The organism is Xanthomonas axonopodis pv. maculifoliigardeniae (genome assembly GCF_041519315.1).
Classification (GTDB): Bacteria; Pseudomonadota; Gammaproteobacteria; order Xanthomonadales; family Xanthomonadaceae; genus Xanthomonas; species Xanthomonas euvesicatoria.
Genome location: NZ_CP167998.1, coordinates 3,962,556 through 4,020,226, shown reverse-complemented (window position 1 = coordinate 4,020,226; position 57,671 = coordinate 3,962,556). Strand labels below are relative to the sequence as shown.

General features: G+C 62.1%; 47 protein-coding genes (1 of these 47 only partly in view). 24 read left to right on the top strand and 23 right to left on the bottom strand.

The annotated features are described in order from the left end of the window. The 11 genes from ACDH77_RS17010 to ACDH77_RS16960 all read left to right on the top strand — a co-directional run. Window positions 1–101, top strand: partial view of a DUF4398 domain-containing protein gene (locus ACDH77_RS17010; RefSeq protein WP_042774027.1) — the 3' end only. The gene continues 283 nt to the left of window position 1, outside the view; the window shows 101 of its 384 coding nt (coding positions 284–384); its start codon lies beyond the left edge, outside the window; its stop codon occupies window positions 99–101. Continuing rightward, entirely contained in the window at window positions 98–988 is an 891-nt protein-coding gene (locus tag ACDH77_RS17005; RefSeq protein WP_031424951.1) for a membrane protein, read from the top strand. The genes ACDH77_RS17010 and ACDH77_RS17005 overlap by 4 nt, the downstream gene beginning before the upstream one ends. A 351-nt stretch (window positions 989–1,339) precedes the next feature. Then, window positions 1,340–1,558, top strand: coding sequence for a YdcH family protein (locus ACDH77_RS17000; RefSeq protein ID WP_003484103.1), 219 nt, complete (start codon window positions 1,340–1,342; stop codon window positions 1,556–1,558). Window positions 1,559–1,792: 234 nt separating this feature from the next. Next, entirely contained in the window at window positions 1,793–3,163 is a 1,371-nt protein-coding gene (locus ACDH77_RS16995) for a pyridoxal-phosphate dependent enzyme (RefSeq protein ID WP_218540181.1), read from the top strand. A gap of 99 nt (window positions 3,164–3,262) precedes the next feature. Further along, a complete protein-coding gene (locus ACDH77_RS16990; RefSeq protein WP_031424950.1) occupies window positions 3,263–4,450 on the top strand; it encodes a cystathionine gamma-synthase in 1,188 nt (395 codons plus the stop codon). A gap of 1 nt (window position 4,451) precedes the next feature. Then, on the top strand, window positions 4,452–5,285 hold the full coding sequence (locus ACDH77_RS16985) for an ABC transporter permease (RefSeq protein ID WP_031424949.1): 834 nt from the start codon (window positions 4,452–4,454) through the stop codon (window positions 5,283–5,285). Then, on the top strand, window positions 5,275–6,642 hold the full coding sequence (locus ACDH77_RS16980; RefSeq protein ID WP_042774025.1) for an ABC transporter ATP-binding protein: 1,368 nt from the start codon (window positions 5,275–5,277) through the stop codon (window positions 6,640–6,642). Before ACDH77_RS16985 ends, ACDH77_RS16980 begins: the two co-directional genes overlap by 11 nt. A gap of 32 nt (window positions 6,643–6,674) precedes the next feature. Continuing rightward, window positions 6,675–8,798 (top strand): class I SAM-dependent methyltransferase, encoded by a 2,124-nt coding sequence (locus tag ACDH77_RS16975; RefSeq protein ID WP_218488652.1) that lies wholly within the window; start codon window positions 6,675–6,677, stop codon window positions 8,796–8,798. A gap of 56 nt (window positions 8,799–8,854) precedes the next feature. Further along, window positions 8,855–11,095 (top strand): glycosyltransferase family 2 protein, encoded by a 2,241-nt coding sequence (locus ACDH77_RS16970; RefSeq protein WP_228729021.1) that lies wholly within the window; start codon window positions 8,855–8,857, stop codon window positions 11,093–11,095. Further along, window positions 11,096–13,393 (top strand): glycosyltransferase family 2 protein, encoded by a 2,298-nt coding sequence (locus ACDH77_RS16965; protein ID WP_031424945.1) that lies wholly within the window; start codon window positions 11,096–11,098, stop codon window positions 13,391–13,393. Window positions 13,394–13,434: 41 nt separating this feature from the next. Further along, the gene (locus tag ACDH77_RS16960; RefSeq protein WP_051876477.1) at window positions 13,435–13,935 is read left to right on the top strand and encodes a hypothetical protein; all 501 of its coding nucleotides are present in this window, start codon (window positions 13,435–13,437) and stop codon (window positions 13,933–13,935) included. Window positions 13,936–14,950: 1,015 nt separating this feature from the next. On the opposite strand, the gene ACDH77_RS16955 is transcribed toward ACDH77_RS16960, so the two are convergent. The 11 genes from ACDH77_RS16955 to ACDH77_RS16905 form a co-directional block, all read right to left on the bottom strand. Beyond that, window positions 14,951–16,324 carry a hypothetical protein gene (locus ACDH77_RS16955; RefSeq protein ID WP_051876474.1) on the bottom strand — a complete coding sequence of 458 codons (1,374 nt, stop codon included), beginning with the start codon at window positions 16,322–16,324 and terminating at the stop codon, window positions 14,951–14,953. Continuing rightward, window positions 16,321–16,722, bottom strand: a complete 402-nt coding sequence (locus ACDH77_RS16950; protein WP_031424942.1) for a GtrA family protein — start codon at window positions 16,720–16,722, stop codon at window positions 16,321–16,323. The genes ACDH77_RS16955 and ACDH77_RS16950 overlap by 4 nt, the downstream gene beginning before the upstream one ends. After that, on the bottom strand, window positions 16,719–18,023 hold the full coding sequence (locus ACDH77_RS16945; RefSeq protein ID WP_031424941.1) for an NAD(P)/FAD-dependent oxidoreductase: 1,305 nt from the start codon (window positions 18,021–18,023) through the stop codon (window positions 16,719–16,721). The genes ACDH77_RS16950 and ACDH77_RS16945 overlap by 4 nt, the downstream gene beginning before the upstream one ends. Window positions 18,024–18,216: 193 nt before the next feature. Next, complete coding sequence (locus tag ACDH77_RS16940) at window positions 18,217–20,469, bottom strand: hypothetical protein (RefSeq protein WP_372353564.1); 2,253 nt, start codon at window positions 20,467–20,469, stop codon at window positions 18,217–18,219. Between the two features lie 196 nt (window positions 20,470–20,665). Further along, entirely contained in the window at window positions 20,666–21,610 is a 945-nt protein-coding gene (locus ACDH77_RS16935) for an NAD(P)-dependent oxidoreductase (RefSeq protein WP_031424940.1), read from the bottom strand. A 1-nt stretch (window position 21,611) separates the two neighbouring features. Further along, window positions 21,612–22,340, bottom strand: coding sequence for an SDR family oxidoreductase (locus ACDH77_RS16930; RefSeq protein WP_031424939.1), 729 nt, complete (start codon window positions 22,338–22,340; stop codon window positions 21,612–21,614). 2 nt (window positions 22,341–22,342) lie between these two features. After that, window positions 22,343–23,644: an FAD-binding oxidoreductase gene (locus tag ACDH77_RS16925; protein WP_031424938.1), complete on the bottom strand. Its 1,302-nt coding sequence runs from the start codon at window positions 23,642–23,644 to the stop codon at window positions 22,343–22,345. Beyond that, window positions 23,644–25,032 carry a UbiA family prenyltransferase gene (locus ACDH77_RS16920; protein WP_055026748.1) on the bottom strand — a complete coding sequence of 463 codons (1,389 nt, stop codon included), beginning with the start codon at window positions 25,030–25,032 and terminating at the stop codon, window positions 23,644–23,646. Before ACDH77_RS16920 ends, ACDH77_RS16925 begins: the two co-directional genes overlap by 1 nt. Before the next feature lie 102 nt (window positions 25,033–25,134). Then, window positions 25,135–26,121 (bottom strand): lysylphosphatidylglycerol synthase transmembrane domain-containing protein, encoded by a 987-nt coding sequence (locus tag ACDH77_RS16915; RefSeq protein ID WP_031424437.1) that lies wholly within the window; start codon window positions 26,119–26,121, stop codon window positions 25,135–25,137. A gap of 15 nt (window positions 26,122–26,136) precedes the next feature. After that, on the bottom strand, window positions 26,137–27,081 hold the full coding sequence (locus tag ACDH77_RS16910; protein WP_029820294.1) for an electron transfer flavoprotein subunit alpha/FixB family protein: 945 nt from the start codon (window positions 27,079–27,081) through the stop codon (window positions 26,137–26,139). Next, complete coding sequence (locus ACDH77_RS16905) at window positions 27,081–27,827, bottom strand: electron transfer flavoprotein subunit beta/FixA family protein (protein ID WP_008576941.1); 747 nt, start codon at window positions 27,825–27,827, stop codon at window positions 27,081–27,083. Before ACDH77_RS16905 ends, ACDH77_RS16910 begins: the two co-directional genes overlap by 1 nt. Before the next feature lie 227 nt (window positions 27,828–28,054). Here ACDH77_RS16905 and rfbB point away from each other — a divergent pair, with 227 nt between their 5' ends. From rfbB to ACDH77_RS16880, 5 genes are all read left to right on the top strand, one after another. Then, window positions 28,055–29,110, top strand: coding sequence for a dTDP-glucose 4,6-dehydratase (gene rfbB / locus ACDH77_RS16900; protein WP_031424434.1), 1,056 nt, complete (start codon window positions 28,055–28,057; stop codon window positions 29,108–29,110). 55 nt (window positions 29,111–29,165) lie between these two features. After that, entirely contained in the window at window positions 29,166–30,053 is an 888-nt protein-coding gene (rfbA, locus tag ACDH77_RS16895; protein WP_031424432.1) for a glucose-1-phosphate thymidylyltransferase RfbA, read from the top strand. After that, window positions 30,050–30,607: a dTDP-4-dehydrorhamnose 3,5-epimerase gene (rfbC, locus tag ACDH77_RS16890; protein ID WP_011052372.1), complete on the top strand. Its 558-nt coding sequence runs from the start codon at window positions 30,050–30,052 to the stop codon at window positions 30,605–30,607. Before rfbA ends, rfbC begins: the two co-directional genes overlap by 4 nt. Further along, complete coding sequence (gene rfbD / locus ACDH77_RS16885; RefSeq protein WP_008576951.1) at window positions 30,604–31,503, top strand: dTDP-4-dehydrorhamnose reductase; 900 nt, start codon at window positions 30,604–30,606, stop codon at window positions 31,501–31,503. Before rfbC ends, rfbD begins: the two co-directional genes overlap by 4 nt. A gap of 340 nt (window positions 31,504–31,843) precedes the next feature. Continuing rightward, on the top strand, window positions 31,844–33,010 hold the full coding sequence (locus ACDH77_RS16880) for a nucleotide sugar dehydrogenase (RefSeq protein ID WP_008576953.1): 1,167 nt from the start codon (window positions 31,844–31,846) through the stop codon (window positions 33,008–33,010). A gap of 289 nt (window positions 33,011–33,299) precedes the next feature. Here the strand turns inward: ACDH77_RS16880 and ACDH77_RS16875 are convergent, their stop codons facing one another. Further along, window positions 33,300–34,703 carry a mannose-1-phosphate guanylyltransferase/mannose-6-phosphate isomerase gene (locus ACDH77_RS16875; protein WP_031424428.1) on the bottom strand — a complete coding sequence of 468 codons (1,404 nt, stop codon included), beginning with the start codon at window positions 34,701–34,703 and terminating at the stop codon, window positions 33,300–33,302. Between the two features lie 47 nt (window positions 34,704–34,750). Beyond that, the gene (locus tag ACDH77_RS16870) at window positions 34,751–36,097 is read right to left on the bottom strand and encodes a phosphomannomutase/phosphoglucomutase (protein WP_029820288.1); all 1,347 of its coding nucleotides are present in this window, start codon (window positions 36,095–36,097) and stop codon (window positions 34,751–34,753) included. Between the two features lie 134 nt (window positions 36,098–36,231). Between ACDH77_RS16870 and ACDH77_RS16865 the strand changes: the two genes are divergently transcribed. Then, complete coding sequence (locus ACDH77_RS16865) at window positions 36,232–36,963, top strand: CoA transferase subunit A (RefSeq protein WP_008576961.1); 732 nt, start codon at window positions 36,232–36,234, stop codon at window positions 36,961–36,963. Further along, window positions 36,963–37,601: a CoA transferase subunit B gene (locus ACDH77_RS16860; RefSeq protein ID WP_031424425.1), complete on the top strand. Its 639-nt coding sequence runs from the start codon at window positions 36,963–36,965 to the stop codon at window positions 37,599–37,601. The genes ACDH77_RS16865 and ACDH77_RS16860 overlap by 1 nt, the downstream gene beginning before the upstream one ends. A 23-nt stretch (window positions 37,602–37,624) precedes the next feature. Here ACDH77_RS16860 and ACDH77_RS16855 read toward each other — a convergent pair whose 3' ends face one another. Both ACDH77_RS16855 and ACDH77_RS16850 read right to left on the bottom strand, forming a co-directional pair. After that, on the bottom strand, window positions 37,625–40,462 hold the full coding sequence (locus tag ACDH77_RS16855) for a rhamnan synthesis F family protein (protein ID WP_031424423.1): 2,838 nt from the start codon (window positions 40,460–40,462) through the stop codon (window positions 37,625–37,627). 7 nt (window positions 40,463–40,469) lie between these two features. Beyond that, window positions 40,470–42,119, bottom strand: coding sequence for an electron transfer flavoprotein-ubiquinone oxidoreductase (locus tag ACDH77_RS16850; RefSeq protein WP_031424421.1), 1,650 nt, complete (start codon window positions 42,117–42,119; stop codon window positions 40,470–40,472). Between the two features lie 115 nt (window positions 42,120–42,234). Between ACDH77_RS16850 and ACDH77_RS16845 the strand changes: the two genes are divergently transcribed. Continuing rightward, window positions 42,235–42,834: an alpha-ketoglutarate-dependent dioxygenase AlkB family protein gene (locus ACDH77_RS16845; protein ID WP_008576968.1), complete on the top strand. Its 600-nt coding sequence runs from the start codon at window positions 42,235–42,237 to the stop codon at window positions 42,832–42,834. Window positions 42,835–43,387: 553 nt separating this feature from the next. Here ACDH77_RS16845 and ACDH77_RS16840 read toward each other — a convergent pair. The 4 genes from ACDH77_RS16840 to ACDH77_RS16825 all read right to left on the bottom strand — a co-directional run bounded on the left by ACDH77_RS16840 (window position 43,388) and on the right by ACDH77_RS16825 (window position 46,998). Continuing rightward, entirely contained in the window at window positions 43,388–44,032 is a 645-nt protein-coding gene (locus ACDH77_RS16840) for an ABC-type transport auxiliary lipoprotein family protein (protein ID WP_031424419.1), read from the bottom strand. Further along, on the bottom strand, window positions 44,029–44,955 hold the full coding sequence (locus tag ACDH77_RS16835; protein WP_008576973.1) for an MlaD family protein: 927 nt from the start codon (window positions 44,953–44,955) through the stop codon (window positions 44,029–44,031). The genes ACDH77_RS16840 and ACDH77_RS16835 overlap by 4 nt, the downstream gene beginning before the upstream one ends. A 2-nt stretch (window positions 44,956–44,957) precedes the next feature. After that, window positions 44,958–45,800, bottom strand: a complete 843-nt coding sequence (locus tag ACDH77_RS16830) for an ABC transporter ATP-binding protein (protein WP_029820283.1) — start codon at window positions 45,798–45,800, stop codon at window positions 44,958–44,960. Between the two features lie 85 nt (window positions 45,801–45,885). After that, window positions 45,886–46,998, bottom strand: a complete 1,113-nt coding sequence (locus ACDH77_RS16825; protein ID WP_008576978.1) for an MlaE family ABC transporter permease — start codon at window positions 46,996–46,998, stop codon at window positions 45,886–45,888. A gap of 168 nt (window positions 46,999–47,166) precedes the next feature. Between ACDH77_RS16825 and ACDH77_RS16820 the strand changes: the two genes are divergently transcribed. Further along, entirely contained in the window at window positions 47,167–48,426 is a 1,260-nt protein-coding gene (locus ACDH77_RS16820) for a threonine/serine exporter ThrE family protein (RefSeq protein ID WP_008576981.1), read from the top strand. A 56-nt stretch (window positions 48,427–48,482) separates the two neighbouring features. Here the strand turns inward: ACDH77_RS16820 and ACDH77_RS16815 are convergent, their stop codons facing one another. From ACDH77_RS16815 to ACDH77_RS16805, 3 genes are all read right to left on the bottom strand, one after another. Beyond that, complete coding sequence (locus ACDH77_RS16815) at window positions 48,483–48,944, bottom strand: H-NS family nucleoid-associated regulatory protein (protein WP_014091070.1); 462 nt, start codon at window positions 48,942–48,944, stop codon at window positions 48,483–48,485. Between the two features lie 143 nt (window positions 48,945–49,087). Then, on the bottom strand, window positions 49,088–50,782 hold the full coding sequence (locus tag ACDH77_RS16810; protein WP_031424390.1) for a proline--tRNA ligase: 1,695 nt from the start codon (window positions 50,780–50,782) through the stop codon (window positions 49,088–49,090). Between the two features lie 344 nt (window positions 50,783–51,126). Further along, window positions 51,127–51,528 (bottom strand): DUF4124 domain-containing protein, encoded by a 402-nt coding sequence (locus ACDH77_RS16805; RefSeq protein ID WP_372177228.1) that lies wholly within the window; start codon window positions 51,526–51,528, stop codon window positions 51,127–51,129. A gap of 131 nt (window positions 51,529–51,659) precedes the next feature. Between ACDH77_RS16805 and pssA the strand changes: the two genes are divergently transcribed. The 4 genes from pssA (at window position 51,660) to ACDH77_RS16785 (ending at window position 55,329) form a co-directional block, all read left to right on the top strand. Continuing rightward, on the top strand, window positions 51,660–52,433 hold the full coding sequence (pssA, locus tag ACDH77_RS16800; protein ID WP_008576987.1) for a CDP-diacylglycerol--serine O-phosphatidyltransferase: 774 nt from the start codon (window positions 51,660–51,662) through the stop codon (window positions 52,431–52,433). Between the two features lie 22 nt (window positions 52,434–52,455). Continuing rightward, window positions 52,456–52,911, top strand: a complete 456-nt coding sequence (locus ACDH77_RS16795; protein ID WP_031424388.1) for an alanine acetyltransferase — start codon at window positions 52,456–52,458, stop codon at window positions 52,909–52,911. Beyond that, on the top strand, window positions 52,908–53,390 hold the full coding sequence (rimI, locus tag ACDH77_RS16790) for a ribosomal protein S18-alanine N-acetyltransferase (protein WP_007964194.1): 483 nt from the start codon (window positions 52,908–52,910) through the stop codon (window positions 53,388–53,390). Before ACDH77_RS16795 ends, rimI begins: the two co-directional genes overlap by 4 nt. 805 nt (window positions 53,391–54,195) lie before the next feature. Further along, window positions 54,196–55,329: a polysaccharide lyase family 1 protein gene (locus ACDH77_RS16785; RefSeq protein ID WP_008576993.1), complete on the top strand. Its 1,134-nt coding sequence runs from the start codon at window positions 54,196–54,198 to the stop codon at window positions 55,327–55,329. 305 nt (window positions 55,330–55,634) lie between these two features. Here the strand turns inward: ACDH77_RS16785 and ACDH77_RS16780 are convergent, their stop codons facing one another. After that, entirely contained in the window at window positions 55,635–57,608 is a 1,974-nt protein-coding gene (locus ACDH77_RS16780; RefSeq protein WP_031424383.1) for a transglycosylase SLT domain-containing protein, read from the bottom strand. Between the last annotated feature and the right edge of the window lie 63 nt (window positions 57,609–57,671).

Here is a 57,671-nt window from a genome sequence, read left to right as displayed (position 1 = left end):
CCCGCAGCGAAGAAGCGGTGGTCGCCGCTCAACTGGAACAGCGCAGGAAGGAAGTGGCGCAGTTGCAGAACACCCTCAATACCGGGGAGGGCGGCCGATGAAACTGCGCCCCCTGCTGTATCTCGGTGTGTTGAGCCTGGTCACGTTGCCGCCGCTGGCGATGGCGGCCAAGGACGACCCGCAGGCCGACGCGCTCAACCGGCGCCTGGCCGCACTACAGAACGACCCGCAGACCAATGATCTGGCGCGCTTTGAGCGGCTGCAGGCACAGCAAAGCGTGGCTGCGCTGGCCGAGGCCAAACGCCGCGACCGCGACGAGCTGGTGTTTCTGGCCGACCGGCGGGTCGAAATCGCCGAACTCACCGCCCGTACCGCGCTGGCGCGGCGCGAATTGGACCGCCTGGAAGGCACGCGCAACGACTTGCTGATCGAAGCCAGTCGCCGCGATGCCGCACGGGCGCGCCAGGAAGCCGAACGCCTGCGCGTGCAGGCGCAGATCCAGGCCGAGGCCGCCGAGCAGGCACGCCAGGCCGCCGAACAGGAAGCGCTCGCCCGCCAGGACGCCGAGCTGGCGTTGACCAGCGTGGCCGGCAAGCAGACCGCCAAGCTCAACGCGGCCCAGCAGAAGGCGGTGCAACTGGCGCATGAGGAGGCCGAGCTGGTCGCCGGGGCCAAGCTGCCGGCCGCCAAGTTCGACAGCCGCGGCGAAGTGTTTTCCCTGGGCAGTGGCGCCTTCGGTGGCAAGGCGGCGTTGTCCGGGGATGCCGCCGGGCAGGCCAAGGCATTGGCCGAATATCTGAACATCGGCAAGAAGGGCCGGGTCAGCATCGTCGGCTTCGACACCGATGCAGCCATTGCCAAGAAGCGTGCCGAAGCACTGCGCGATGCGTTGGTGGCAGGCGGCGTGTCGGCCTCGCGGCTGCAGGTCACCGGCACCAAAGGCGCGGCCAGCAAGACCCGCGCGGCCGAGGTCGTTGTCGCGCCCTGATGTCATTTGTTGCAAGTGATTGGAAGTTAAGGTCTTTTAACCCGTGCATGACGCCTGGTTGAACCGCGGTCACTGATTGAGGCAGGGAACGGCAAATGCGGCCGTTTCGGTCTTGAACCCCCTGGGCGACCGGCGTAGGGTCGTACCTCCGGGCAGCAACTCCGCGGCCCGGGAAGTACGGAGGGCCGGGCCAGTGATGCAGAGGCACGCAACGAGACAACATGGTGGAGCAGTTGTTGGTGGTTCCGCCGGTGTGTCGGCCTTTGCAACGCGTTGGTCTTCCATCCCCAAGCTGCGCCCCGTGCCTTCGCTGGCCGGGGCGTTCTTGTTTTAAGTGAAGGAGGTAACGCCATGTTCGAAGGGCAACCGCAGACCGAAATCGACGCATTGATGAAGTCCGATCCCCAGTTCAAGCAGCTCTACCAACGCCACAAGCTATTGAACAAGAAATGCATGGATGCCGAACTCGGGGTGCTCCCGATCGACGACGTGACCTTGGGCCAGATGAAGCGCGAGAAGTTGCAGGCAAAAGAAAAGCTCACCCGGATGTACGACCAGCTCACCCACTGATCCTTCCCCACCGTTAGAACAAGTTCACCGTCGCGGGCGGTGGCGGCCTCCTCGTCGGCTTGCCACCGTCCGCGTCTTTAGTTGGAGCGGCGTTTGCTGGCGGGGCACATCGGCGAACGGTTGAGCCTGTTCGTTCATCGGCCTGTGCAATCGGTTCAATGCTGAATGAGCATTCCCCGGCGGTTCGTCGGATAATGACCGGTCTAGCCCGCGTGGCGCAGCGACGATATCCCGATGGCGATTCATTCCTCCGTACTCGAACTGATTGGCAACACGCCGATCGTCAAGGCCCAGCGCCTGGACACCGGCGTCTGCGAGCTGTTCCTCAAGCTGGAGGCGAATAATCCTGGCGGATCGATCAAGGACCGCATCGGTCTGTCGATGATCGAAGCGGCCGAGCAGCGCGGCGATCTCAAGCCCGGCGCTACCCTGGTGGAGGGTACCGCCGGCAACACCGGTCTGGGCTTGGCCCTGGTGGCGCAGCAGAAGGGCTACCAGTTGATCCTGGTGGTGCCGGACAAGATGAGCCGCGAGAAGATCTTCAATCTCAAGGCCATGGGCGCCAACGTGGTGCTGACCCGCTCGGATGTGGCCAAGGGCCACCCCGAGTACTACCAGGACCTGGCTGCCAGGATCGCAGCCGAGACTCCCGGCGCCTACTTCATCAACCAGTTCGGCAACCCGGACAACCCGGCCGCGCACGAATTCGGCACCGGCCCGGAAATCCTGGCGCAGATGGGCGGCCAACTGGACGCCATCGTGTTCGGTTGCGGCAGCTCCGGCACCATGACCGGCCTGTCGCGCGCCTTCGCCAGCGCCTCGCCGCACACCGAACTGGTATTGGCCGACCCGGTCGGCTCGATCCTGACCCAGTACATCGAAGAGGGCACGGTCAGCGAAAAGTCCGGCAGCTGGTTGGTCGAAGGCATCGGCGAGGATTTCCTGCCGGATATCTCCGACTTTTCGCGGGTCAAGAAGGCCTATTCCATCAGCGACGCGGAAAGCTTCCATACCGCGCGCGAGCTGCTGGCCAAGGAGGGCATCCTCGGCGGCTCGTCCACCGGCACCCTGCTGGCCGCGGCGCTGAAGTATTGCCGCGAGCAGACCACGCCCAAGCGCGTGCTGGTGTTCGTCTGCGATACCGGCAACAAGTATCTGTCGAAGATGTACAACGACTACTGGATGCTCGACAACGGCTTTTTGGAGCGCCCGCAACATGGCGATCTGCGCGACCTGATCCTGCGCCCTTACAACAAGCGCGACACCGTGGTGGTGGGCCCGAAGGATCTGCTGACTACTGCCTACCAGCGCATGAAGTTGTACGACGTGTCGCAGTTGCCGGTGATCGACGACGGCGAACTGGTGGGCATCGTGGACGAAAGCGACGTGTTGCTGCATGTCTATGGCGACGAAGCCCGTTTCCGCGACCCGATTTCCACGGCCATGGTCAGCAAGCTGGATCGTCTGGACGTGGCTTCGCCGATCGAAGCGCTGCTGCCGGTGTTCGACCGTGGCCAGGTCGCCATCGTCATGGACGGCACGCAATTTCTTGGCTTGATCACCCGCATCGACCTGCTCAACTACCTGCGCCGTCGCGTGCAGTGATCGTGCAGTAATCCGGCACTGCCGCGCGCTCGGATGAGACGCGCGGCACGGGCCATTCAGACCTGCTTGTTACAATCGCCCACTTTTTCGGGAACCTCCATGTCCAATCGCACCACTCATAGCCATGACGGCGAGCGCGCGCTGTCGCTCGCAACGCTGGCGATCCATGGAGGGCAGTCGCCAGATCCGAGCACCGGCGCGGTGATGCCGCCGATCTATGCGACGTCCACCTATGCGCAGTCCAGCCCCGGCGAGCACCAGGGCTTCGAATATTCGCGCACCCACAACCCCACGCGCTTCGCCTACGAGCGTTGCGTTGCCGCGCTGGAAGGCGGTACGCGCGCATTTGCGTTCGCTTCCGGCATGGCTGCCACCTCGACGGTGATGGAGTTGCTGGATGCCGGCAGCCACGTGGTGGCGATGGACGACCTGTACGGCGGCACCTTTCGCCTGTTCGAGCGCGTGCGCCGTCGCACCGCCGGCCTGGATTTCAGCTTCGTCGACCTGACCGACCCGGCCGCTTTCGAAGCTGCAATCCGCCCCGACACCAAGATGGTGTGGATCGAAACCCCGACCAACCCGATGCTCAAGCTGGTCGATATCGCTGCCATTGCAGCGATTGCGCGCAAGCATGGCCTGTTGATCGTGGTCGACAACACGTTCGCTTCCCCGATGCTGCAGCGCCCGCTCAGCCTGGGTGCGGATATCGTCGTGCACTCGGCCACCAAGTATCTCAACGGTCACTCGGACATGGTCGGCGGCATCGCGGTGGTTGGCGACAATGCCGAGCTCGCCGAGCAGATGGCGTTCCTGCAGAACTCCATCGGTGGCGTCCAGGGCCCGTTCGACAGCTTCCTCGCCCTGCGCGGCCTCAAGACCCTGCCGCTGCGCATGCGCGCGCATTGCGAGAATGCCCTGGCGCTCGCGCAATGGCTGGAAACCCACCCTGCGATCGAAAAGGTCATCTACCCCGGCCTTGCTTCGCACCCGCAGCATGCGCTCGCGAAAACCCAGATGTCCGGCTTCGGCGGCATCGTCTCCATCGTCCTCAAGGGCGGCTTCGACGCAGCCAAGCGTTTCTGCGAAAAGACCGAATTATTCACCCTGGCCGAATCGCTCGGTGGCGTGGAAAGCCTGCTCAACCATCCCGCCGTCATGACCCACGCCTCCATTCCGGTTGCCCGCCGTGACCAGCTTGGTATCAGCGATGCGCTGGTGCGGCTGAGCGTGGGGATTGAGGATGTGGGGGATTTACGGGCCGACCTTGATGACGCGCTGCGGAGCTGACATGCACGATGTGCTGCAAAGGGCGACTCGCATTTCGCCGACTGGTCCATTCCACGCATTGTTGCATTACCCCAGTCTGACCATGGAGATGACCAGGCGTGACGTGCTTGGTCGCTACCGCGGCGCAAGCTTTGGTCTGCTGTGGTCGTTGATTAGTCCTTTCATGATGCTAGTCATCTACACACTGGCATTTGGTTACGTGCTGAAATCACGCTGGCCCGGCACCAGTGGCAACATCGCGGACTTTGCCATGTTGCTGTTCCTCGGGCTGATCGTGCATGGGCTGTTTGCCGAATGCCTGGCGCGTGCGCCTACCTTGATTATCGGTAATTCGAACTTGGTCAAGCGGATCGTGTTTCCGCTGGACGTGCTGCCGTGGACGATGGTGATGTCTGCACTGTTTCATGCCTTTACCAATTCGCTGGTATTCGTTCTGCTGAACCTGATCGTGCGGCATGAGCTGCATCCGACGCTGGTCTTCCTGCCAATCGTCTTTCTGCCACTGGCGGTCGGATTGCTCGGGTTGGGATGGCTGCTGTCTTCCCTTAGCGTATTCCTGCGCGATATCGGGCAGATGACTGGTGTGATCGCCACGGCAACGCTGTTTCTGTCTTCTGCCATCGTTCCCGTGAGTACGCTGCCACCGAAGTACCAATTTGTTTTTCACCTCAACCCCCTCACGTTCATCATCGACGAGGCGCGCGACGTCGCGTTTTGGGGGCGTGCGCCGGATTGGACTGGGTTGGGGCTGTATACGCTCGGCGCCTTGGCGTTTGCTTATCTTGGCTATTTTGTTTTTCAGAAGACGCGTCGAGGATTTGCCGATGTCCTCTGAACTCCAGGTTGCGTCACACGTGTTGAATCCGATTTCCGGCGACGCCGACCTGATAGTCGATGCACGTGGGGTCGGCAAGTGCTATCACATCTACGATCGACCTTCGCACCGCTTGTTGCAGGGCTTGGTTGGCGGCTCGCGTCGCTATTACCGGGAATTCTGGGCACTGCGCGGCGCCGACTTGCAGGTGCGTCGGGGCCAAACGGTTGGCCTCATCGGTCGCAACGGTTCGGGGAAATCGACGTTCTTGCAGATGATCGCCGGCACGTTGACTCCAACAGAGGGCAGCATCCAGGTAAAGGGGCGCGTCGCAGCGTTGTTGGAATTGGGAAGCGGCTTCAACCCCGAATTTACTGGGCGCGAAAACGTCTATCTCAACGCCGCCATTCTCGGATTGAGCAAGGAGGAAGTGGATTCGGCGCTTGATCGCATTCTCGCCTTTGCCGACATTGGCGCGTTCATCGACCAGCCGATCCGCAGCTACTCCAGTGGCATGGTGGTGCGATTGGCGTTTGCGGTGCAGGCGCAGGTGCATCCGCAGTTGTTGATCGTCGACGAAGCCTTGTCGGTCGGCGACGCAAAGTTTCAAGCCAAGTGCTTTGCGCGTCTGAAACAGCTCAAGGACGACGGCGCTTCGATCCTGCTGGTCAGTCACTCGGCCGATCAGATCGTCCAGCACTGCGAGTTTGCCCAGCTGCTGGACAGCGGCCGCGTCCTGCGTCAAGGCAAACCCAAGGACGTGGTCAATGCCTATTACAACCTGTTGTTCGGTAGCGGAGATACCGATGCTCTCTCCTCCGATGCAGGCGAACGGGCTGCAGAGGCGCCATTTGAAGAGACTGTCCCATTTTCCGGTGCGGACAGTAGCTACGAGTCGCGTCCTAACTACAATCCGAACGAATTCCGCTGGGGCGATGCAGCGGTCCGTATCACCGACTTCGAGTTGAGATCGGCGCAGATGCTTTACCCGCCGATTCTTGAATCCGGGCAGGAAGTACGCCTCGTGGTCAGGATGGTGTTCGATCGTGAGGTGGTTCGGCCAATCATCGGGTTCACCTTGAAGACGGCAGAGGGGGTCGTGGTTTACGGCACCAATAGCGAGTACAAGCCACTGCCTGCGTTCATAGCCGGCGGCATCGCTGGCAGCACGGTCGATGTGGTGGCCGTCTTCCGCTGCGACTTGGCCGATGGCGACTATTTCTTATCCGTCGGCGTGGCCAGTCGCGGCGAAGAAGATGTGGTACCGCATGACAGGCGCTACGACAGCATCCATTTCAAAGTGATCAACGCTGACTTTTTCGGTATGGGCGGACTTGATATGCGGCTGGAAATGGCTGCTCCTCGCCAGTCCGGCTGACCAGTCGCATTGATGATTCAAGGAAACATTGCATGAACGATCTATTGGTAGCAGCTGGCTATGTCCTGCCTGCCGACGTTGCCGTGTGGCGCCGCGAGGGTTATGACAGTATCGACTACAGCGATGGTGACAACTCAGAAGATGGACTTCTGGCGACGTTACGCGCAGCTGCCGACGTCAGTGTGTTCTCGGCCGAACTGGCAGTTGCTTGCGTTGATTGGCCGAGTCGTTATCACCTGTCCACGGAGCGGGCGAATCTGCTGCGGCCGTTTGCGCAGTATCTTCAGCCAGGTGCGCGAATTCTCGAAATCGGCGCCGGATGCGGTGCGATCACCCGCTACCTCGGCGAGAGCGGGGCGGACGTTCTGGCGCTGGAAGGCTCGTTGCGGCGTGCCAGCATTGCCCGCGAACGTACCCGTGAGTTGCGCAATGTCGCTGTGGTGGCCGAGCGTTTCCAGGACTTCGCTGTTGCCGAACGCTTCGACGTCGTGACCTTGATCGGCGTTCTGGAGTACGCCAGTCTGTTCTCCGATGCAGAGAATCCCGCGTTGCACATGCTACAGGCCGCAAGGGAGTTGTTGGCGCCGGGTGGGCGACTGATTTTGGCCATCGAGAATCAGCTGGGCCTGAAATACATGGCCGGCGTGCCGGAAGACCATCTGGGACATCCGATGGTCGGGATTGAAAATCGCTATCAACCACGTGGCGCACGCACCTACGGAAGATCCGAGCTCGATAGATTGCTCCGTGAAGCCGGGTATGGGCGCAGCCGCTTTTCGGCGCCTTTGCCCGACTACAAGATGCCGGCAACGATCGTCACCGAGCGCGGCCTTTCTGCCGATCCGGCGCACTTCGATGCTGGCGCGCTGGCCGCACAGGCGGTTCGTCGCGATCCTCAACTCACACCGACGACCTTCAATCTACAGCGCGTCTGGCCGGTGGTCGCTTCCAACGGTTTGGCACTGGATCTCGCCAACTCCTTCTTGGTCGAAGCTGTGGCCGAAGACGTGGTGATGGCCGAACAAACCGAATTGGCTTACCACTACAGCACGCAGCGGCTGGCTTCTTATGCCCGCGAAACGCTTTTTGTGGTGGAGCCTGACCGGTCGTTGCGGGTACGCGCACGCAGATTGTCCGATTTGCCTCCAGCAGAGGGCGGCGTTCGCTTGCATGTGCAAAGCGATTCTGACTACTTTCAAGGGGTTTTGCTGGTCGACGGAATCCGCGCGGCACTAGCCAAGCCCGGTTGGACCCGGAACGACATCGTTGCGGAAGCGCGTCGCTATTTGCATGCTTTGGCGCAGGTTCTCCACGACGATGGGCATGTCGTATCGCTGGACAGTGCCGACAGCATTTTGCCCGACGACTATCTTGACGCCACCCCATCGAATTTGTTGTGCACCGCTGATGGTCGGATCGTCTACTTCGATCGCGAGTGGGTCGTCGAGCGTCCAACGCTGGGCTGGCTACTGCTGCGTTCGCTGCTGTTTACTTATGGCGGCAGTGTCGTGGCCACGATGGCAGAGGGCGAGCCGATCAATCTGCGGACTCTGTTGCTGGACGTTTTTGTTGACGTGTTTGCTTCGGTGCCAAATGGCAATTTTGATCTGTGGGTCGACCGCGAATTGGTATTTCAGCGGCAGGTGACGGGTAAGGACCAGCGTGACGCAATCGAGGGCATGCTGGATGTGTCCGTGCCGCGCACAGCGGGGCACGTCCCGGGCGGCGACGGAAGGCACCTGGAGATCGCCGACGGGTTTGCGTCGCTGCAGCACTCGCTCAATCTGGCGGGCCAGCACGGCGTAAACATGTACGCGTCCATCGCGCAGCTACATACTTCTCTTGGAGACGGTCTTGCATATATGCAGCCGACCTTGCAGCGGATCGAGGCCGTCGTTCAGCAATTGGCCGAAGGGCAAGGCGCGTTGCATGACCGGCTCGTTGCCACCGACGGCCGTCTGGTGGAGTCGATCCAGCACTGGGGAACTCAGCAGAGCGAGCTGACCGCGAGGCTTGGCGGCGCGCTTGAGAAGATTGAGTCATCCGAAGCGCTGCGTGCACTGGAATCCAAGTTGGATGCGATGGCCGAGATTCAGAATCAGCAGATGGCCATGCTCGTGAAGATGCAAGGGCGCAGATGGTGGAAGCTGCGGTGACAGTGCCCACCGCGAGCCAACGTCTGCCGACACGAGTGCGCCTGGATGCGACGCCGATGGCTAATCTTGCCGCAACGGTCTTCGGCGGCATCACATGCTGGGAATCTGTCGGGTCAGACCCACAGTTCGCGCTGATCCACCCGGAATTGCCTCTTGCTGCCGGCTGGTACAGGCTGCGTGGCAGCTTGCGAGAATTGGACGGTCTTCTGGCCAATCCCTGCCTCTATCCCGACTATGGCAGCGGGATCGACGAGCAAACCCGCATTGATCTCGGTCTGGCTGTGGGCAGTGGCATGTTGGATGCGGTGGTGCATTTTTCCGCAGCCTTGCAGGCGCTGAGGTTCGATCCGACAGACGCATATGCAAGGTTTGAGCTGGGGCCGCTTGAGATCTACCGGTTGAGCGAACGCGAAGCGTTCTGGTTGTTGTTGCGAAACGGGGTTGGCGCGCGCTTGCGAGATTCGCCACAGGAGGCGCTGGAGTTTGCCGATAGCGCGCGGTCGCAATGGCGCGAGCAGGGTGCGGCTGCTTCGTTGCAGGCGCTGCTCTGCACCGAGCGGAAGGATGTCAGGACGCGCGATGCCGGCTACAGGACCTGGGCGCTGCGCGAAGACCGGCGGCTGGCGGAGTTGGTATCTTCGGCAGGCAACGATACATCGGTGCGGGCTGGCGTTCTTTCGTTGATCTTGCACGACCAAGAGGGTGCGGATTTCTCGGCATGCCTTGAAGCGCTTGCACGCTTGGCTGGGCAGTCCGTCGAAATCGTGGCTGATGCCCGGCAAATCGGTGAATGGCCCAAGAACTGTGCGATGCCTTCGCTACGGGAGGTGGATGTCTACGCATCGCTGGGCGCTCGTCTGCGCATGGCTCAAGCGAACTTTGTCGCTGTGCTTGCTGCGGACGATCGCATCCATCCAGTGACCGTCAAGGTCCTGGCCATGGCAGCTTCTTCGTTCCCGGCAGCGTCCGTGCTCTACAGCGACGAAGACAGGGTGCAGGAACAGGAGCAGCGTTTCGCTCCGCTGTTCAAGCCGGTTTGGGATCGTTTGCGCTGGTACGAGCAGGATTATCTTGGGCGCAGTGCGTTCGTGCGCAGGCAAGAGATCAAGGATAGCCTGCTCGATGGCCTGGATCCGGAAGTGCCGTGGTTCTCGTTGCTGTCTGCATTGATTCACGAGCACGGCGCAGTCCCGCTGCACGTGCCGCATGTGCTGCGCCATGTGAGCGGCGATGTCGGCCCCATCTATGCGCCATTTGCGCGTCACGAGGTGAGCGCGGTGGCGCGTGCGCGCGTGCTTGGGCGGTCTTTGCGCGCACAGGGCGCGGAGGTCGAGGTCTTCGGACGGCGCCGCCTGCGCGTGCGGTATGGGTTGGGCGCAGAGCCAGAAGTCGAGATCATCATCCCGACGCGCGACCGCATCGACCTTCTTGAGCGGTGTATTTCCACTCTTCTAGCCACGACACAATATTCGCGCTATCGCATCACCGTGGTGGATAACGGTTCCGTTGAAGCGCAATCGCATGCCTATTTCGACGCGATCAGCCAAGACGCTCGGGTTCGGATACTGCGTTACGATCGCCCGTTCAACTATTCTGCGATCAACAACTATGCGGTGGCGCAGTGCGATGCCCAGGTCGTGGTTTTGCTCAACAATGATATCGAGATCACCGATGCTGGTTGGCTGCAGGAACTGGTGCGGCTGGCTTTACGTCCGAGGGCAGGGGCAATTGGCGCGAAGCTGTTCTACCCGGACGGCTCGTTGCAACACGCAGGCGTCGTGCTGGGCGTCGGTGGTGTTGCAGCGCATGCCTTTGCCCATGCGCCGCACGATTTTGCCGGCGAATACGGGCGCGCTCTTGTGGTACAACACTATTCGGCGGTCACCGCCGCCTGTCTGGCGGTGACGCGTGCAGCCTATGTCGCCGTTGGAGGCCTGGATGAATCGATCGCGGTAGCCTTCAATGACGTCGATTTCTGTTTACGGCTACGTGCGCACGGTTACGAAAATGCGTGGACGCCGCACGCCCAGGCCTATCACCACGAGTCGGCTAGCCGGGGCATTGAAGATGATCCAGAGAAGCAGGCGCGGTTTGCCGGCGAGGTCTCCACGATGCTGGCGCGTTGGCAGCAAGTGCTTGTTGCCGACCCGGCCTACAGTCCATGCCTATCGCTCGATAGTCCCGCCTTCACGCTAGACCCGGACCGCCATGCGGAAACGCTGGCAAGGGATTTGCAGCCCGTTTATCCTTTAGAATACCTACCCCCGGTGACCCGAGGGACCTTCCCCGAGGGCTAGATGTCCGAAACAATTGCACTTAGCGTTATTCCCCTGCAGCAGATTGCGCCGCTGTCCTCGACATTCCCGACCGCCGCAGCGCACGACGCCAGGTGGCGAGCCTCTGGCAGCGATCCTCAGGTGCAATTGCTTTGGGAGGGCGAAGACTTGGTCGGGGGCTGGTATGTGCTCAGCGGCGAATTGTCTATCTACCGCGGACGCATGTTCGCGCCGGTGCTATACCCATCCTATCGTGTCAGACACTTCGGCGAGGCCGATCGCATCGATCTTCCGTTGAACTTGCTCAGCGGCGAAACGTGCCGATTTGAGATCGTAATCCGTCTCGTGGAGTCGACCACAGGCATCCGGTTCGATCCATCGGTCGCACCAATGGATTTCAGTCATTCCACCTTGCAATTACAGCGCATCAACCGCGGCGAGGCCCTGCGGCGTTTATTCGGCGCATCGTTTGCCCGCCGCGAAAGTAGCGTAAGCAAGCTTCGGCTATTGGCGCGGACGGCGATCGATGTGTTGACCAAGGGGGTTCGCAGCATGGCCGATCGCCTCTATCACGAGTATTCGGCGCGCATGTACTCGGTGTCTTTCTCCGATTACGAGGTGTGGCAGGAGTTCTACGATTGCCGTGACGCTGCATGGAAGCAGGCTGCTGATGCAGAACTTGCTTCCTTGACGCGTAGACCGCTGGTATCAGTCATCGTGCCGACGTACAACACTCCCGAGCGTTGGTTGCGCCGCTGCATCGAAAGCGTGCGCGAGCAGGTGTACCCAAATTGGGAGTTGTGCATCGCCGACGACGCCTCCACCGATCCTGCGGTGATGCGTGTGCTTTCAGAATATGCTGAGCTCGACGAGCGCGTGCGGTTCCAGCGACGCGAGCAGAACGGACATATTTCTGCGGCGTCGAACACCGCGCTGCAGATGGCCAGCGGTGAGTTCGTGGCATTGCTCGACCACGACGACGAATTGCATCCCCTGGCCCTGCTCAAGAGTGTCAAGGCGTTCGAGAACAATCCGCACTGGCAGATGCTGTTCACCGACGAAGACAAGATCGACGTGGAAGGGAAACGCTCGGATCCCTACTTTAAGTCGGACTGGAATCCAGATCTGTTCCTTTCGCAGAACTGCGTCTGCCACTTGACCGTCTATCGCGCCGAAGCAGTGCGTGCGGTCGGCGGGTTCCTCGAAGGGTTCGAGGGTGCCCAGGATTGGGATCTGACGTTGCGGGTCGCCGAAAATCTTCCGCACGATGCGATCGGCCATCTTCCGTTCGTGCTGTATCACTGGCGCATGATCAGCGGCTCCACCGCGATGGCGCCAGGCGAGAAATCGTACGCGCACCTTGCCGCGCTGCGCGCGGTTCAGACGCATCTGGATCGCACCGGCAACGGTGGCAAGGTGCTGGAGATGACGAGCTACAGCGGGTACTTCCGTATTTCCTATCCGTTACCGGAACCGCGACCGCTGGTCAGTCTGCTGATCCCCACCCGTGATCGCATCGATCTGCTCAAGCAGTGCATCGATTCGATCCTGCAACGTACCGATTATCCGAACTACGAGATCGTAGTCATTGACAACGATTCCCAGGAGGAGGCTTCCAGGGAGTATTTTGCGCAGGTACAGCAGGATCCGCGCGTCCGCGTGCTGCCGTACCCGCATCCGTTCAACTACTCGGCGATCAACAACGCCGGCGCGCGCGTTGCCCGTGGGAAGGTGCTGGGGCTGCTCAACAACGATATCGAGGTCATCAGTCGCGATTGGCTGGACGAGATGGTCGCCCACGCACTACGTCCCGAGATCGGGGTGGTGGGAGCGATGCTGTACTACCCGAACAACACGATTCAGCACGCCGGCGTGATCCTCGGCATCGGTGGCGTGGCCGGGCACTGCTATGTGGGCATGGCGCGTGGCTGGCCGGGCGACAAACATCGCGGTGGCTTGGCGCAGAGTCTTAGTGCGGTGACTGCGGCCTGTGCGATTGTGCGCCGCTCGGTGTTCGAGCAAGTTGGCGGATTGGACGAGCAACTGGAAGTGGCTTTCAACGACGTCGACTTCTGCCTCCGCGTTCGTGAAGCCGGCTACCGCAACCTGTGGACCCCTTTCGCCGAGCTCTATCATCACGAATCGGCTTCGCGTGGCTACGAGACCACTCCAGAAAAGATAGCCCGCTTCAAGCGCGAAGAAAGCTTCATGAAAGGGCGCTGGGGCAAGTTGTTGCAGCAGGACCCTTACTACAACCTCAATTTGACAATTGAATCGACGCCATTCACCCTCGCCTATCCACCCCGCGTTTCGGGTTGAATGGCCTCTTCTACGCAAGTCGATCACCTTGGAGTTCTGAGATGCGACCGATTATTCTGATCGCTTCCCTGATGCTGGCATTGCTGGTGGGGTGCAAGCGGCACGAAGCACCGGTCCCAGAAGATCCCGGCACCACTGCCGTTAAATCCGCGCTCTACCAAGCCCCCGCGCAGCCACTTGTGGCCGGGGGTAGCTGTGCATTGGATTCGGTAGACGGTACCCCGGCAGCGAATGCGTCGGTCAAAGCGGGTGCGGGTTCGTTGTTCGCTGGTTGGATGGGCGATGCACAAAAGCAGGTTCCCGAGAAGGCTATGCTGATTTTTAAGGGGCAAGCCCAGTCCTATCAGTATCCGCTTCGTGCGAAAGGCGAGCGTCAAGACGTGGTTGCCGCACTTGGAGCTCCAGGACTGGCAATGTCCGGTTATAACGTTGTGCTTTCGCTGAAAGGGATTGCACCCGGCAAATACTTCCTTTCCATCATCAATAACGAAGAGCCGGCGACCGAATGCAATTTGAACATCGAACTCACCGTCATCAACTGATTACCATCAGCGCCAGCGCTGTCGCTGGCTCTGTCCATGCTCAAAAGAGTGATCGTCAGGCTTGGCGCCAGCTCCACGGACATCAGGATTGAAGTGGTAATATTCGTGGCGTCTAATCCTTTCGGCGCCGATCGATAATGCTCGCCGCCGCATGATACCTCGCCGTTCGCATCGTTCTATCCAATGTGATCAGCACGTACTGGATGGGCGAAGAATTCGTTCTCTGCCGTTTCGCAGGATTTGAGCAGGTGAAGTTCCAGTATGCCGGCGGCCACGGCAGTAAGCGTTGAACTACAAGAAGATTCAGATGTGCCCTGCAGTAGACGTCGAAGTACTTTCCGCTCGCCGTTAGATTCTTTTGCGATCGACAAGGTATGATCGGTTGCGGCTAATTTTGAATTATTTCAGCGATCTCTGGTGGTTCCAGCGGATACGTCGCGTAACCTCACTTCGTCGGGTCAGTTCGGCGAAAATAGGACAAGCGAAGGGCGCTTATGTTTCCAATAGTGCTGCTTCCACTCATTCTTCAGCGTTGATTTCCCTGCGAAGAGCGTCGAAGCATCTGCCTTGGATCCGGAATCGCCAGCGTCAGCTGCCTCCGTTCCCAGCAGTATCTGTGTGTCAGTTATCCATTTGATCGGATTCGTGACACGCTCAGTGACATACGCTGCTATAGCGGAAACGGCTTTCACCCAGCGCGGCAAGTAGTCAATTTGGCTGACGATGTAATCGTTTCTGGGGTGGCCATTGCGTCCCCCCCTTGGGAACGCTTATCTCTGAATCGGGGCTCTCCGCTCCAAGTAGTCGCATAGCGGCTCTGCGCTCCCGGCTTCCGGACGCAAAGCCGAAGAAGTGGCCCGACCTGAAGCTCCAGCTAATCTTCTGCAATGCCTCGACACAACTAATCAGTAAGGCCCAACTTGGCTCCAATGACGCAATTGCCAATTTTGCAAAAAAGTCCGAACAGGAAAGACTCACAGTAGATATCCGATCTTCTGCGTGATTCTCGCTTGCCTCAGTCTTTCTCGTTGGGCAGGATTCTTCGCAATGTGGGGTCATCGAGCATCTGGCGTAGAAGATCTGCACGTGGGTAGGGGATCTCGAAATGGGGCACGTTCAATGCTTCCGGGTCGCCCGTGCGTAGGTACCGCAGCGTGTTGTGCTGTTGCAGGGCAAGCGCGCCGGATCTGCCCACTAACTGTGCCCAATCGAGGGGAGTACGGACTATCAGGCCGCCGAGTAATACGCCCGCAAATGCGGTAGTAGCTATGCGTGCCGTCCAGCGGATTTGACGATTCTCAATATCGGCTTTCCACATGCGTAGCGCGAACCAAGCATTGGCAAACAATCCAGGCAACAAGAGCTCGCTATAGCGTGGTGTCAATTCGATCAGGCCTTGCCCGCGCCCCATAGCGATCGCCAGTGCTTGGATTGTGCTCCAGCCGGCCAAGCCTGCCATAATCAAGTCAGTACGGGTCACTTGCTTCCGCCAAATCAGTCGGACAAACATGATCGGACAGAGTAGCCACAGATAGAAGACAGCCCAGTGGTAACCGATGATCGGCCAGCCCAGGATGTGGTTGAGTGCGTCTGCGAAGTGCAGCAGGTCGTGGGGACGCATCGTTTGATGTGGGAGAATGACCGGCGTCTTCAGGAACGCAAGAATAGCGAGTGGGATCAGCACTGCGCAGGTGAGCAATGCGGGCCAGCGGCGGCCTGGGAGCACCAAACATGCCATGAGATAAACAGCGGTTGCTGCTATTGGCGTGAGAAGTCCCGATGCCATGGTGCTGCAGGAGACCGCCGACAGCAGCAAGACTAATCCGCAGGCGATAAGGTTGTCGTGCCTACTCGCGGCGATGGAGACGGTTGCGATGCCGAACACGATGAGAAAATAGAACTGGCTCTGAAAACCAATCAGAAAATTCTCCCAGCCGAAGGGCAGTGCTGCAAAGAGCACTGCCAGCCCGACCAGTGACCACCGGTGACGGCCGAGACTGATGTCCCGCAATGCGATCCAGCTGAGACTTGCCGGAATCAATGCATAGATGAGGGTGCTTGCGCGGGCTTCATAAAGGTTGTTCCATGTGCCGGTAAGTGCGTACACCGCCAGGGTCACCAGCCGAGTCGGCAGGATACGGTGTTCGTTATGCGGGGCAAACAGATCAACCATCCGCAGCGAGCCTTCGATCCAAGGCTTCAACAGATGCAAGCCTTCGGCATCCCACTGATCCCAGAAAGGCATAGCGACGGCAAAGTGCTGCACGTACATCAGTCGAATGAGCGCAGCAGCCACGGCAACAAGCAGCACCGACAGCACCTGACGAGCACGAGCAAGTTGTGGGGTCTCGGGTAGTTGAAGCCGTTGATCGTGAGTCGATGCATTCATGAGCGAAGCTCCCGGAATGTCAGCGCCTTATGCCCGGCGTAGCTTGTGAAAACGGGGACCGCAACACCCACCAAGTGAGCGACGGCTTCGGCATGGAAACGCATCCCGATTGCGGGAAACAGCCAGCGCGCCAACAGCAGGCTGACAGCCAATGTCTGCAAGACAGCCAACATATTGATCGCCACGAACCAAGCTGCCTGATGATGCAAGGCGTTGCCTGATTGCGCGAACACAAAGCGCTTGTTGAGCAGAAAAGCAGTGATCATGCCGATGATGTAGGCCACGATGATCGCAGGCGCGTACGGCATGATATTGCTTAGCGCAATGCGCGAACCGAAGTTCACCACTGCGGCGGTTCCGCCAGCAACGATGAACCGGAGGAACTGTTGGCTGATCATCCCCGCAGGACTTCTTCTGCGAGACGATCTGCAGCCTGCAGACTCTCGGAGATTGAGCGGTCCTCCGGGTAGTAATAGGCAGTATCGGCCATGAAAAATCCGGACACCGGGGTGCGCATGGCTGGCAGCATATCCTGGAATCCAGGCGGACAAATGGTCTGCGCGAACTCATAGCGGTGGCAGTGCGTTGCCAGAACCCAGTCGCGTTGGAATGACGGATTCAGCTTCGGCAGATAGCCAAGTACCTCTTCGATCAATGCTTCGTTGCTCATGCTCCATTTCGGATGGGTCTTGGGCATGTAGAACGGGGCGTACAGGATCTTCTGCCCCGGCGGCGTGGTGGGATTGAGGTTGCTGTATTCGATTACGCCCGGAATCGCGATGTTCGGGTCGCTGATGTTCATCCAGAAATTTTCGCTGACCGCGTGCTTCAGTTTCAAAATGACGCAGGCGACCGGAATATTCTCGATGGCGCGGATTTGGGCGCTGAAATCGGAAGGCAAGCCGGGCACCATTGCCGGCACGTATTGGATGGGAGCCGTCGAGACTACGCCATCGTAGGCCAGGAACTGGCCGCCTACGCGGACGCCGCTGACGTTGCCGTTTTCACTCACGACTTCATCGATGCCCTGCGACAGCACAATGCGACCGCCGCGGGAGGTGATGTCTGCGGCCATCTTGTCAAGTAGGGTCATCGAGCCGCCATCCAGGTAGCCAAGGCTCTCGTGCATAAGGCTGCGCCGCGATAACGCGATCCGCTTGATGCGCGTACCGATCCAGCTGGCGGACAGATTGTCTTTGTATTCGAAGAACTTCAGCCGGAATGCATCCTTCCACATCACGTCGTATGCCTTGTCGCCAATCCACTTGCGGATCCACGCGGTCGCATTGACCTTGTCCAGCGCCGTCCAGTCCTTGATGCCTTTGGTATAGATGACGTGCAGCGCGTAGCGGAGCTTGCTGATCGGCCCAAGATGCGGGAAGCCGAGCAATGCGAACGGCGTTCCCCACTTGTAGAGCTTTCCATTGTAGAAATAGCCCATCTTGGTATCCGTCCAATGCAGCTTGTCCGACATGCCGTAACGGCCCAGCAGGGCGAACAGCGGATCGTCGGTCTTGCAGATGAAATGATAGTAGCGTTCGATGGAAAGGCCATCGAAATCGAAGGTCGCGGACATGCCACCGATGCGGTCGTCGCGTTCGTAGATATCCACGCTGTGGCCGGCGTCGAGGAGCCGAACGGCCGCCATCAGGCCCATGGGGCCGGCGCCGACGATCGCGTAGTTCTTCTTTGAGGTCATGTCATTGGCTTCAGTAGAGGGGCGCCAGCGCCAGAATCAATGGGTGGCGCGGCAGGCAAGAGGGAAGTTTAGCCTGTCATCGCCGTCGGTGATGCGGTGCCGGAGTGAGGTGGGCCGGCGCAGGGATGGCGATCATTGCCTGCGCCAATCGTAGTGCGTAGGGCCGCAGCGAAAAAATTAACACTCGCGGTTCTCATCCATATTCTGCTGAAGCCAGGCTACAGGAGGCGAGCAGGCCCCCCGTCAATGCCAGGGTGGCACCGATATAGATTGCGGACGACGCGCCATCAAAAGGCCTGTCGAAGGCATAGGCAAGTGCCGCGACCGCGACATTGAGCGCGACGACGGCATATAGTGCCGGCGGAAGGCATTGAGCAAGCATGATTAGTACTACCAGCATGCTCATCAGGAAGCTGAAGTAGGCGCCCTGATGAATGATCGTCTGTCCAGGCTCGTAGATCACCAGGATCCAGAGCAGGAACGAGAATGCTGTGGCGAGTGCCAGGTCGGAGGGGAATCGCACTAGGCGCAAGTTGCGGTGCTTTGCCAGCGCGTAGGCAATGCAGGGCAGCAACCACAGAGGCGACGCAAACCACAGCGAATAAGCGCCGTAGAAAAAACTGTTATCGACGACGGTCGTGATCGCTGCAGGGCTGTAACTTCGGAACAGCGCAAGTGCGTCGCCGAAAAAACCAAAACTGCCGTGCATGAGGCTGTTTAAATTGTAGGCGCGGCCAGCGAGCCATTGGCCAAAGCCAAGATCGGCATAGGCTGCACGCAGGACGTGTAAGAACGAATCCTGGGTGACCGTGACTTGCCCGGCGAAATGCCACTTTAACAGTCTGTCGCCGGGCGGATCGATAAGGCGCTGGTAGCCAACCCAAGGCAGGTAGGCGGACACGGCAAGGATGCCAGTCTTGACAAGTACCCATAATGCTTGCTTGCGCTTCAATAGCAGTAGGGCGGCTGTGGATCCGACCAGGGCGAATAGCGCTCCGCCATGTGACAGCATGGCCATGGCTGCTGCAAGGCCGGCCATCGACCACCGCGCTGGCCTGGCGATGCTGGCTGGCCCGAACAGGGCGATGTGGAAGATGGCGCAAAACGTCGCTGCAAAAAGTTTGGGCCAAACGAACAGGCCGTTGAGTAGTACCAGCGGCGAAAGCGCCAGCGCGAAGACGATCGCGGCCCGTTGCGAACGCAGCGGCAGCGTGCCGACCAAGACGAGCAGCGGCACTAGCACCAGGGCTTGGGCCCACGTCGAAAGGGCCTGATAGATAAGGCCGCCGCCCGGTAGCCAGGAATGAAAGAACAGCAGATACAGGCCAGACTGCAGGGGCGGCCGATCGCTACTCAGCCAGTCGCCGATCATGGGTACGTCCAGGCGCCCGGCCGAAACCATCTCGGCGAAGGTGAGTGGTAGCCACGAGTCCATGGGCAGGTTACGCCAACGATTGGCGGCGACCTGCCAGTCCTGCCCGTCCCATGAGAACGGATAGAGTCCGATCCAGAGAATCAGCAATGTCAGCAGGAACGAGGGAAAGAAGATGTGGTGTAGAGCGGCGGCCTCGGCAATCGGTGCCGGTCCTCGGCGCAGCCGAAGCGGTAGCGCAAGCAGCGGCAGTGCGGCAAGGCCGTAGGCGATGATTCCGCCGAGGGTGGGAGATGCGATGTAGCTCGCAATGACGCACCCGGATGCCGCACCGAGCGCCAGGACCGCGCACAACGCGCGCGCCGGTATCGTCCAGGTTCGTGGCAGCAGCAAGCCGGCGAGGATTATCCACAGGTGCGCGGTCAGGATAGCCAATGCCATCGGCAGCGCGTGGGCAGGCAGGGTCGTGGACAGGCCGGCACGATCAAAGCCCATTCCAGCCCAGCCGAATGGGCCGGTCGCGTCGTCGACGAGCTGAAGGTAGAACGCGTGCGTCTGGGCCGCCTCGGGCAACTGGAAGGTGACCGATTTCCAGCTCTCCCCGATCTTGTCCGCCTTCAATGTCGAAGTGAAACTGCCGTCGGTGGCGACCGCCAGGATGCGGACGCCCCCGGTATCGGGATATCCCGCCATCATCACGGTCACGCGCCGGGTCCCGGCGGGGTATGCCGTTGTCCTGATTTCGCCAGTGGAGGCGTCCCCCTGGTCGCAGTAGGTGATACGCCCGTCGATGCTCGGCGCCTGCTTAAGATAGGGAGACTGCTTCGGGGGGCAGCCACCCTCCTGCAAGAGACCCGGGTGTGGTGATTGCTGGCATGCCAACAGCGACATGCTCAGGACGGCAATGGCATGCCACTTGCGAAATAGGCAGAACATGGACTTTTCTTCGAAAAAGAAGGGAGCAATCGCGCTCTGGCAATGGGCCCGCGGATCCCATCGCACAGCGTGCGAAGCATTGGTTTTCCCTGCGGCATTTGGAGGCGGAACCGACATGTATCCGCCAAAAATAAACATAAAGACAATGCGCGCGGATTTCAGTTTCCCGGTGGGACGGGCGCTATTCCTTCGTGGTGATGGAGGCTTCCCCAGCCCTTAGGGTTGAGCTTGATGGTATGAGAGCAGATTGGTCAAGTTTGCGAAGTTCTTCGGCGGGCACAATAAAGAAGACCCACTAGAAGACGATTTTCAATGCTGGGAAATAGCGGTCTCTTTAGCGCTGCAGAACGATGCGGCTATACCGAGGATCGGTGTAACTCTCCCGGATTGCGTCTTCGAACGGCGTCTGGCGTACGCCGAACACGGCTTCGGTATCGACGCCCTTGAAGTCGTCGCCAGCGCTCAGCGCCTTCAACTGGTCGGCGGTGAACGGCGGCTTGGAACTGAAGAGCGAATACACGCGCAGCAGGAAGGCGAAGAAGCCGATCGGGATGTGCACGATCAGGGTGTGCAGTTTCTTGACCCGCTTGATCGTCTTGATGATGTCGACGTAGTCCACGCGCGTATCGCCAACGATATCGTAGACATCGCCGTCGGGCTCGCGTTCGATGCACTTGGCGATGCAACGACAGAAGTCGCGCTCGTACAGCGGCTGGCGCATGAAGCGGCCATCGCCCGGAATCGGGAACACCGGCGTTTTGGCCATGAAGCGCGACAGCCAGCCCAGGTGCTTGGGGTCGAACCAGCCGAACATCAGGGTTGGGCGTAGCACGCAGTGGCGCAGGCCACTGGCGACCACCATCTCTTCCTGCGCGCGCTTTGTGTTGGTGTAGTCATCCTTGGCCACCGAGTTCACCACCGAGGAGCTGATGTGCACCAGATACGGCACCTTCGCCGCGCGGCAGGCATCGAGCACGTGCGCGGTCGCGGTCAGGTTGTTTCGGGTGAATAGATCGGTTGTCTTACCGGTGATCTGCGCGTGCAACTGGGCGACGCAGGCTGCACCCTCGAACTCGCGTGCCCAGTCGCCGGGCTCGGCAAGGTCCGTCTGCACCACGCGCACGGCCGGGTGCAGCTCGCGCAGGATCTGCAGGTTGTGCGCATGTTTGTCGATCGCCACTAGCTGGGTGTAGCCCTGCTGTTCGAGTTCGACGATTAGGTTCTGGCCGACCAGGCCCGCGGCGCCGGTGATGACGATCTTGGCGTGTTTGTCCGTCATGTCAGAGCTTGATCCTGCGAAAAATGAATTCCGGGATGTTCTTGATCACCAGCATGATTGCCCACCAGAAACTAGGCAGGTAGGCCACAGCGCGACGCTTGTCCACTGCACTGAGGATCCCCTTGGCAATCTGGTCCGGCTTCGCCCACAGTGCGCCCTTTTTGAAGGCGGCGGTCATGGGGGTGTCGACGAAGCCCGGCTTGATCGTGAGCACGTTGATGCCCTGCGGGCGCAGGTGTTGTCCCAGGCCGCTCAGGTAGGCGGTCACTGCGGCCTTGGCGCTTCCATAGAGGTAATTACTGGCTCGGCCGCGATCTCCGGCCACTGAGGAAATGACTGCTAGCGTAGCGCCCGACGTCAGTCGCGGCACAACCGCTGCGCACAGGGCAATCGTGGAGGTGCCGTTGGTGGCGAATTCGCGCAGCGACAGTTCGACCGATGCGTTACACGCAGCCTGATCCGGCAGCGTGCCATGTGCGATCAATACGACATCGACACCGCCCAATGCAGCCCAGGCTGCATCCAGAACCTCGCCATGATGCGCATCGTCGTTGACATCCAGCACGCCGATGCTGCTTCGCGCGCCGCGGGTCGTGAGGTCGGCGGCAATTATTTCCAGGCGCGGGACTTGGCGGCCGAGCAGGTGGATGGCCGCACCGCGTGCGGCGTAGCGTCGGGCGGTTGCTTCGGCAATGGCCGAGGTGGCCCCGATAATAAGGACGCGTTGCATGTCTACTCCGTGACCCGGCGCCAGAAGCCGGAAGAAAAACGTGGATCGAGATAGCTGCCGAACTCGCGCCAGCGGCCATAGGCACGCTGAAACGACTGCGCTGTCATACGTGCGTCCTTGGCAGGGTACAGAGCACCGCCTGCGTCGTCGACAATGCGGTCCAGTCGCTCAAGCAGGCGGAAGACGCCAGGACCGGTATTGGGGAAGTCCAATGCCAAGGTCGTGCCTGGCCTTGGGAAAGACAGCATGCCAAGGGAAGGTGTGTTGCCGAATTCCTTCAACACGGCCAGGAACGAGCCACTGCCGCTGCGCGCGATCTCTGCAAGCAGCGCGTCCACTCCGTCCCGCGCGGTTGCGGGCGGCAAGACACATTGATACTGCAGAAAGCCAGAAGGACCGTACATACGGTTCCAGTCACGGATTCCATCAAGTGGGTAAAAGAACGGTAAGAGGTGGCTGACGAAGCGTTTGCGCGGCGCGGGCTGGCGCCAGTAGTAGAGCGTGTTGAAAGGCCGCAGGGAGAACGTATTCACCAGCGATATCGGCGGAGTGAAAGGCATGGATAGACCTGCACCTGGCGGTTTCGGTCGCTCTTGCGCAAGCCCGGTACAGTGATCTGCGCGGGTAAAGTGCCCGCGACCACGCGCCTTGCCGCTTGCCAGACAATCGATCCACGCCACACTGTACTCGTGGCTTTCGGCTGCGGCCGCCGACAACGCAAAAAACTCATCAAGCGAGCCGAAGCGAATGTTTTCTGCTTCCAGCATGGGGCCGCCGACCCGACGCAGCTGAATTTCCGCCCAGGTGATCAGGCCGGTCAGCCCAAGTCCTCCCACTGTAGCTGCGAACCAGCGATCGGCCTCATCCGGCGTACACAATCTGCGCTCGCCGTCGCTACGCAGCAGCTCGAATGCGCGCACATGGTGGCCAAAATTGCCGGTGCGATGATGGTTCTTGCCATGCACATCGTTGGCAATGGCGCCGGCAACGGTGACGTAGCGCGTGCCGGGCGTCACCGGCAGAAACCAACCTTGCGGCAATACCAGCTCGATGATCTCGGCAAGGGTGACCCCCGCCTCGCAGCGAAGGACGCCATTGCCGGGATCAAAGGCAATGAATCGATCAAGCCCGCGTGCGCACAGCAGTGCGCCATCCGGATTCAGGCAACTATCGCCATAACTGCGTCCGTTACCACGAGGCAGCGCAAAGCCGTCGAATGCGGGCAGATTCGCCGCTCGATCATTGATCGGTAGCAGCGTCTGCTGCGCTCTGGGATACCGCCCCCAGGATTGCCCCGGCGCCATCAGATGGCACTCAGGGCGAATAACCCGCACAGCACCACAACGATCTGACTGACACGGTCGGTGGCAGCGAATACGATCGGGTCGTCATGCATCTCTCCACGATGAGCAATGATCCAGACCCTGCTCACCCAATACAGCAACACCGGGCACACCAGCCAGAGCAGCTTGGGATTGCGGTACAGCTCCACACTCTCGGGACTGTTGATGTACAGCGCCATCACCATCACCGCGATGTAGCCGGCCGCCGCACCCATGGATTGCAGCAGCGAGAGATCCTCCACCGAATAGGCCCGGCCACTGGCCTTGGTCTTGCCGCTGCTCAACATGGCATGCAGTTCCGTGTAGCGCTTGAGCAGCGCGAGCGACAGGAACATGAACATCGAAAATGCCAACAGCCAGAACGACAATTCGATACCGATCGCCACGGCGCCGCCGATGATGCGCACGGTGTAGAGCGCTGCGAGCAGCACCACGTCGATCATCACAATGCGCTTCAAACGTAGCGAATACGCCAAGGTCATGACGTAGTAAGCAAGCAAGACCAGGGTGAATTCAATATTGCATGCCAGCGACAGCAGGAGGCCTGCCACTGTCAGTGCAGGGGCAACCAGTAGGCCATGCAGAAGCGGGAGTCGGCCTGCCGCAAACGGGCGCTTGCGCTTACGCGGATGCTGACGGTCAGGCGTCAAGTCCAGCAGATCATTGAGCACATAGACGCCGGAAGCGCATAAGCCGAATGCGACCAGCGCAATCGTGGATTGCAGCACCGATTCCAGATCCAGGAATCGGTGCGCGGTCAGCAGCGGAACGAACACGAGCAGATTCTTCAGCCATTGGTGCAGGCGCAACGCTTTCAGCCACGCACGGGCCCGCGACGGGGCAGGCCAATGCGCATGCACGGTCGTCCTTTGCGCCGCTGCCCTTGCCAGTGCGGTGCCGTTGTTGACGACCCAGGCGCCCCCGGCCTTGTCCCAGACGTGCAAATCCACGCTGCCGTTGCCCGCGTAATCGAAGTTGCCCTGACCAAACGCGTCGATCAGCACCTCTGCCTTGTTGCGACCAGACAGATTGCGCTTTCCATCACTGGCAATGACCTGCTCGAAGAGGCCCAGATGCTCTGCAATGGGCTGCACCAGGAGTGCGTCGGAGGCGGTGCACAACACGCGCGGGCGTTGCGCTGTGGTGCGCAACAGCTCTAGCACCTGGTGGTTGTAGGGCAGGGTCTCTGCAGGCAGGACGACGCGGGACGCAAGTTCGCGCTTCAGCGCGGCCTTGCCACGCAACAGCCACAGCGGCAGCAAGAACACGTAGAGCGGGTTTCGCGCCAGCAACGCCAGCACCGACTCATAGAGAATGTCCGAATTCAAAAGCGTGCCATCCAGATCCACGCACAAGGCGCGTCCCGAAACAACCGGACGGGTGGTGCTGCTGGTAGGGGAGGACATCGACTGCCTGGCGATCCATTGCGGGGCGCCGATTATACCTGTCGTTCACCGCGCGCTCTTGCGGACGGCGAATTCTGCAGCAAGCATGGACACTGCACCGACGAGAATGGCGTACCAAAGCGTCACCAGGCGCGCCGCGACAGCGACCGCAATGGCGTCTGCAGTAGAAATTCCGAGCCGGTTGAGCATCAAGACGATGGCCAGTTCGGTCGAGCCGACGCCACCGGGAACAAACGACAGTGCGCCGATCAGCATCGCAAGTGGGTAGATACCGAGCGCGACAGTAGGCTCCAGTTGCAGGCCCATGCCGATGCAAAGGCTTACGAATACCGCCGATGTCAGTCCCCAGGCGATGAACCCGGCAAGCATGCTTTGCCCGAACGCAGGCAGATCCAGGCAGCTACGCAATTCCAGGGCTGCTGCAAGGAAAAAATGCGCCAGTTGCCGCAGCCAGCGGCCGGGAAGTCGCGCGGTCACGCCTTTCAGGTTGTCCAACAACGCGGGCCAGGCGGCTGCGCCGAACAGCGCGCAGACAAATCCCAGCACGACTGCAGCTAGCGCGCCCAGGGTGGGGAATACGGATGCGGCCAGCAGGGACAGCGACAGGATGACCAAAAGGTCGGATGCGCGCTCGAAGACGAAGACACCCAATGTGCGCTCGGCGGGAATGCCCATCCGCGCGAAGTAGCGAATCCGCATCAATTCGCCTGCCTTGCCTGGCGTAGCGGTCAGGGCGAAGCCCGCCAGATAGCCAGCCAGGCCAAGCCCCATTGGTACGCGATGCCCTTTGCGACGGAGCAGCCATTGCCAGCGCCAGTACCGAAACAGGTACGTCAGCGATACGGGCACGATTGCGAGCAACATCAGGTGCCAGACGTCACTCAGCCGCGAGAACGTCCCGTTCCCGTGGTCTACCCAGACCAATGCGGCGATATAGCCGCCGCATAGCAGCACGACGAAGCCGACCAGATAATCCAGACGGTGCCGCGATGTCGCGGCACCGTTGATGCGGGAAGACGAAGGCGCATCCATTGCAGCAGAAGGGCCTCAGCCCAACGCAGCCTCCAACTCCGGCAGCAGCGTAAACAAATCTCCCACCAGCCCGATATCGGCAATCTCGAAGATCGGCGATTCCGGGTCCTTGTTGATCGCCACAATCGTGCCGGCGTCCTTGATGCCGGTCAGGTGCTGGATGGCGCCGCTGATGCCGATGGCCACATACAGTTCCGGAGCGATGATCTTGCCGGTCTGGCCGACCTGCAGCTCGTTGGGTACGTAGCCGGCGTCCACTGCCGCGCGCGAGGCGCCCACGGCGGCGCCGAGTTTGTCGGCCAGGCTGTAGATATGCTGGAAGTTCTCGGCCGAGCCGACGCCGCGGCCACCAGAGACCACGCGCTTTGCGCTCTGCAGGTCGGGACGGTCGGAGCTGCCTGCTGCCAGACCGACAAAACGGGTATGGGTCGGCAACGCGGCCTCCACCGTGGCCGCCTCGACCGTCGCGCTTCCACCGCCGGCCGCTTCCGGCCAGGAGGCGCTGCGCACTGTCGCGACCACGATATGCTCGGCCGGGGCCTTGACGGTGATGATGGCGTTGCCTGCATAGATCGGACGCTTGAAGGTGTAAGCGTCTTCGACCGACATCAGATCGGAGATCTGGTTGACGCCCAGCAGCGCAGCCACGACCGGCATCAGGTCCTTGCCGAAGGTGGTGGAGGGTCCAAAGACATGCGTGTAGCCCTGGCCGGCAAGCTGGGCGATCTGCGGCCCCAGCACCTGCGCGATGGCGTGTTCGTTTGCGGCGTTCGCCACCGTCAGCACTCGGGCAACACCGGCTAACTGCGCGGCTTGCGCTGCAACCGCGGCCGGGTCGGCAGCCAGCACAACCACATCAATTGAGTCGGCCGAGATCGCCAGCGCAGCGCTGAGGGTCTTGGCGGTGGCCGCATTGAGCTGACCGTTGAGATGTTCGGCAACAACGAGAACCTTGGCCATTACAGCAACCCCTTCTGCTTGAGTGCGGCCACCAGCTCGGCGGCGTCCTTGACCATCACGCCGCGGCTGCGCTTGGACGGCGCGGCGTAGTGCGTGGTGGTCACGCTGTCATGCGCGTCGACGCCCAGGTCGGCAAACGCCAGCGTTTCCAGCGGCTTGCTCTTGGCCTTCATGATGTCCGGCAGCTTGATGAAGCGCGGCTCGTTCAGGCGCAGATCGGTGGTGATCACTGCCGGCAGGTCAATTTCCAGCGTCTCCAGGCCGGCATCGACCTCGCGCGTCACCGTGGCCTTGCCATCGGCAACGACGAGCTTGCCGGCGAAGGTGGCCTGCGGGCGGCCCCAGAGGGTGGCGAGCATCTGGCCGGTCTGATTGGCGTCGTCGTCGATGGCCTGCTTGCCGAGGATGACCAGATCCGGCTGTTCCTTCTCGACCAATTTGAGCAGCGCGCGCGCGGCGGTCAGCGGCTGAACAGCCGCATCGGTCACCACATGGATTGCGCGATTGGCGCCCATGGCCAGGCCGTTGCGCAGGTGCGCAGCCGCATCGGCCGGCGCCAGGGTGGCGACCACGACTTCCGTGGCGATGCCGGCATCGCGCAGGCGCAATGCTTCTTCCAGGGCGATTTCGTCGAACGGGTTGGGCGAGAGCTTGACGCCCTCGGTCACCACGCCGGAGCCATCCGGCTTGACCTGAATGCGGACGTTGTAGTCCACCACGCGCTTGTAGGCGACGAGGATTTTCATCGTGTACGAGATCCTTCAGCTATTGCGGGAAGGCCCGGCCGCGGCGGCAGGCACGGGAGTGGGGGCATTCTAACCGGGTGAAGCGAACCATGCGATGGCGTATGGATGGTGCGGTGCGGCACGTTGTCTCCCAAATTGGTCAGTGCTTAGGCCCGGTATTGCGCTAACCGTATATCCTGTGTCGTTTGAATACGCAGCGCGGTTCGCGCGCGATAAGGAGATAGGCAGTGGCAACTTGGCTAGTAACCGGCGGCGCCGGCTTCATCGGTGGGAACTTTGTTCTTGAAGCAGTGGCTCGCGGGGTGCGCGTGGTCAATCTTGACGCGCTGACCTATGCGGGAAATCTGAACACATTGGCTCCCCTGGAGGGCAACCCGCACCATGTTTTCGTCAAGGGCGACATTGGCGACGGCGCGTTGGTCGCCAGTCTGCTGCACGAACACCAGCCCGATGCGGTGCTGAATTTCGCGGCCGAGAGCCATGTGGATCGCTCGATCGAAGGTCCGGGCGCGTTCATCCAGACCAATGTGGTTGGGACCCTGGCCCTGCTTGAAGCGGTCCGTGACCACTGGAAGGCGCTTCCGAAGGAGCGTCAGGATGCGTTCCGGTTTTTGCATGTGTCCACCGATGAGGTCTACGGCACGTTGGGTGAGACCGGCAAGTTCACCGAAACCACGCCTTACGCGCCCAACTCGCCGTACTCCGCATCGAAGGCTGCTTCCGATCACCTGGTGCGCGCGTTCCACCACACCTACGGTCTGCCGGTGCTGACCACCAATTGTTCGAACAATTACGGTCCGTACCACTTCCCCGAGAAGCTCATTCCGCTGGTAATCGCCAAAGCGCTGGCTGGCGAACCACTGCCGGTCTACGGCGACGGCAAGCAGGTGCGCGACTGGTTGTTCGTCAGCGACCACTGCGAAGCGATTCGTACCGTGCTGGCGAAGGGCAAGGTCGGCGAGACCTACAACGTCGGTGGCAATTCAGAGCGGCAAAACATCGAGGTCGTACAGGCGATCTGCGCACTGTTGGATCAGCACCGTCCGCGTGACGATGGCAAGCCGCGTGCGAGCCAGATCACCTATGTGACGGATCGCCCGGGCCATGATCGCCGCTACGCGATCGACGCTTCCAAGCTGAAGAACGAACTGGGCTGGGAGCCCGCCTACACCTTCGAGCAGGGCATCGCGCAGACGGTGCATTGGTATTTGACCAACCAGGCCTGGGTGCAGGGCGTGCTGGATGGCAGTTACCGGTTGGAACGGATCGGTGCCTCGGCGTAAAGCGCCCCAGCAAGAGCCCGCGCGGTCGTGTGCGGGCCTCACAAGGAACTATCTCATGACACAACGTAGAGGCATTATTTTGGCGGGTGGGTCGGGCACGCGCCTGTATCCGATCACCAAGGGCGTCAGCAAGCAGCTGCTGCCGGTCTATGACAAGCCAATGATTTATTACCCGCTGAGCGTCCTGATGCTGGCAGGTATTCGCGATATTTTGATCATCAACACGCCGCATGAGCAGGCGCTGTTTCAGTCTCTGCTCGGCGATGGCGCGCAATGGGGAATCAATATTCAGTACGCCGTGCAGCCCAGTCCGGACGGGCTGGCGCAGGCGTATCTGATCGGCCGCGATTTTGTCGATGGCAAGCCGAGTTGCCTGGTGTTGGGCGATAATATTTTCCATGGCCACGGTTTGACCGAAACGCTACGCCGCGCAGACGCGCGCGAGCAGGGTGCGACGGTGTTCGGTTATTGGGTCAACGATCCTGAGCGCTATGGCGTGGCCGAATTCGATCAGCAGGGAAAGGTCATCGATATTGCCGAAAAGCCTGAAAAGCCCCGCTCCAACTATGCGGTCACCGGTCTGTACTTCTATGATGGAAAAGCCAGCGATTATGCGGCCGCCTTGAAACCTTCCCCGCGTGGCGAGCTGGAGATTACCGATCTCAATCGCTGCTATCTCGATGCTGGTGACCTGCATCTTGAGCCGCTGGGACGCGGGTATGCATGGCTGGATACCGGAACGCACCAGTCGCTGCATGAAGCGGCCAATTTCATCGAGACCATCCAGATGCGTCAGGGTCTGCAGGTGTGCTGCCCTGAAGAAATTGCATTCGGTCAGGGCTGGATCGATGCGGAACAGCTGGAGCGGCTGGCCGCCCCATTGCTGAAAAACGACTATGGCAAGTATCTGCACGAATTGGCTGTGCGAGGAGTAGTACCGTGAAAATCGTCGAAACCCGTTTACCAGGGTGTGTGGTCATCGAGCCGGCAGTGTTCGGCGATGAACGCGGATATTTTTTTGAAACATGGAATGCGGAGCGCTTCGGCCAGCATGGTCTGCCGACGAAATTCGTGCAAAGCAACGTGTCCACCTCGGCCAAGGGCGTGCTGCGCGGTTTGCACTACCAGTGGCCGCGTCCCCAGGGCAAGCTGGTCAGCGTGCTTGAGGGTGAGGTCTACGATGTGGCTGTCGATGTCCGCCATGGATCGCCCAACTTCGGGCAGTGGGCAGCCGTGGTGTTGAGCGCGGAAAACAAAAAGCAATTCTGGATTCCAGAGGGATTCGCGCACGGCTTTGCAGTGCTGTCGGAGCGAGCAGTGTTCAGCTACCTATGCACCGACGTCTACGTGAAGGAGGCCGATGCCGGCGTGCGCTGGGATGATGCGGCAATTGGCATCGACTGGCCGATCAGCAACCCATTGTTGTCTGCAAAGGACTCCGCCGCGCCGTTTCTGGGCGATGTGCCGGCCGAACGCCTGCCGGTGTATACGCCGTGACCACGCTGGTACTGGGAGCCAATGGACAGGTCGGCACGGAATTGCTGCGGGCATTGGCGGCCAATGGCCCGATCCTAAGTAGCACCCGCAGTGGTCGGTTGCCGGATGGGGCAGCGTGCGAGGTGGCAGACTTCGACGCACCGCAACGCCTGAGCGAATTGCTGGACCGCTTGCAGCCAAGTTGCGTCGTCAACGCAGCCGCCTATACGGCCGTCGATCGTGCCGAGCAGGAGCGTGATGCCGCCTTCCGTGCCAATGCCGAGGCGCCGTCGGTCATCGCGCAATGGTGCGCGCGCGCCAGTGTGCCCCTGGTCCATTACTCGACCGACTATGTCTTCGATGGACAGGGCACGCGCCCCTATCGGCCGGACGATGCCACCGCGCCGCTCGGCGTGTACGGGCAAAGCAAACTGGCCGGCGAGCAGGCAGTGCAGGCGGCCGGCGGCCGTCATCTGATCTTCCGCACTGCCTGGGTCTACGCGGCGCATGGACACAATTTCCTGCGCACGATGCTGCGCGTGGGCGCCGAGCGCGACGTGCTGCGCGTGGTCGCCGACCAGATCGGCACGCCAACGCCAGCGGCGTTAATCGCCGACATCACGGCGCACGCGCTGCGCCAGCCGGGCGAACCCTCCGGCTTGTGGCATCTGACCGCCGCCGGGCAGACCACCTGGCACGGCTTCGCCGAAGCCATCTTCGCGCAGGCGCGCGCGCGCGGCCTGCTCGCCCATGCGCCGCGCGTGGAGGCGATCAGCACCGCCGACTATCCCACGCCGGCCACGCGCCCGGCCTATTCGCGACTGGATATCCACAGCCTGCAGGACACCTTCGGCGTCCGCCTGCCGGACTGGCAGGATGGACTGAGCCAGGTGCTGGACACGCTCGCCCAACGATGAGCGTCGTCGGTGGTGCCACCGATCGGTGCGGCTTCAGCACCGACTCATAGCTTGCACTTCGCTTCGGCTACCATCAGGGTTGATCCGCGCCGGACCGGCGATCTGCTCCACGCAGGTCGCGGCCGACGTGGATGTGCCGCTGAAGCGGATGCCACGCACGATGCATACGTTGGATGCATGCAGGTGTGCGCTGTATCGCATCAGCCGGCACTGTGCAGGTTCTCGCGTATCCCCCAGCGGGCGCGCCAGCCCCATTGCGGGCTCGGCCGTCCCGTTATTACGCCGTGACCTGCATGCAGCGCGCTACATCCTCCCCCATCCAATGTCGCAAGGAATTCCAATGAAGATCGCTGTCGCGGGTACCGGCTATGTCGGTCTGTCCAATGGCGTATTGCTCGCCAAGCACCATGAGGTGGTGGCGCTGGACATCGTCGAGTCCAAGGTGAAGCTGCTCAACGAAGGCCGCTCGCCGATCGTCGACAAGGAACTCGAGGCCGCGCTGGCCCAAGGTGGCTTGAACTTCAAGGCCACCCTGGACGCCAAGGAGGCGTTTGCCGGCGCAGAGTTCGTGATCATCGCTACGCCCACCGACTACGATCCGGACACCAACTATTTCAACACTGGGTCGATCGAGGTCGTGATCGCCAAGGTGCTGGAGATCAATCCGCAGGCGACCATGGTGATCAAGTCGACCATTCCGGTCGGCTACGTCGCCAAGCTGCGCGCGCAGTTCGGTACCGACAACATCATCTTCTCGCCCGAATTCCTGCGCGAAGGCCGGGCGTTGTACGACAACCTGTACCCGTCCCGGATCATCGTCGGCGAGCGTTCGGCGCGTGCGGAAACCTTCGCGCGGCTGTTGCAGGAAGGCGCGCTCAAGCCCGACGTGCCGGTGTTGTTCACCGAGCCGACCGAGGCCGAGGCGATCAAGCTGTTCGCCAATACCTACCTGGCGATGCGCGTGTCCTACTTCAACGAACTGGACACCTACGCGCTTACCCATGGGTTGGATAGCCGCCAGATCATCGAGGGCATCTGCCTGGATCCGCGTATCGGCAGCCACTACAACAATCCTTCCTTCGGCTATGGCGGTTACTGCCTGCCCAAGGACACCAAGCAGTTGCTGGCCAACTACCAGAGCGTGCCGCAGAACATCATCCGGGCGATCGTCGATTCCAACACGACCCGCAAGGACTTCATTGCCGCCGACGTGCTACGGCGCAATCCCAAGGTGGTCGGCATCTATCGGCTGATCATGAAGGCCGGATCGGACAATTTCCGTTCGTCCAGCATCCAGGGGGTGATGAAGCGCCTCAAGGCCAAGGGCGTGGACGTCATCGTGTACGAGCCGACGCTGAGCGATCCTGAGTTCTTCCGCTCGCGCGTGGTCAACGACCTGGAGGCCTTCAAGCGCGAGGCCGATGTCATCATCAGCAACCGCATGGCCGACGCGCTGCAGGATGTGCAGGACAAGGTGTATACGCGCGACTTGTTCGGCGACAACTGAGCCAGACAGGTGCTTATTAAGTCCTGGCGGTGGCGATGCCACCCGCCAGGCCGCCCATGGGACTCACGGCGATGCGGTGCTGTTTACCGCCTCGCAGGCAGGTACCCGCGGTGGCGAACCGTGGGCGATGCAGCTGCGTTGCCCGCATTCACAGGTGTGCGACACAGCCAATGAGGCGTGTGGCCTCTGATCCGCGCGCGCGCCGTATCGCGATAAACGTGGCCACGGATAACGCAGGACGGCGGCCGAAGGCCGCCGTCGATATTGCCGTCTACGGTGAGACGCGCGATCAAGCGCGGCCGTAGGTGTCTTCGAAGCGCACGATATCGTCTTCGCCCAGATAGCTGCCGGACTGCACCTCGATCAATTCCAGCGGCAGCTTGCCCGGATTGCGCAAGCGATGGGTGACGCCCAGCGGGATGTAGGTGCTCTGGTTTTCGGTCAGCAGCAGCACTTCTTCGCCACGCGTCACTTCGGCCGTGCCGCTCACCACGATCCAGTGTTCGGCGCGGTGGTGATGCATCTGCAGGCTCAGCACTGCACCGGGTTTGACGGTGATGCGCTTGACCTGGTGGCGTTGGCCCATGTCGATGGAATCGTAAGCGCCCCATGGACGATAGACCTTGCGATGCCAGGTGGCCTCGGAACGGCCAGCGGTCTTGATCTGGCTGACGATGTCCTTGACCTCCTGGATGCGGTCGCGGTGGCCGACCAGCACGGCGTCCGGCGTTTCAACGACCACCACATCCTCAAGCCCAACCATGGCGATCAGGCGCGAGCCGTACGCATACGTGTTCTGGCAATCGAGCTGGATCACGTCGCCATGGTGCGCGTTGCCTTGCGCATCCTGGCTGGAAACATCCCGCAGCGAAGACCACGAACCGACGTCGTTCCAGCCCGCGTCCAAGGGCACCACAACCGCATCGGCGGTCTTTTCCATCACGGCATAATCGATCGAATCCGACGGGCTGGCGGCGAAGGCGTCCTTGTCCAGACGGGTGAAATCGGCGTCGCGCTTGCCGTTTTCCCACGCCTTCTGGCACGCATCGGCAATGGCGGGATGGAACTTGCGCAGCTCTTCCAGGTAACGCGACGCACGGAACAGGAACATGCCGCTGTTCCAGTAGTACTCGCCGCTTGCCAGGTAGCTTTGTGCGGTGGCGAGGTCGGGCTTCTCGACGAAGCGCTCGACTGCGCTTGCACCGGTACCGGCGCCGGCCTTGATATAGCCATAGCCGGTTTCGGGCGCAGTCGGCTTGATGCCGAAGGTCACCAGCTTGCCTTGCTCGGCAGCAGTCGCTGCCAAGGTCACTGCCGCCTGGAACGCAGCCTCGTTCTGAATGACGTGGTCGGAAGGCAGCACCAGCAATAGCGGGTCGGCACCGTCGCGGGTCGCTTCCAGCGCTGCAACGGCAATTGCCGGCGCCGTGTTGCGTCCCTTGGGCTCCAGCAGGATGGCCGAAGGCTTCACGCCTAACTGCTGCAACTGCTCGGCGGCCATGAAGCGGTGTTCTTCATTGGCGACCACGATGGGGGCGTGACCTGCGACGGGAGCCGCGCGCAGCCAGGTCGACTGCAGCATGCTCTTGTCGCCGACCAGCGGCAGGAACTGCTTGGGATAGGACTCGCGCGACAGCGGCCACAGGCGCGTGCCGGAGCCGCCGGACAAGATAATGGGTAGGACGTCGCTCATGGGCGGGGGAAACTCCAAAGTGCGTCTATGGGTGGGAGAGGGGTCAATCAGCCGCGCAACAGGTCAGAAATTTCCTGCGTACGCGTTTCCAGCAGTGCGGCATCGCCGCGCGTTTCCACGTTTAGGCGCAGCAGCGGCTCGGTATTGGAGCTCCGCAGGTTGAAACGCCATTGGCCAAAATCGGCGCTGATGCCGTCGGTGTAATCCAGCTCCGGCGACAACGACGCGTAATGCTCCATCACGCGGGCAACGGAGGCCTTGGCATCGGCCACCTTGAAGTTGATCTCGCCGCTGCAGGGGAATTTCTGCATGCGCGCTTCGACCAGATCGGCCAGCGAACGGCCCGACTGCGACACCAGTTCGGCGATCAGCAGCCACGGAATCATGCCGGAGTCAGCGTAGGCGAACTCGCGAAAATAGTGGTGTGCGCTCATCTCGCCGCCGTAGACGGCATTTTCGCTGCGCATCTTTTCCTTGATGAAGGCATGGCCACTCTTGCACAGCACCGGAATGCCGCCGGCTTCTTCGACCTGCTCGACCGTGTTCCAGGTCAGGCGCGGGTCGTGCACGACCTTGCCGCCCGGCTGCTTGGCCAGGATCGCCTGGGCCAGCAGGCCGACCAGGTAATAGCCTTCGATGAAGCGGCCGGTGTGATCGAAGAAGAAACAACGGTCGAAGTCGCCGTCCCACGCGATACCGAAATCGGCGCCGTTGTCCTTGACCGCCTTGGCGGTGGCGTCACGGTTTTCCGGCAGCAACGGGTTGGGGATGCCGTTGGGGAAGTTGCCATCGGGCTCATGGAACACGCGCACGAATTCGAACGGCAGATGCGGCGCAAGCAAGTCGACGATCAGACCGGCGCCGCCGTTGCCGGCATTGACCACCAGCTTGAGCGGCTTGAGCGTGCTGCGGTCCACGTAGCTGAGCAGGTGCTCCAGGTACGCGGTCTTGTCGGTGCGGCTCTGCTCACTGGCGGTGGGCTCGCCAGGCGCTGCGGTATCGGCCGCGACCGTGTCGCGGATGGCGAACAGACCGGTATCCGAGCTGATCGGTCGCGCTTGCTCGCGGACCAGCTTCATCCCGTTGTAGTCCATCGGGTTGTGACTGGCGGTCACCATCACGCCGCCGGCGGCCTTGAGGTAATCGGTCTGGAAATAGACTTCCTCGGTGCCGCACAGGCCGATGTCGATCACTTCACGGCCACTGGCGCGCAGGCCCGCCGAAAGCGCTTCCTGCAGCGCCGGGCTGGCCAGGCGCACGTCGTGGCCCAGGACCACCGGCCCTTGATCCAGTTGCGCCGCCAGCGCCACGCCGATGCGGCGGGCCAAGTCCTCGTTGAGTTCATCCGGCACACGGCCGCGAATGTCGTAGGCCTTGAAGGCGGGTAGCGTCATGGGCAAATCCTGAAGTGGGGGACGCCCGAGTTTAGCGGCTGCGTCGTGTCTTGGGTGTGGCGGAATTGCGACCGGGGACAGGGAACAGTCAGCGGATAGAATGGGCGCTTCACATCAGCGAGGTGAGGGCGGTGATGCGCAGTGACGGACGTGGTGCGGCAAGCGGCAAACGCTATGCCGATGCCAAGGCAGCACTGGACGGGGTATTGGCCAATGGTCAGACCCTGGCGGTGGGCGGCTTTGGGTTGTGTGGAATCCCGGAGGCATTGATTGCAGCCGTGCGCGACAGTGGGATCGGCGGGTTGACCGTGATCTCGAACAACGCCGGCGTCGACGGATTCGGGCTTGGTCAATTATTGGCCACCCGGCAGATCCGCAAGATGATTTCGTCCTACGTGGGCGAAAACAAGGAATTCGAACGCCAATACCTGGCGGGCGAGCTCGAGCTGGAGTTCAATCCGCAAGGCACCCTGGCCGAGCGTTTGCGCGCCGGTGGCGCGGGCATTCCTGCGTTTTACACTGCCACCGGCTACGGCACGATCGTGGCCCAGGGCAAGGAAACGCGCGAATTCGACGGCAAGCATTACGTGCTTGAAACCGCGTTGCAGGCCGACGTGGCGCTGGTCAAGGCATGGCGCGCCGATACCGCCGGCAACCTGGTATTCCGTAAGACCGCGCGCAATTTCAATCCCGCCTGCGCCATGGCTGGACGCGTGTGCATCGCCGAGGTCGAGGACATCGTGGAGCTGGGCGATATCGATCCGGATCAGGTGCATCTGCCCGGCATTTACGTGGACCGCCTGGTGCTCAACGCCACGCCGGAAAAACGCATCGAACAGCGCACCGTGCGCGAAGGACAGCAGTGATGGCCTGGACCAGAGACCAGATGGCCGCACGCGCGGCACGCGAACTGACCGATGGTGCCTACGTCAACCTGGGCATCGGCCTGCCGACGCTGGTCGCCAACCACATCCCCGACGGTGTGGATGTGTGGCTGCAGTCGGAGAACGGCCTGCTTGGCATCGGCCCGTTTCCAAGCGAAGACGAAGTGGATGCAGACCTGATCAATGCAGGCAAGCAGACCGTGACCGCCCGCGCCGGTGCCAGCTATTTCGGCAGCCACGATTCATTCGCGATGATCCGTGGCGGCCACATCGACCTGGCGATTCTCGGCGCAATGCAGGTCACCGACCGTGGCGATCTGGCCAACTGGATGGTGCCCGGCAAGATGGTCAAGGGCATGGGCGGTGCAATGGATCTGGTGGCCGGCGTCAAACGCGTGGTGGTGTTGATGGAGCACGTCGCCAAGGACGGAAGCCATAAGATCTTGCGCGAATGCGACCTGCCACTGACCGGTGTCGGCGTGGTGGACCGCATCATTACCGATCTGGCAGTGTTCGATGTCACTGCAGATGGATTGGTGCTGGTGGAGGCGGCAGACGGAGTGGAGTTGGACGAGTTGCGCCACAAGACGGGCGTTGAAATCTTGGCATCTCAGTCGTAAGGCGAAGCCGGATGACCGTTAGGTCATCCGGCCTTAATCAATCCGCGACCGGTAAAGTGATCGTCGAGTTGCAGGTCCGCCAGCCATGGCGCCTGCCAGCAGGCGGAACCGATGCAGTGTAGTGGGATCTGGATCGAAGTGCGTTCAAATTCCAGTAGATAGCTTTCTTCTTGGGTGACTCTGCAGACATCTGCAATAAAAGCTAGCGCGCCTTCATGCACCTGCGCGATTGTCGCCCACTGCGTCGGCGATAGCTCTGGAGTGGCGTAGACCGCAGTTGGAACCTCGGAGGTGCTCGTGAAGTACGAAAACTGCGGTGAGGGAGCAGTGAGAAGTGTCTCCAAAAGCAGATCGTGACGCAGGAGCGTAGATTGATCCGGATCACCTTCGGTACGCCCATCGAAATAGCGGGCAGCAGCCCAGCTCTGGTTAGTGATCTTTGCGGCGCGCGCATTCAATGCAAAATAAGCGCCACCCAGTGGCTTGCCGGTCAACCGTGTGAGGTTGGATTGGATGCTGCCTGAGTACCCTATGTCCGCTACCATGGCAGCACCGTCACCTACGGTAGCTCTCCAATAATGCAGATAAGCCGCCCTTTCAGTTTCCGCAAGCGACAGTAATTCGTTAATGGCTGGGGTAATGAGTTCCACAAGCTCGGCGTGCATCTCCGGCAGATAGACATCGCGTTGCATCGCCGGGCGCCCTAAGCGGCGTTCCAAAATATCCGCTGCACGACCACCTAGACGCGCCTGTATAAGGCCGCTCAGCGTTCCGGTATAAGTGCTGTCCAGAAGCAATCCAAGATCATCCGGTGCATGCAGCGATGGTGTTCCGGTTCCCCGGCGCGATGCGAGCAGATACTTGCCACACAGCTGCTGTAATGAAGGACAAGCTTGCCTTATTAGGTCAAACCCCTGCTGCAGTAAATGACCTTCTCGACTCAAGAATAAGATCGTTTCGGTGTTGCTTTGGGTTGCCAAGCGGATCAGCCAAGCAAGGTAATCGAAGATCAGTGGGCCGAGCACTACATAGCCAAGACATGCTGGGGAAAGAATCGGCACTGGCCTCAAAGTCTCAGGTTGCTGGTCGGCTAGGTCGGCGAAACGATTTGCCAGTAAGCCGAGCCACAATTGATCCTGCCATCGCGTTGCTGCACCTGAGGCTGGCCTAAGCGAGCGCAATCCGGGAATAATCTCCAATAGCGCGGATGGACGGATGACATGCACGGGCGTCAACAAGCCATGCATCTGTGGGCGCTGAATATCCGCCTGTTCATTATCACCGACATGTAGCCACTGTGAAGGATCTATTTTTTCGATCTTCGGCAGCTGCCTCCAGGCACTGTCAGCATCCTTGCGCCAACCTGTCTCGCATGACACATACCAAGCAGCTGGCAGTGCGGCGACCTCGTAGGGGAGTGCCTGCTTCAGCAACGTGCTACCTAGATACATGTCCGAAAGCGCAACCAAGCGGATACCACGTCGTTGCAAGCCGCTGACTGCTGCGATCACACCTTGCCGTGGTCGTAGTAAGGCAGTTTCCAGGGCCACTTCCGATGCCTGAATTGCATCGATTGGAAGTCCTTTCGCATCGGACAGGCCAGACAGCGTCGCGTAGATGGTTGACAGGTCGACATCGGCGCCAGCTTGATGGCGTGCTTTGGACTCGGCAAGTTCACGGAGTTCAAGGAAATTTACGACCCCGAACCGACCCGCTAACAAGTGGGCAAGATAGGCGCGGGCACCTGCAGGAAACAGGAATGGCCGCACTACCAATGTGTCGAAGATATCCAGCGACACTAGTCGAGCCTGAAGAGAGGATAGTGTTAATCGCGTGGCAATCGGCGCGTCAAACGAAGCCTGCCAGTTGCGTTCGCCCTCGCCACTGAGTGACAGTGTTCCGTCTTGCGGCAATATTCCCACTCGAAAGTGCTGATGACGCACAACAGCAACGAACATACGCTCCATCGCGTGGTGCAGGGTGCCGTCGATCTGTCCGTGCTCTTCAGGGAAGTCTTTGAGTTCCAGATTCAGCGCGTACAACGGCCTCAATGCATCCACTTTCGCCCAGAACATCGATCCCGCAGGGAAGTCGATATATTCCGACGCATGGATATCGAATCCGAGTCGCTGGGCCAGCATGCGACACATTTCAAAATTACTAAGCCAGGTATGTGCCCAAAGAGGAACGCGTTCGTAACTCTCAGGGTAGAGCATGCCAAGGCGTGGCTCAGCCTGAAACATGCCAAGTTGCCACACGATACGTTCCGCGTTGCCCATCAGGGACGACATTAGATACCGACGCCAATCACCTTGCTCGCTACCCGTGTACAAAGATTTCTTTGTATGCAGGTGGCAGACGACATCCAGCACTAGTATCTCCTCGCGGAACGTCACCAGAAGCGGTGCGATGTCACGTCCACGATTAGGTACGATGCGGATATCCAGATTCTCGATCCGCTGCAGCTTTGAAAAGCGGTTTCTCGCTAGGGCTTCGGCTGCTTCGTCCATTACAGAGACGAGCAGGTCATAGCCAATTGGCATGTACTGGAGCGACTGTGCGAGTTCGTCGATGAGGTCCGGATAGAAGACGTGCACCATCACGCCCACCTTTAGCTGCAACTGCGGCAAAGGTACTGGCCTGCCAAATGGCGCTTGTTCCGACATCCATTGAGCCGCCGGCTGCTTGCGCCCAGCCAATCGAACTCGTTTTAGAAAGCCGCGTAGTCCCAGGGCACGAATCACTTTGAATGCGCGCGTTGCGACCGCAGTTGCACCGGAAAAACCGCCACCATGCAGCTCTACAGAACGGCGCGTCGCAGCCAGGAGTTTGGTGAGGCTGCCAGTCACGCGGTTTGCCATTCGTTATTCACAGATTCTGGTAGTTCGGACCCGAACCACCCTCCGGCGTGACCCAGGTGATGATTTCGTACGGGTCCTTGATGTCGCAGGTCTTGCAGTGCACGCAGTTGGCCGCGTTGATCTGCAGACGCTTGCCGGAGGGGCTGGCGGTGTCTGCGACCATTTCGTAGACGTTGGCCGGGCAGAAACGGGTGCAGGGGTTGTCGTATTCGGTCACGCAGCGGGTGGCGCATACATCGGTGTCCAACACCTTCAGATGTACCGGCTGGTCTTCATCGTGCTCGGTGGCGGCGAAATACACGGCTTGCAGGCGATCGCGCGGGGCGAGGTCGCGGGTGACGTAGTCGCGCTTGGGCTGTTCGTACTCGCCGAGCTTGTGCAGCGCCGACCAGTCGGGTTTGTTCTTCAGCGTCCACGGCGAAGCGCCCTTGAGCGCGGTTTCCCAGGCCGCGTTGAGTAGGCCGAACCACAGGCCCTTCTTGAAACCGGGCTTGATGTTGCGGACTTGCTTCAGCTCGGCCATGACCTCGGAGGCGCGCAATCTGGCATCGAAGCCCTGCGGCGCCAGCTGCGATTGCACCAGGTGTTCGGCGGCCAGCATGCCGCTGCGGATCGCCTGGTGGGTGCCCTTGATCTTGGGTACGTTGAGCAGGCCAGCGGTGTCGCCGATGAGCAAGGCGCCGGGCATGTCCACTCTCGGCAGCGATTGCCAACCGCCGCTGACCAGTGCGCGGGCGCCGGCAGACACAATGCTGCCACCTTCCAGCAGCGGCTTGATCATGGGGTGGTTCTTCCATTGCTGGAAGGCTTCCCACGGTTGGTAGGCCGGGTCGCTGTAGTCCAGCCCGCTCACATAACCGAGCGCGATCTGGTTGTTGTCCAGGTGATAGACGAAGCTGCCGCCGTAGGTGCGGTTGTCGGCTGGCCAGCCAATGGTGTGCACGATCTTGCCGGGCGTGACGCGGCCTTCGGGCACCTGCCACAGCTCCTTGATGCCGATCGAATAGCCTTGCGGGTCGCTGTCGGCGGTGAGGTCGAAGCGCTTGAGCAGCCGCTTGGTCAGGTGGCCACGCGCGCCTTCGGCCAGCACGGTGACCTTGGCGCGGATGTCGATGCCGGCGGTGTAGCCGGGCTTGTGCGTGCCGTCTTTTGCAATACCCATGTCGCCAATGCGCACGCCCACCACCTGGCCGCTGTCGTCGTGCAGCGTTTCGGCGGCGGCGAACCCTGGATAGATTTCCACGCCCAGCGCTTCGGCCTGCGGCGCCAGCCAGGCGCACATCGCGCCCAGGCTGACGATGAAGTTGCCATGGTTGCGCATGCCCGGCGGCACCACCGGGAACTTGCGTGCGCTGTCCTTGCCGAGGAACCAGAATTCGTCGTCGGTGGCCGCCACGCAGATCGGCGGCGGATTGTCGCGCCAGCCTGGCAGCAATGCATCCAGCGGGCCGGGCTCGATCACCGCACCGGAGAGGATATGCGCGCCGATGGTGCTGGATTTTTCGATCACGCAGACGCTGATGTTCGGATCGAGCTGCTTGAGCCGGATCGCGAACGACAGCCCGGCCGGACCGGCACCGACGGTGACGACGTCGTATTCCATGACGTCGCGCTCGACCGCCTCTGACGCGTGTGCGCCCACTCCCGCTTCCGACATTGCTCCGCTCCCGTTGGCTCGATGGCTGTTGCGCATTTTCCGGGATTGCATGTGACGGCGGCAAATCGGGTCGATTCATCCGCGCCATGCCGGGCTGCGTGCTAGCGTTTCCGGCATGAAGATTCGGGTGGCATTGCCGGGGGCGGAGATCAACTGGTGGCGCGGTTGGCTGCCGCCCGCGCAGGCCGATGCGCTGATGCAGGCGCTGCTGGCGCAGGCGCACTGGGAGGTGCACCGCATCCGGATGTTCGGACGCATGGTGGATTCGCCGCGCCTGAGCAGCTGGATCGGCGATCCGGAGGCGAGCTATCGCTACTCGGGCACACGGTTCTCGCCACAGCCCTGGCTGGAGGTGCTGCAGCCCGTGCGCATGCGGCTGGAGGACGAAACCGGTCACCGGTTCAACAGCGTGCTGGTCAATCGCTACCGAAGTGGCAGCGATGCGATGGGCTGGCACAGCGACGACGAGCCTGAGCTGGGCGCGCAGCCATTGATTGCCTCGGTGAGCCTGGGTGCGACGCGGCGCTTTGCGTTCAAGCACCGCGACGATGCGGCCCTGAAGCAAATGCTGGAGCTCGGTCACGGCGACCTGTTGCTGATGGGCGGCGACACCCAGCGCCACTACAAACACGCTTTGCCGCGCACCGCCAAGCCGGTCGACGAGCGCATCAATCTGACCTTTCGTCAGATCGCGGTGCGCGTGTCCCAGCCATGAGCGGCTAGCAACTTGCAGCGCGCTCGCCTGGGCAGTGAGCCCGGTGGGCGTGTCGGCCGCAGCTTGCGTGGGCGCAACCAGCAATCCAGGTCAAACGATGAGTGGATCGAGTGCGCGGTTCCCTCACCGCTTGCGGAACACGCCGTGAACCCATCCATGCGGGCTCGATGGCGGTATCCATGCCGCCAACGGTCCCGCAAGCGGCAAGGACACCGCACCAGAAAGTGCATTGATGACGTGATTGAAGAGCGAGGACGCCCCGCCCAGACAGTCGACTGGCTGCTGTGTTGAAGAACGAGCAGACCGCGTCGAGAAGCCGCTACGTGCTTTTTTGAAAGCTGTGCACACCGAGCATCTCAACTGGTCCTTGCCCGCCTAGCCTCGCCGAGCCCTTGGCGGCATGGATGCCGCCAGGAAGCATGCAGGGACGTACTTGCAGCGTGGCTGGCGATGGTGGGCGGGTAAGCGCCCTGCAGCCATGGCACAGATCAGCCGCTCTGCAAGAGACCGGCGTGACGTCGCCTGTCAGCCGCTTCAAGCCTGTCGCTTGCGCTTACAACGAACGCGGCACGTTCTGGCTGTCCTGTTGCCCGGCGGTTAGCGTCCAGCCGACCAGCTCGGTGGTGATCTGGGTCAGCGCCTGCTCGAAAGCCACCGCGACTGCGGCGGTATCGGTGCCGGTGGACGGGCGCGCGACCAGGAAGGTGCGCGAGGCGACCACGCGTTGGTCGGTCGAATGCAGCAATTTGGCGTTGAGCTCGATCGTGGCCGAGGGCAGCGACTGGCCGGCGTAATCGGATTCGAAGCGGCGCAGATCGATCGCCAGCTTGTAGTCCGAGCGGATGCCGGTGCCGATATGGGCCACCGCGGCGATCTTGCCGGAGTCTTCGAACGCGCGCACCACGCTGTCTTCCAGCATGTCGGTGGCTGGCTGTGCCCAGCCAGCGCCGTGGTAGACCTGCAGTTCGCCAGGGGTCGGGCGCACATTGATGCGCGGGCTGTCAATGACGCGTGCGGCGCTGGGCTTGGCCACCACCAGCTGCCAGGTCACCTGCGGCCAGGTGGGATTGGGCGTCACGCGCACCGTCGGGGCGTAGATGGTGGCCGGCTTCTGGTCGCCGCCGGTCAGCACCGAGCAGCCGCCCAGCGCCAGCAACGAGGCGCACAGCAGGGGACGCAACACACGCATGGCAGTCATTTCGGTTCGAACTCCTTGGGTGCGTCGCGGCCGAGCAGGTAGCGCGCAGGGTTGTTGTCCAGTTTGTCGCTGACCCGGCGCAGGTCGCGGATCAGGCCGCGCAATTCGGTCAGTGTGGGGCCGAGCTGGCCCAGCCCATCGTTGGCAAAACTATTGATGGCCGCGCGGTTCTCGCCAAGGATGTTGTCGGCATTGCCGGCGGCCGAATCCAGCTTGACCAGGGTGGCATCGAGTTTTTCCAGGATGCCCGGCAGCTGCTGTACCAGGTTCTGGTCCAGCCGCTTGATGGTGCCGTTGGTGGTGGTCAGGGTGGTGTCCAGATTGCGCGCGGCGTCGCGCGCGCTGACGATCAGTGCCTGCATGCCTTCGTCGCGATCGGCGATGCCACCGCTGATCTTCTCCAGGTTCTGCAGCGTGGCCGAAATGCTGGCCACATTCTTGTCCGAGAGCATCTGGTCCATGCGCTCGACGATGCGATTGGCGGTGTCGGTGATGTTCTGCAGCGCCGACGGGGTGGTCTGGATGATCGGCGCGTCGCTCTTGTCGATGCTGGTCAGCGCCGGCGCTTCGGGCGTGCCGCCGGAGAGCTGGATGATCGACGGGCCGGTCAGACTGGTGATCGCCAGCTTGGCGCGGGTGTCGCTCTTGATCGGCGTGGTGGAGTTGACGCGCACATGCGCGACCACCTGCCGCGGGTCGTTCGGCGCCAGGGTCAGCTCGGTGATCGAGCCGACCGCGATGCCGTTGTACTGCACCGGGCTGCCGACCGACAGGCCGGTCACTGCCTCGCGGAACACCACCCGGTATTGCTGCCAGGTGCGGTCGGAGGAGTACTTGGCGGCCCATAGCCCGAACAGCAGCAGGGCCAGGCCGGCCACGATGGTGAAGGCGCCGATCAGGACGTAATTGGCTTTGGTTTCCATGCTCAGGCGGTCTCGGTGGAGTCGGTCTTGGCCGCGCGCGCGGCGCGGGCGCGCGGACCGTGAAAATAGTCCTGGATCCAGGGGTGATCGATCTGCTCGACCTCGGCCAGCGGCGCGTTGGCGATCACCTTGCGATCGGCCAGTACCGCGATGCGGTCGCAGATGGCGTACAGCGTATCCAGGTCGTGGGTGATCAGGAACACGGTCAGGCCCAGGGCCTGTTGCAAGGTGCGGATCAGACGGTCGAAGGCGGCCGCACCGATCGGATCCAGCCCTGCGGTGGGTTCGTCCAGGAACAGCAACGGTGGATCCAACGCCAGCGCACGTGCCAGGCCGGCACGCTTGCGCATGCCGCCGGACAATTGCGAAGGCAGCTTGTCCAGCGCATCGGCCGGCAGGCCGGCGAGCTTAATCTTCAGCAGCGCCAGTTCGAAATACCAGCGCTCGGGAAACTCGCCATGGTGTTCCTTCAGCGGCACCTGCACGTTTTCGCCCACGGTCATCGACGAAAACAGCGCCCCGTCCTGAAACAGCACGCCGGTGTTGCGGGTGATGTGCTGGCGGTCGGCGAACCGGTCCGAGCGCGCGTCCGCGCCCAGCACCTGGATGCTGCCGGCATCGGGTTCGCGCAGGCCCAGGATGCTGCGCATCAGCACCGACTTGCCGGTGCCCGAACCGCCAACCACGCCGAGGATTTCGCCGCGCCGCACATCCAGATCCAGGTCTTCGTGCACGGTCTGGCTACCGAAACGGTTGGTGAGCCCGCGCACGGAAATCGCCAGCTGTTCGTCGTCGGCCTCGGCCTGTGGGCCGGGATTGGGGAGTGGGGATTCGGGAGTGGTCACAGCACCTTCCTCTCCAATACCAGTGCAAGCGCCGCGCTGCGGCTTTGTACGAATCCCGAATCACGCATGTCTAATCCCGGCTTCATCACCACCCCATCTTCATGAACCACAACGCCGCGATCGCGTCGAGGATGATGACCAGGGAAATCGTCTGCACCACCGAGGACGTGGTGCGTTCGCCCACCGATTGCGCGGTGCCGCTGACTTTGAGCCCTTCCAGGCAGCCGATCAGGCCGATCACCAGCGCAAACAGCGGCGCCTTCGAGAGCCCGACCAGGAAATGCCGCAACTGGATGGTTTCGTGCATGCGCGCCAGATACATCTGCGGCGGAATATCCAGGTCGAACGCGCCCACGGTGACGCCACCGGCCAGGCCGGCGATCATCGCGATGAAGGTCAGCAGCGGCAGGGTGAAGATCAGCGCGAGCAGGCGCGGGATCACCAGCAGGTCGATCGGGTCCAGGCCCAGGGTGCGGATCGCGTCCACTTCCTCGCGCGATTTCATCGCGCCGATCTGCGCGGTGAAGGCGCTGGCGGTGCGGCCTGCCAACACAATTGCCGTCAGCAGCACCGCGAATTCGCGCAGGAAGGCGATGGACACCAGCTCCACCACGTAAATTTCCGCACCGAAGTCGCGCAGGATGGTCGAGCCCAGGAAGGCGATCACCGCGCCCACCAGATACGACAGCAGCACCACCAGCGGCACCGCGTCCAGGCCCACCTGCTCCATGTGATGCACGGTGGAGGTTAGCCGGAAGCGCCGCGGCTCGTGGATCAGCCGCATGATCTTGACCAGGTTTTCGCCCAGAAAACTGTTCAACTCCAAGATGTCCTGGCCGACGCGATGCGTGGCCCGGCCCAGGCGGTCGAGCGCGGCGACGAAGCCGTAATCGCGTTTGGGCTTGGGGCGCTCGTCGTTGAGTTCCTCGATGGTGCACACCAGTGCCTGGTGCTCATCGCGGAAATCGATCGCGTCTTCCTTCAGGCCCATGCGGCCGGCAAAGCGCAGCAGCTGCAGTACGCCGGCCGAATCCAGCTGCTGGATGCCGCGCGCGTCGATGCGGCGCACCCCGTCGGGTACGGCCTGCAGCAGTTCTGCCTGAGGCAGGGCGGTCGCCAGGACCCAACTGCCAGCGAGGCGGACCTGTGCCTGATCCTGCGAGTCTTGTTCGATGCGTGGAGGTTGCGGTTTGATCATGGGTGGCCTGTCCGTGGCGCCAGCATACAGGGCCAATGTGAGCGACGGATGGGGACGCAACCACAGCGGTGTGCCGATGGCCGTCGATGAGGGCGCCGGCTACGCGCGCTGCGGCATACACTGGCGGCCTCGCCGGACACGGCGTTTCTCCGATCCGACCCGCCACGCATGTCCGCTGCCACCGTCGTCCTCCCGTCCGCCAGCGCCACCTACGCCCAGCGCGTCGCCTTCGTGTCCGAAATTGCCGGGCGCCTGCATTCCTATGGCACCACCGCGCAACGGCTGGAAGCAGCGGTGGTGGGGTTGTCGCAGAAGCTGGGCCTGGACTGCGAGCCCTGGTCCAACCCCACCGGCATCATCCTGAGCTTCAGCGACCCCACCAAGGCGATCGGTTCCAGCGACATCACCCGGGTGATTCGCCTGGCGCCGGGCGAAAACGATCTCTACAAGCTCAGCGTGGCCGACTATGTGGCCGACAGCGTGGCCAACGGCCGCATGAGCATCGCGCAAGGACACACCGCATTGCGCCGGCTGGACCGCGAGGTGGACCGGCGCGGCAAGACCCTGCAGGTGCTGGCGTTCGGGCTGGCCGCCGCCGGCGTGGCCGGGCTCTGGAAGCTGCCATGGCTGGATATCGCCACGGCCGGGGCGATCGGCATGTCGATCGGCCTGCTCACCCAGTACACCGACAAGCGCGCTGCCACCAAGGAAGCCGGCGAGGCGCTGGCCGGTCTGCTGGCGGGCGTGGTGGCCGCGCTGGTGGCCTCGCTGATCGGGCCGTTGAACCTCAACACGGTGATCATCGCCTCGCTGGTGGTGCTGCTGCCCGGCATGTCATTGACCAATGCGTTCAACGAGCTGGCCAGCCAGCACTGGGTCTCCGGCACCGCGCGTCTGGCCGGTGCGGTCACCACGGTGCTCAAGCTGACCGTAGGTGCGGTCATTGCGGTGACCCTGACCCAGCTGGTTGGCCTGCATCCCCAGGTGGCCGCGCTGCGGCCGCAGGCCGGCTGGGTGGAATGGGCCTCGCTGGTGGTGGCCGCTTATGCGTTCGCGGTGCTGTTCAAGGCCAATCGACGCGATTATTTATGGATCATGGCGGCGGCCATGTCAGGTTATGTCATCGCGCGTTATGCAGGACATGCCTGGGGTGGTCCGGCCGGGGTATTCGCTTCGGCAATGGCATTGACCGCTGCGGGCAATTTATTCGGGCGCGTGGTCCACAAGCCCGGTGCGCTGATCCGGTTGCCCGGCATCATCATGCTGGTTCCCGGGAGCGTCAGTTTGCGTGGCTTTTTGACCTTGGTGCAGCAACAGGATGTCAGCGTCGGACAAGCCGCACTCTTGGCGGTGACCAATATCGTGATGGCATTGATGGCCGGATTGCTGTTTGGCAATCTGCTCATTCCGGCCCGCAAGAATTTATAAGGGCAAACACCCCGCAATAAAAACGCCGGCATGGCCGGCGTTTTTATTGGTTTGAATCAGGCAGCCTTGGACTTCTTGGCGGCGCGCTTGGTGACGGCCTTGCGCGGCGAGGCCTTCTTGGCGGTTGCTTTTTTCGCACCGCCGACCTTGCTGATCAGGAAGTCTTCCACCTTCTTGCCGGCGGCGGTCAACTCGGCCAGCCAGCGCGGCTGCTTGCCACGGCCGGTCCAGGTTTCCTGGGCGTTGGCGGGGTTGCGATACTTCGGCGGCACCTTGCCCAGCTTGCGGCCGGCACGCGGACCCGGCTTGCCGGCACCCGCCGGACGGCCCGGACCGGCACTGGCAGAAGCGCCAAACAATTCTTCGATGGAATAACCCTGGGCTTTTGCAGCGCGGACCAGCTGCGTGCGGACCTTGGCGATCGGCGCGCGCTTGGCAACCACGGTCTGCTGCTTCTTTGCATTTTTGATCAGGGCGCTCAACTGCTTGGCCGACAGGCCACTAAGATCGATCGACATCACTGCTCCGGAAGATGAGAGAAAAAGAATGCCGGTCCATGGCAGCGGTGGCCATCATAAAGTGAGAAAACCGGTGTGACAAATGCGCCGAAATAATTCGGCGCTTTGTGTTCATCCATTTGAAGCCGATACCCGGGGTTTGATCAATGCGCCAGGCGGGAGAATAACGCTGCTTTATCCAGGCTTTCCGCTGCATCGGCGGTACGGGCGCGATATTCAAATGTGCCAGCCGCCAATCCACGTTCCGAGACCACCACCCGATGCGGAATGCCCAGCAGTTCCATATCGGCGAACATGGCGCCCGGGCGCAGTCCGCGATCGTCCAGGGCGGCATCCAGGCCGGCGGCAAGCAATTGGTCCAGCAAGGCCTGGGCGGCGGCGAGCACCTGTGGGTCCTGCTTGGGATTGATCACGCAGACCACCACCTGCCACGGCGCCATTGGCGCGGGCCAGATGATGCCGGCATCGTCGTGGTTCTGTTCGATCGCCGCGGCCACGATGCGCGAAATGCCGATGCCGTAGCAGCCCATCTTCATCACCGCCGCCTTGCCGCCTTCGTCGATGACAGTGGCTTGCAGCGCCTGCGCGTACTGGCTGCCAAGCTGGAACACATGGCCCACCTCGATGCCGCGAGCCAGGCGCAGTTCACCGCCGTCTGCCGCGCGTTCGCCTTCGACCACGTTGCGCACATCGGCCACGGTTTCCGGTTCGGGCAGGTCGCGGCCCCAGTTGACGCCGACCAGGTGGGCGCCGGACACATTCGCGCCGACCACGAAATCGACCAGTGCGGCGACATCGCGGTCGGCCACCACGCGCACCGGGCGCGCGGTGTTGACCGGGCCCAGGAAGCCCGGCTCGCAGCCGAGGTGTTCGCGGATTTCGCTTTCGTTGGCCAGGCGGTAATCGGCCAGACCGGGCACCTTGGCCAGCTTGATCTCGTTGACCGCGTGGTCGCCACGCACCAGTACCAGCACAAAGCCGGCCTGGGTCATCACCGCCACCGACTTGACCGTGCGCTGCAGCGCGATGCCGAGCAACTGGGCCACGTCTTCGCAGGTCTTCTGGGTGGGCGTTGCCACCTGCTGCATTGCTTCGCTGGCCGCGGCGCGCGGGGCCGGCGGTGCCGCACTGGCGGTTTCCACGTTGGCGGCGTAATCGGAACCGGTGGAGAACGCCAGCGAGTCCTCGCCGGAGTCGGCGATGACGTGGAATTCCTGCGATGCATCGCCGCCGATGGCGCCGGAATCGGCCTGCACGGCGCGGAAATCCAGTCCCAGGCGGGTGAAGATACGCGTATAGGCGGCGCGCATGTTGTCGTATTCGCGCGCCATGTCCTCGTCAGTGAGATGGAACGAATACGCGTCCTTCATCAGGAACTCGCGCGCACGCATCACGCCGAAGCGCGGGCGGATCTCATCGCGGAATTTGGTCTGGATCTGATAGAAATTCAGCGGCAGCTGCTTGTAGCTGTTGATTTCCTGGCGCGCGAACTCGGCCGCGGCCTCTTCGGCGGTGGGGCTGTAGCAGAACTCCTGTTCCTTGCGGTCCTTGATCTTGAGCAGCTGCCCGCCGAACTTCTCCCAACGCCCGGTAGCGTCCCACAGCTCGCGCGGCTGGATGGTGGGAAACAGCACTTCCACTGCGCCGGCGCGGTTCATCTCTTCGCGCACGATGGCTTCGACCTTGCGCAACACGCGCAGGCCCAGCGGCGACCAGGTGTACAGCCCGGAGGCCAGCTTGCGGATCATGCCCGCGCGCAGCATCAGACGGTGGCTGACCAACTCGGCGTCGGCCGGGGTTTCCTTGGTGGTGTGCAGGTGGAACTGGGAAAGACGCATCGGGCTTCGCTTGGGCGGAAAGCCGCTAGTTTGCCAGTCTCGCGCCCTGCCGGTCATCGCCAGGCGCGCGTTGCCGGCTGTCGCTGGCCAGCGCAGGCCCCTGCGGGGCGGCTCGAATGGCAGGCTTGCCGGCGCATGTGCGCCGTAGGCCGCGCGGTCGTCCGCACGTATCCATCACCGGTGCCGGGCGCTCATGCGGCCCCGGGGGCACGCTTTCTACCACCTACGCATGTGTTGCCATCAGGTCGGGCGCGCTGACGCTGCCGGTGGCCGCGGCACCAGGCGCTGAACCCCAGCCCTGCGGCGGGACGGCAACTCCCGTCCCCCTGGGAGCTTTTCCCGGCTCAGGTGGCCGGGCCGCCTGGGGCTGCCGGCTTGCAATAGGCCTTGACGGCGGCGTCGGCCAGGTTCCTCTGGGTCGCACGGGTTTCCTGGTCCAGGACGGCGCCAGGCTTGCCATCGGCGCCGGCCGCCATGGAGACCTCGCCCTTGCCGCTGAGCAGTTCCAGATTGCGGCGCGCGGTGAGGCAGTCGGCCGATTCGGGCGCGGCCGTCTCTGCTGCAGCGATGGCGGCGGTGCCGCTGCGCGCATCGATTCGGCGCGCTTCATAGCGCTGGCCGGTCGGTGGCGGGGTTTCGGTGTAGTGGGTCACGCCCTTGGCGTCCTTCCACTTATAAAGATCGGTCGCGCCGGCGGCGGCGCTGACCAGCATCAACAGGGCGCAAAGCCCGGACGACAGCTGCATGTGGCTTCCCCTGGATGATTCCCGCCGCGATTGCAGCATCCGCAGCGGGCGCTGGCAAGTGATGGGCGCGCAGGGCGCTGAACCAGCCAGCGCGCTACCGCCGGACAGACCTCAGGCCCTACACTTGGCGGATGGATGAGATGAGACCGCCCCCGCGCTCGCGCACGATTTACCTGCTGCCGAACCTGTTCACCACCGCCGGGCTGTTTTCCGGTTTTTACGCCATCATCGCCGCCGCCAATGGGCAGTTCGTCCAGGCCGCCATGGCGGTGTTCGTGGCTGCGGTGATGGACGGGCTGGATGGCAGGGTGGCGCGTCTGACCAATACCAGCAGCGAATTCGGTGTGCAGTACGACTCGCTGGCCGATCTGGTCAGCTTCGGCATGGCGCCCGCGCTGGTGATGTACCACTGGTCGCTGTCGGCACTGAAGTACGACAGTAGCGTGATGGGCCGGGTCGGTTGGTCGGCTGCCTTCCTGTATGCGGCCTGCGCGGCGCTGCGGCTGGCGCGCTTCAACACCCAGGTCGGCGTGGTCGACAAACGCTGGTTCATCGGCCTGGCCAGCCCGGCGGCGGCTGGTCTGATGATGTCCTTCGTTTGGGCCTTCGCCGACGACAGCCTGGGCTTCGATGGCGAGCAGCTGCGCTATGTGGCGCTGGCGGTCACGGTGGTGGCGGCGTTGCTGATGGTCAGCCGGATCCGGTTCTGGAGCTTCAAGGGCGGCGCGCGCGGCCCGCGTGCCGACCGCGTGCCGTTCCTGGCGCTGGCGATCGCCACGGTGGTGATTGCGCTGTTGGTGATCGATCTGGCGCGCTCGTTGCTGGTGATCGGGGTTCTGTACGCCTTGTCGGGTCCGTTGATGTGGTTGTGGCGACGCTGGCGGCGCGTGCCCGAGCTGCCATGAGCCGGTTTTTGTGAGCGAGGCGATGAGCGAGCCGATGTGGTCCGAACTGCAGGTATCGTATCTGCAGGCGTTGGGGCACACCGTGTATCTGGACCGCGCTGCGGTCGATGCATTGCCGGCGCCTGTCGAGGTTGCCGAGCGCGCACCCACGGCCGCACCGACGCGTATGGAGCGTGCGCCGTACCCTGCAACGGCCAATGCGCCCGTTGCGCGGCGGAATGCACCGGCGGCACCGGCCCAAGCGCCCCGCGCGCCCAGCACTGCGCCAGCGTCGGCGCCGCAACGGCGCAGCCGTGTCGGCATGCCGGATCGCCTGCAGATGGCCTTGCTGCGCGCGTCCGGCTGCAATCCGGGCGATCCTGCGACCCAGGCCTTGATGGCCTCCTGGCCGCTGGCGGAACTGCGCGGCAATCCGGCCGCCAAGCGCGCGCTGTGGCCGCAGCTGCGCGCGCTGCGTCGGCGCCGGGACCCGGCGTGAGCGCATTGAACGCGCCGCAACCCACCTCGCTGCGCGCCATGCGCGAGAGCGACCTGGATGCGGTGATGGAGATCGAGCTGCGCGCCTATCCATTTCCGTGGACGCGCAACATCTTTCGCGACTGCCTGCAGGCCGGCTACCCCGGCTGGGTGATGGAGCAGGGCGGCCGTGTCATCGGCTATGGCGTGATCAGTATCGCCGCCGACGAGGCGCACGTGCTCAACGTCTGCATCGCACCGGAGGCGCAATCGCAAGGACACGGTCGCGTGTTGCTGCGCGCGCTGATCAAGGGCGCCTGCGATCGCGGTGCGCGGCGCGCGTTCCTGGAAGTGCGCCCGTCCAATCCATCGGCGATCGCGCTGTACCACTCCGAAGGCTTCAACGAAATCGGCCGGCGCCCGCGCTATTACCCATCCCACACCGGGCGCGAAGACGCGTTGGTGATGGCGATCGAATTGTTCTTCGAAGGGTTTTCCTGAGCGCACGCACTCGTCGTTGAGGATGCGGCTGGTTGGCGTCGCTGCGGTGCGCGGTTGCTGCGCTGGATGCCGGCGCTGATGGTTTTTCGATTCGATGCTTGCGCTGAGCGGTTGCATGACGCACCTGCGCATGGCGCGTGCGGTATCACGCTTGCCCAACGGGCTGGTCTTGCGCACTACCACGCGGCTTGATGAGGTCCGCAGCGACACGGTGGCCCAATTGATTAAGGGCAGCGCTGACCCATGCGTATCAAAACGCATGGGGTCAACACAATGCTGCGCCTGTGCAATCGATCCCAACGTGGTCATGTGGAATGCCGGCAACACTGCGGCGATGGGTTTGCGCTTCGCGCAGGGTGTTGGCAGATACGGCCGTCTGCGAGGTGGCGAATGTTTCGCCATGGGCCGATAAGCGCTTTTTTCGTTGCGGTTTATGTCCAATGCCGCAGCGCGGCAATGGATTGCAACGACGAGCACGTCGAAAAATACAGGTATTTGCACGGTGGCGTGCCTTCTCGCGTGGCACCCCGCATGGCGTGACACCCAATCTTGCTGCGTTGCAGTGTCCTTGCGCTGTCTCCGCGTGTCCTGATCGCAGCGTTTTGTCTCTTCTTTTGTGTCTCGCAAGCGTTTGCGTGATTACGCATGCATATCCGAAAAACGTCTAGATACAAGCGGTTGCAATGCTCCTAGTATCGGCTCCGCGGAATGGAATATTCCACAGCTGAATAATACGTTCCGAGTCTGCTGGACCAGGGGTGCGCCGCTGCGCGGCGCATCGAACCCATCTGAGGGAGAGATCAAGATGAAGCCGAAATTTTCGACGGCGGCCGCCGCGTCGCTGTTCGTTGGGTCGTTGCTGCTCACCGGCGTTGCCTATGCCGATGCGGCGTTGGAGGTTGCAACCACGGGCTGGGCAACCCAGAACGGCGGCACCAAGGGCGGCTCCAAAGCGGCTGCCGCCAATATCTACACCGTCAAGAATGCCGCCGAGTTGAAAGCTGCATTGAGCGCAAGCGTCGGTAGCAACGGACGCATCATCAAGGTCAGCGGCATCATCGATATCAGCGAAGGCAAGCCGTACACCAAGACCTCGGACATGAAGTCACGTGCGCGCCTGGATATTCCGACCAAGACCACCTTGATAGGCATCACCAGCAACGCGGAAATCCGCGAAGGCTACATGTACGTCAAGGCCAACGACGTCATCATCCGCAACCTCACCATCGAAAATCCATGGGACCCGGAACCGGTCTGGGACCCGGATGACGGCAGCGCCGGCAACTGGAATGCGGAGTACGACGGCCTGACCGTGGAAGGCGCCAGTAACGTGTGGGTGGACCATGTCACCTTCACCGATGGCCGCAGGACCGACGATCAGAACGGCACCGCCAATGGCCGTCCGAAGCAGCACCACGACGGCGCGATGGACATCAAGAAAGGCGCCAATTTCGTCACGGTCTCGTACTCGGCCTTCAAGTCGCACGAGAAGAACAACCTGATCGGCTCCAGCGACAGCGCGTCCAGCACCGACAGCGGCAAGCTCAAGGTCACCATTCACAACACCCTGTTCGAAAACATTTCTGCGCGCGCCCCGCGTGTGCGCTTCGGTCAGGTGCATCTGTACAACAACTACCACGTCGGCAGCACCAGCAATAAGGTCTATCCGTTCTCTTACGCGCATGGCGTGGGCAAGGAGTCGAAGATCTTCTCCGAGCGGAACGTGTTCGAGATCAGCGGTGTCAGCAGCTGCGACAAGATTGCCGCCGACTATGGTGGCAGCGTGTATCGCGATCAGGGTTCCCTGCTCAATGGCAAGGCGCTGTCGTGCTCGTGGAATACCAACATCGGCTGGACCCCGCCCTATACCTACAACCTGCTCTCGGCCGACAAGGTCGCTGCAGACGTCAAGGCCAAGGCAGGCGCCGGCAAGCTCTAACCGCCACTGGTTGCAGGGCTGCAAAGTCAGCGCCGCACGTCGTTGCACAACGCCCGCAGTGATGCGGGCGTTGTGCGTTCCGCGTGGCGATGTGGGGTCTCACGGAAGTAGCGGCGTTGCAACGGGCAGTCGGGAGCTGCTTGCAACACTCTTACCCATCCATGCCTATCCATGATCGCTGGACGCGCTGCAGGTACATCCTTGCCGGTCCCTGCGTGGCGTCCATGCTGCGTCAGCTGCCGTACGCAATGACGGCGCTACGCACTCGCCAAGGCCCTGCAACCGTGCAGGGCGCCTGGCGTCGCTCAATCCTGCGCGGTGTTATTGGCTGCCTGGCCCGGGGTACAGACCGGCTTCAAGCGCTTGTCCACCAGCTTGCCCATGAGCCGGTCGCTGAGCGGCAGCATGTCGCCGTTGAGGCGCCAGTCGTAGATCACGCTGAAGGCCAACACGCGCGCGACATAGTCGCGGGTTTCCTTGTAGCTGATGGTTTCGATCCAGAAGTCCGGCTCGAAATTCGGCCGCTGCGACTGCCAGCGCCCGGTGGGGCCTGGACCTGCGTTGTAGGCGGCAATGGTGAGGTAGGGCAGTCCGTAGGTGTTGAGCAACTGGCGCAGATACGCCGTGCCGATGGCGATGTTGGTGTCCGGCTCATAGAGGCTGGTGGCACCCGCATAGCCGGGTAGGGCGATCCCCTTGGCGACGGCCGCGCCAGTGCCAGGCAACACCTGCATCAGGCCCATTGCGTTGGCCGGCGAGCGCGCGCGCGGATTGAAGATGCTTTCGGCACGAATTTCCGCAGCCACCCAGGCTGGGTCGATCGCATTCTTGGCGGCCTCGCGACGAATGCTGTCGTCGTGGTGCAGCGGAAAACGCAACGCATACAGCCGTTGTTCGTCCGGCTGCTTGCCGAGCGCGAACACCGCACGGTCGAACCAGCCGTTGTCGCCGGCAACTTCCACTGCCAGACGGCGCTGGGTGTCGTCGAAGCGGGTGGCGGCATCGTTCCATTCGGCCACGGCCCAACCGGGGCGGTCGATCTGAAATAACGCGATTGCGCGGACCAGGGCCGGGTCGCGCGCAACAGCGGCCTTCGCCTGCGCGCTGTCGTTGGGCTCCCAGGGGCACAGCCGGTAAGGCTGCTGCAGGCGGTCGGCGGCCAGGAATCCGTGGAAGGTCGGCGATTGCGCGGCGGCGCGATACAGCGGCTGGGCCGCCGCAGCAGCGCCGGTCTTTTCGGCCAGGCGGGCTTCGAAGTACTGCCAACGTGAGTCGCTGCGCTGGCTCGCCGGCATCTTGCGAATCGCGGCCAATGCCGCCGGCCAATCGCCGCGCGACATCGCCTCACGTGCACGCCATTCGTGCAGGCGTTCGTCGTAGGACGCGTCCGGTACGGCATTGAGCCGACGCGCCGAGTCCGGCAGGTACGAGGCGACGGTCCACAATGCGATCTGGTACAGCACCTGCCCACGCTGCGCCTGGCTGAAGCCGAGCGCACCGGCAAGTTGCGGTAGCTGCTGCTCGGCAGCGTCGGGATCGCTCTTGGCCAACTTGGCCAGCCCGTCCACCGCGATGCGGCGGCTGCGCTCGGTCTTGGGCCAACCTAGTGCACGCGGGTGGACCTTGTCGAGAAATGCAGCGTAATCGGTGGCCAGGGCCAGATCGGCGGCGGGTAGCCCGCGTGCGGCCGTACGCATGATTGCAGGCTGTTGTGCATCGGCAGCAGCTTCCACACGTTCCCAGCGCAGCGCCGGCGTGAGTTCACCGCGCGATTCCAGCCCGGCAACCACTGCATCGCAAGCATCGGGCAGCGCCTTGCCGTTGCGCCACAGCGTCAGCGCATCGCGGCTCCATTGGGCATCGGCCTTGCCAGTGGCCAGGCGCGCGGTCAGTTGCGCGCAGCGCAGGCCAACGTTGTCGGTGGACTTCCAGTTGGCCAGCAGCGTGTTCCAGTCCTGCCGCCGCGCCACTGCCGGCAACCACGTGCTGCGGAAGCTTTCAGCCACAGGCTGGCCGGCGTAGCGCTGCAAGAATGCTTGCGCCTGCGCGTTGGAGACAGTGTCGATAGTGCGCTTGAGCGTGGCAAATTCCAGCCATCCATACAGCGGATGGCGGCTCAGCGCAGCGAGCTGACCGGCATCGGTCTGGCCGCGCTCTGCGGCCGCGATGGCATCGCGCATTGCAGTCAGCTGCGGGTCGAGGGTTTGCGCGTGCAATGCGGTGCTGCCAAGGCACAGCAGGCCGATGAAAACAGTGGCAAGGCGGGGGGCATAAGTCATGAAGTGATGATACCCAAGCACGCCTGAGCGCCTGAGTGAATGCGCGTCGCTTGCGCGTGATGG

What these genes read in the sequence shown, in the direction of transcription:
- ACDH77_RS16965 (WP_031424945.1), top strand. Translation starts at nt 11,096, where the DNA reads ATGTCCGAAACAATTGCACTTAGCGTTATTCCCCTGCAGCAGATTGCG.
- rfbA (WP_031424432.1), top strand. Translation starts at nt 29,166, where the DNA reads ATGACACAACGTAGAGGCATTATTTTGGCGGGTGGGTCGGGCACGCGC.
- ACDH77_RS16810 (WP_031424390.1), bottom strand. Translation starts at nt 50,782, where the DNA reads ATGCGTCTTTCCCAGTTCCACCTGCACACCACCAAGGAAACCCCGGCC.
- ACDH77_RS16780 (WP_031424383.1), bottom strand. Translation starts at nt 57,608, where the DNA reads ATGACTTATGCCCCCCGCCTTGCCACTGTTTTCATCGGCCTGCTGTGC.
- ACDH77_RS16905 (WP_008576941.1), bottom strand. Translation starts at nt 27,827, where the DNA reads ATGAAAATCCTCGTCGCCTACAAGCGCGTGGTGGACTACAACGTCCGC.
- ACDH77_RS16930 (WP_031424939.1), bottom strand. Translation starts at nt 22,340, where the DNA reads ATGCAACGCGTCCTTATTATCGGGGCCACCTCGGCCATTGCCGAAGCA.
- ACDH77_RS16980 (WP_042774025.1), top strand. Translation starts at nt 5,275, where the DNA reads ATGTCCTCTGAACTCCAGGTTGCGTCACACGTGTTGAATCCGATTTCC.
- ACDH77_RS16870 (WP_029820288.1), bottom strand. Translation starts at nt 36,097, where the DNA reads ATGACGCTACCCGCCTTCAAGGCCTACGACATTCGCGGCCGTGTGCCG.
- ACDH77_RS16825 (WP_008576978.1), bottom strand. Translation starts at nt 46,998, where the DNA reads ATGATCAAACCGCAACCTCCACGCATCGAACAAGACTCGCAGGATCAG.
- ACDH77_RS16860 (WP_031424425.1), top strand. Translation starts at nt 36,963, where the DNA reads ATGGCCTGGACCAGAGACCAGATGGCCGCACGCGCGGCACGCGAACTG.
- ACDH77_RS16915 (WP_031424437.1), bottom strand. Translation starts at nt 26,121, where the DNA reads ATGGATGCGCCTTCGTCTTCCCGCATCAACGGTGCCGCGACATCGCGG.
- ACDH77_RS16785 (WP_008576993.1), top strand. Translation starts at nt 54,196, where the DNA reads ATGAAGCCGAAATTTTCGACGGCGGCCGCCGCGTCGCTGTTCGTTGGG.
- ACDH77_RS16795 (WP_031424388.1), top strand. Translation starts at nt 52,456, where the DNA reads ATGAGCGAGCCGATGTGGTCCGAACTGCAGGTATCGTATCTGCAGGCG.
- ACDH77_RS16820 (WP_008576981.1), top strand. Translation starts at nt 47,167, where the DNA reads ATGTCCGCTGCCACCGTCGTCCTCCCGTCCGCCAGCGCCACCTACGCC.
- ACDH77_RS16880 (WP_008576953.1), top strand. Translation starts at nt 31,844, where the DNA reads ATGAAGATCGCTGTCGCGGGTACCGGCTATGTCGGTCTGTCCAATGGC.
- ACDH77_RS16985 (WP_031424949.1), top strand. Translation starts at nt 4,452, where the DNA reads ATGCACGATGTGCTGCAAAGGGCGACTCGCATTTCGCCGACTGGTCCA.
- ACDH77_RS16910 (WP_029820294.1), bottom strand. Translation starts at nt 27,081, where the DNA reads ATGGCCAAGGTTCTCGTTGTTGCCGAACATCTCAACGGTCAGCTCAAT.
- ACDH77_RS16945 (WP_031424941.1), bottom strand. Translation starts at nt 18,023, where the DNA reads ATGACCTCAAAGAAGAACTACGCGATCGTCGGCGCCGGCCCCATGGGC.
- ACDH77_RS16875 (WP_031424428.1), bottom strand. Translation starts at nt 34,703, where the DNA reads ATGAGCGACGTCCTACCCATTATCTTGTCCGGCGGCTCCGGCACGCGC.
- ACDH77_RS16840 (WP_031424419.1), bottom strand. Translation starts at nt 44,032, where the DNA reads ATGACTGCCATGCGTGTGTTGCGTCCCCTGCTGTGCGCCTCGTTGCTG.
- ACDH77_RS16835 (WP_008576973.1), bottom strand. Translation starts at nt 44,955, where the DNA reads ATGGAAACCAAAGCCAATTACGTCCTGATCGGCGCCTTCACCATCGTG.
- ACDH77_RS16925 (WP_031424938.1), bottom strand. Translation starts at nt 23,644, where the DNA reads ATGGCGCCGGGGCAATCCTGGGGGCGGTATCCCAGAGCGCAGCAGACG.
- ACDH77_RS17000 (WP_003484103.1), top strand. Translation starts at nt 1,340, where the DNA reads ATGTTCGAAGGGCAACCGCAGACCGAAATCGACGCATTGATGAAGTCC.
- ACDH77_RS16955 (WP_051876474.1), bottom strand. Translation starts at nt 16,324, where the DNA reads ATGAATGCATCGACTCACGATCAACGGCTTCAACTACCCGAGACCCCA.
- ACDH77_RS16995 (WP_218540181.1), top strand. Translation starts at nt 1,793, where the DNA reads ATGGCGATTCATTCCTCCGTACTCGAACTGATTGGCAACACGCCGATC.
- ACDH77_RS16940 (WP_372353564.1), bottom strand. Translation starts at nt 20,469, where the DNA reads ATGTTTATTTTTGGCGGATACATGTCGGTTCCGCCTCCAAATGCCGCA.
- ACDH77_RS16855 (WP_031424423.1), bottom strand. Translation starts at nt 40,462, where the DNA reads ATGGCAAACCGCGTGACTGGCAGCCTCACCAAACTCCTGGCTGCGACG.
- ACDH77_RS16815 (WP_014091070.1), bottom strand. Translation starts at nt 48,944, where the DNA reads ATGTCGATCGATCTTAGTGGCCTGTCGGCCAAGCAGTTGAGCGCCCTG.
- ACDH77_RS16950 (WP_031424942.1), bottom strand. Translation starts at nt 16,722, where the DNA reads ATGATCAGCCAACAGTTCCTCCGGTTCATCGTTGCTGGCGGAACCGCC.
- ACDH77_RS16850 (WP_031424421.1), bottom strand. Translation starts at nt 42,119, where the DNA reads ATGTCGGAAGCGGGAGTGGGCGCACACGCGTCAGAGGCGGTCGAGCGC.
- ACDH77_RS16845 (WP_008576968.1), top strand. Translation starts at nt 42,235, where the DNA reads ATGAAGATTCGGGTGGCATTGCCGGGGGCGGAGATCAACTGGTGGCGC.
- ACDH77_RS16865 (WP_008576961.1), top strand. Translation starts at nt 36,232, where the DNA reads ATGCGCAGTGACGGACGTGGTGCGGCAAGCGGCAAACGCTATGCCGAT.
- ACDH77_RS16960 (WP_051876477.1), top strand. Translation starts at nt 13,435, where the DNA reads ATGCGACCGATTATTCTGATCGCTTCCCTGATGCTGGCATTGCTGGTG.
- ACDH77_RS16805 (WP_372177228.1), bottom strand. Translation starts at nt 51,528, where the DNA reads ATGCAGCTGTCGTCCGGGCTTTGCGCCCTGTTGATGCTGGTCAGCGCC.
- pssA (WP_008576987.1), top strand. Translation starts at nt 51,660, where the DNA reads ATGGATGAGATGAGACCGCCCCCGCGCTCGCGCACGATTTACCTGCTG.
- ACDH77_RS17005 (WP_031424951.1), top strand. Translation starts at nt 98, where the DNA reads ATGAAACTGCGCCCCCTGCTGTATCTCGGTGTGTTGAGCCTGGTCACG.
- ACDH77_RS16975 (WP_218488652.1), top strand. Translation starts at nt 6,675, where the DNA reads ATGAACGATCTATTGGTAGCAGCTGGCTATGTCCTGCCTGCCGACGTT.
- ACDH77_RS16970 (WP_228729021.1), top strand. Translation starts at nt 8,855, where the DNA reads ATGGCTAATCTTGCCGCAACGGTCTTCGGCGGCATCACATGCTGGGAA.
- ACDH77_RS16990 (WP_031424950.1), top strand. Translation starts at nt 3,263, where the DNA reads ATGTCCAATCGCACCACTCATAGCCATGACGGCGAGCGCGCGCTGTCG.
- ACDH77_RS16935 (WP_031424940.1), bottom strand. Translation starts at nt 21,610, where the DNA reads ATGACGGACAAACACGCCAAGATCGTCATCACCGGCGCCGCGGGCCTG.